Raw genomic sequence first — 57,671 nt, 5'->3', positions numbered from 1 at the left:
CTCGAGGATGTTCAGCATCTCGGCGATATGGACGCCGGAGGAGGCCGGCGGCGGCGGGCCGACGATCTCATGGCCGCGATAGGTGCCGGTGATCGCCGCGCGCTCGCGGGTCCGGTAGTCGCGCAGGTCCTGAAGGGTGAGCCAGCCGGCATCCTCGCCGCCGGTGGCGATGCGGCGGGCGAGCGCTTCGCCGAGCTCGCCGCCGTGGAGCGCTGCGGCGCCCTGCCCGGCGATGAGCCGGAGGGTGGCCGCGAAGTCGCCCTGGACCAGCCGGTCGCCGGGCCGCAGCGGCGCGCCGCCGGGCATCAGGAGCGCGGCGATCGCCGGGTCGCGGGCGAGATCGGCGGCGTTCTCGGCGATGGCGCCGGCGAGATAGTGGGTGATGGCAAAGCCGCGTTCGGCGAGGCGGATCGCCGGGGCGAGGACGTCGGCCAGCGACAGCCTGCCGAAGCGGCCTTGCGTCTCGCACCAACCGGCGAGATTGCCGGGCACCGCCACCGCCGAGGGGCCGATGGCGCTGCGCCGGTGCTTCGTCTCCATGTGGTCCGGCGGGGTGTCGGAGACCGGCTCGTAGATCTCCGGATGGGCGGCGGCCGGCGCATGGGCGAGCGCGTCGACGATCACATGCCGGCCGTCCGGCGTGCGCAGATGCATCAGGCCGCCGCCGGCGATGCCGACCATCATCGGCTCGACCACGCAGAGCGCGAACAGCCCGCCGATCGCCGCGTCGACGGCGTTGCCGCCCGCCGCCAGGATCTCGAAGCCGGCGGCCGAGCCGAGCGGATGATTGGTGACGACCATGCCGCCGGATCCCGAGGCCGGCGTCTTGGAGGGGGTGAAGAGACGGGCACTCATGGGCGCACTCATGGGCGAAGGGCCTTCTGTCGGGACGGGGATCGATCGAGGCGGACTGTCCATGTCGGGGACGGCTTCTCAGGCGGGCAACACCGCCATCAGCTGCGGGATCGGCCTCAGATGCCGCTGGAGGACGGCGAGCGCCGCCTCGGCGTCATGGGCCGACAGGGCGTCGAGGAGTTCCCGGTGTTCCTGGTTGATGAGGTCGGAATCGCCGAACTTCATCTGCAGGGACAGCATGCTGGCGCGGCCGAGGCTGGCATGGAGGCCCTCATAGGCCTTAGTGAGGACGCCGTTGCCGGCCGCCTCGACGATGCCGTGGTGGAACCGCGTGTTGATCTCGACGCTGGTCAAAAGGTCGTCGACTGAAGCCGCCTCGCGGGTCTCGCAGAGGCCGTAGAGGCAGCCGGGAACCGCCCGCCGGTCCTCGCAGATGCGCCGGATGGCATGGCTCTCGATCATCCGGCGGACTTCCAGAAGGTCCCGCAGCTCCGAGCCGAGCAGCGGCCGGACCATGGCGCCGCGGCGCGGATGCAGCTCGACGAAGCCCTCGGCGGCGAGCCGCGTCAGCGCCTCGCGCACCGGGGTGCGGGAGACGCCGGTCAGCTCGCAGGCCTGACCCTCCTCGATGAAGCCGCCGGGCGGAAAGGCGCCGCCGAGGATGCCGGCGCGGATCGCGGCATAGGCGCGCTGGCCGGCGGGCCTCGTCGCCCGCCCGCCGGTCGTCTCGTCGTCCGATGCCGCCGCCATTCCGGCCCGTCTCCCGGTTCCGTCGTCATTTCGGGCAAATGCCCATTCCTCAGTCACTTTCCCACGCTGCTCATTTTTTATGAGAAAGGGGATTGCGCAGCGTGCCCGACTGGAGTGTTATACGTCAAGTATACATGAACGAGGCCAGACGGAAATGGGCGAGACCGACGGATTGCGGGCAAGCTGGCGCGTCGGCGTCGATTCCGGCGGCACCTTCACCGACGTGTGCATGTTCGACGAAGCCTCCGGCGCCATGCGGGTCTGGAAGGTCTCCTCGACGCCGGACGATCCCTCCCGCGGCATCTTCGAAGGGATCAGCGAGGGCATGCGCGAATGCGCCTCGCCCGCCAGCGCGATCGCCTATCTCGGCCATGGCACGACGGTGGCGACCAACGCGCTGATCACCCATCGCGGCGCCAAGGTCGGGCTGATCACCACCGACGGCTTCCGCGACCTTCTGGAGATCGGCCGCCAGAAGCGGCCCGACCTCTACGACCTCTTCGCCGAGAAGCCGCCGGTCCTCGTGCCGCGCTATCTGCGCCGGGAAGTGCGCGAGCGCATCCTTCACACCGGCGCCGTCGAAACGCCGCTCGACGAGGCGGCCGTGCGCGAGGCGGCCAGGGCCTTCGCGAAGGACGGCGTCGCGGCAGTCGCCATCTCGTTCCTCTATGCCTTCGTCAATCCGGCCCACGAGAAGGCGGCGAAGGCCATCGTCGCCGAGGAGCTGCCGGACGCCTTCATCTGCGCCAGCCACGAGATCGCGCCGGAATTCCGCGAGTTCGAGCGGCTGTCGACGGCGACGGTCAACGCCTATCTCGGCCCGATCATGCAGCGCTACATCCGGCGGCTGACGACGCGGCTCGGCGAGATGGGACTTGTGGCGGCACCGCATCTCACCCAGTCGAACGGCGGCGTCGTCGGCTTCGAGGCGGCGGCCGAGACGCCGGTGCGCGCCGTCCTCTCCGGCCCCTCGACCGGCGTCGTCGCGGCCGAGGCGATCGGCGCCAGATCCGGCCATCTCGACGTCATCACCTTCGACATGGGCGGCACCTCCTCCGACGTCGCGCTGATGACCGGCGGCAAGATCACCCAGACCAACGAGAGCGTCGTCCACGGCTATCCGATCAAGGCGCCGATGCTCGACATCCACACGGTGGGCGCCGGCGGCGGCTCGATCGCGGCGATCGACAGCGGCGGGCTCCTGAAGGTCGGCCCCCAGAGCGCCGGCGCCGATCCGGGCCCCGTCTGCTACGGCAAGGGCGCCAGCGAGCCGACGGTGACCGACGCCAACATCGTCCTGCAGGTGCTCAACCCCACCCATCTCCTCGACGGCCGCATGGCGGTGCGCCGCGACCTGGCGCTGGAAGCCATCGCCAGGCTCGCCGCACGGCTCGGCATGGAGCCGATGGAGACCGCCCAGGGGATCATCTCGGTCGTCACCGCCAACATGGCGCGGGCGATCCGGGTGATCTCGGTGCAGAAGGGCTACGATCCGCGCGACTACGCGCTGATGGCCTTCGGCGGCGCCGGCCCGCTGCATGCGGTGCGGCTTGCCGCCGAACTCGACATCGCCCGGGTCATCGTGCCGCGCAATCCCGGCATCCTCTGCGCCATGGGGCTGCTCCTCACCGACCTGCGCGCCGATTTCTCCGCCACCCGGCTGATCCCGCTCGAGGCCGAAAACATCGCCGCCATCGGCGCGGCGGTGCGTGCGGTGGGGGCCGAGGCCGGCCGCTGGTTCGAGACCGAGAGGATCGCGCCGGAGGCGCGGCGCGCGACGCAGAGCGTCGACCTTCGCTACGAGGGCCAGAATTACGAGCTGACGGTTCCCGTCCCCGCCGGCGAGATCACCGAAGCCAGCATCGAGAAGCTGCGGGAGGATTTCACCGCCGCCCATATCCGCATGTACGGCTTTGCCGCCGAGGGGGAGCGCATCCTCTGCGTGACCTTCCGGGCCGAGGCGCTGGGGCTCGTGAAGAAGGCCGAGCTGCCGATGCTGCCGCTCGGGCCGCAAGACGCGTCGCCCGCCGTCACCGGCCGGCGCGAGATCTGGTTTCCCGAGACGGGGGGCTTTGCGAACAGCGCCATCTACGCCCGCGCGGCGCTGCGCCCCGGCATGGCGTTTTGCGGCCCCGCGATCGTCGAGCAGATGGACACCACCACCCTCGTCCCGCCCGGCGTCACCGCCACGGTCGACGGGCTCGAAAACCTCATCCTGGAGCTGCCGCGATGAATGACGCCCCACAGGCGCCGGAACCGGCGACGCTCGATACGATCGCCCTCGACCCGATCACCGTGGAGGTCATCGGCGCCGCCCTCTCCTCCATCGTCGAGGAGACCGGCGAGGCGCTGGTGCGGGCCTCCTATTCGACCAACATCAAGGAGCGGCGGGACTGCTCGACCGCGCTGTTCGACCGGGACGGCCGGACCCTCTGCCAGGCCGAGCACATCCCGGTGCATCTCGGCAGCTTCCTCGACTTCATCCCGATGGTGCTCGCTTTGCACGACGCGGCCGAGATGCGGCCGGGGGACGTCTTCGTCGGCAACGACGCCTACAAGGGCGGCGGCACCCACCTGCCGGACATCGTCCTCGCCGAGCCGATCTTCATCGACGGCGACCTCGTCGCCTGGACGGTCAATCTCGCCCACCATTCCGACTTCGTCGACCGGGCCCATGCCCACATCTACCAGGAAGGCCTGCGCATCCCGCCGATCCGGCTCTGGCGGGCGGGCGAGTTGCAGAAGGACGTGCAGGACCTGATCCTCCTGAACTGCCAGGTGCCGCGCGAGCGACTGTCGGACCTGCGCGCCCAGATGGCCGCCAACCGGGTGGGGGTCCGGCGCTTCACCGAGCTTTGCGCCAAGCACGGCACCGGAACGGTGCTCGCCTCCGGCAAGGCGCTGCTCGACTATGCCGAGCGCAAGATGCGGGCCGGCATCGCCGCGCTGCCGGACGGGTCCTGGCGTTTCGAGGACGTCTTCGACACCCTCGACTTCGACGATCCGATCCCGCTCGCCGTGACCGTCACCATCACCGGCGACGAGATCGCGCTGGACTTCGAGGCGCCGCCGCAGGTGCGCTCGGGCATCAACATGACCCGCACGGCGCTGCTCGCCACCGCCTATTACATCGTCAAGTCCGTGGTCGATCCGACCGTCCTGCCCAATGCCGGCCTCGCCCGGCCGATCACCGTCCGGGCGCCCCAGGGCAGCCTCCTCTCCTGCTCGCACCCGGCCGCCGTCAACGGCCGCGTCCAGACCTGCCAGCGGGTCGCCGACCTGATCCTCGGGGCACTGGCGCAAGCGGCTCCAAAAAAGGTGTCGGCCTGCACCAATTCCGGCTGCTCGGTCGCGACCTTCTCGGGCACGCGGACGAGCGGGCCGGAGGCCGGCCACTACTGGGTCTATCTGGAGACCATCGGCGGCGGCGGCGGGGCGCGGCCCACGGCCGACGGCCTCGACGGCATCCACGTCCACGCCACCAACACCTCCAACCTGCCGGTGGAGGCGCTGGAGGTCGAGTATCCGCTGATACTGGAACGCTACGAGCTGGTCGACGGCTCCGGCGGCGGCGGCACCCATCGCGGCGGCATGGGCCTTCGCCGGGTCTACCGGGCGACCGAGGACTGCATGGTGCGCGTCGACATCACCCGCATCCTCTCGACCAGCTGGGGCCTTCTCGGCGGCGAGCCGGGCGCCGGCGGCAGTTTCGCCGTCTCGCCTTCCGCCGCCCCCTTCGAGCGCGGCGTCGGAACCCTTCGCGCCGGCGAGTGGCTGGAGATCGTCACCCCCGGCGGCGGCGGCTACGGCCCGCCGGCAGACCGCGCACCGTCGGCCATCGAGGCCGACGGCCGCAACGACCTGATCGCGGCGGAGTGACGACGCGGCGACATCTTCCAACCGGCCAGCCGATGCCCGGCCACGAGCATGGAGACAGCGAAATGACGATGCGCCTCAACCGCCGCAGCTTCCTCGCCACCAGCGCCGCCGCCGGTGCCCTCGCCTTCGTCGGCCCGAAGGGGTTGCGGGCCGAGACCAACGGCACGCTGCGCTTCGGGCTGTCCGCCTATCCGCCGAGCTTCGACGCCTGGGCCTCCTCGGGCTCGGCGGCCGGCACGGTCAAGCTCCTGATGCATCGCGGCCTCCTCGGCTTTGCGCCGGACGGCACGATGCGCGGCGAGCTCGCCGAGAGCTTCGCGGTCGACGACGCGGGAACCTGGACCTTCAAGCTGCGCGACGCCCGCTGGCACGACGGCTCGCCCGTCACCGCCGAGGACATCGCCTGGAACGTCGCCGAGGCGGCCAAGCCCGATTCCACCGCCTTCTTCCGCGGCGAGCTGCAGTCGATCGTCAAGGTCGAGACGCCGGACGACAAGACCGTGCTGATGACGACGGACAAGCCTTCGGCGGTGCTGCCCGGCTGGTTCGCCCATTTCAACATGCCGATGATCAAGAAGGGCGAAGCGCCGGACACGACGATGGGCGCCGGCCCCTTCAAGCTCGACAAGACCGATCGCGGCGTGTCGCTGAGCCTGTCGGCCTTCGACGGCTACTACAAGGAGGGCCTGCCGAAGCTCGCCGGGGTCGAGGTCATCGTCTATGCCGACGAGAACCTGCGGGTCGCCGCGCTCGACGCCGGCGACGTCGACCTCATCGAATACGTGCCCTGGCAGGCGATGGAGCAGATCGAGGCCAACGAGCGCCTGAAGCTCGACGCCGTCGACGGGCCGTTCATGTATCTGACCTTCAACGCCGAGCGCCCGCCCTTCGACGATCCGCGGGTGCGCCGCGCCGTCGCCCATGCGATCAAGCGCGAGGACATCGTCGCCGCCGCCTTCTACGGCCGCGGCAGCGCGCTCGAACACCTGCCGCTGGCCCAGGGCTCGGACTACTACAACGAGGATCTCGCCAACGGCTGGGCCTACGACCCGGACAAGGCGATGGCGCTGCTCGCCGAGGCGGGGCATCCGAACGGCTTCGACTGCACCATGCTGGCCACCGCCCAGTACGGCATGCACCAGAGCACCGCCGAGGTCTGCCAGGCCTATCTGTCGATGGTCGGGATCAATGCCAAGCTCGACCTGCCGGAATGGGCGACCCGCGTCCAGAAGGGCAACCAGGGCCAGTACGACCTCGCCGTGATGGGCACCACCGCCTCCAACAACGATCCGGACGGCATGACCCAGCTGATCGACGGCGCGCTGCCGGCGAGCTTCGTGCGCAGCTACGGCCTGAAGACGCCGGAGATCACCGAACTCCTCGCCAAGGGCCGCCAGACCTTCGACGCGGCCGAGCGCAAGACGATCTACCACCAGATGGAGGAGAAGGCGCTGGAGACGACGCCGATCGCAGGCCTCGCCTGGCGCTCGCAGGGTTTTGCGATGAAGGCCGGTGTTTCCGGCTTCACCAACATGCCCGGCCAGCTCTGCTTCTATTCGCCGGAGACCCTGGAAGAGACGGTCCTCGGCTGAGGCCGGCCGATGTTGCGCTACATCGCCTATCGCAGCCTGCTCGCCGTCTTCCTGGTCTGGATCGTGGTGACGCTGGTGTTCCTGCTCCTGCATCTCGTGCCGGGCGATCCGGCCGAGCTGCTGCTCAGCCAGGGCTCCACCGCCGCCGACCCGCAGGCGGTCGCGAATCTGCGCGAGCGGCTGGGTCTCGACGATCCCTTGTGGCTGCAATACGCCCACCACATCGGCGGGCTCGTCACCGGCGATCTCGGGACGTCGTTCCGCGACGGCGCCTCGGTGACGGGACAGATCGTCCAGCGCCTGCCGCGCACGCTGGAGGTGATCCTCGCCGCCGCGCTGATCGCCGTGGCGCTCGGGGTTCCTGCGGGAACGCTGGCGGCGATCCGGGCCGGCGGCTGGATCGACACGCTCATCTCCTTCCTGTCATCGCTGGCGCTCTCGACCCCGGTCTTCGTCGTCGGCTCGGTGGTGATCCTCGTCTTCGCCCAGGAGCTGCGGCTGGTTCCGGCCGGCGGCTACGTGCCATTCGCCGTCGATCCGCTCCGCCACCTCCTCTTGCTGATGCTGCCCGCCGGAACGGTGGCGCTGGCGCTTTGGGCGGTCATCGCGCGGATGACGCGGGCCTCCGTCCTCGACGTCCTCGAGCGCGACTATGTGCGCACCGCAAGGGCCAAGGGGCTCTCGCGCGCGAAAATCCTGCGGCGGCACGTGGTGCGCAACGCGATGATCCCGGTGCTGACCGTGCTCGGGCTGGAGATGGGCACCTTGATCGGCGGCACGGTGCTGGTCGAGTTCGTGTTCAACTGGCCGGGCCTCTCCGGCTATCTGGTCAGCGCCGTCGATGCCCGCGATTACCCCGAAGTCGTCGGCATCGTGATGGTGATCTCGATCCTCTTCGTCTTCCTCAACCTCGTCGTCGACATCGTCTATGCGGTGCTCGATCCGCGCATCAGCCTGACCCGGTGACGCGATGCGCAAGCTGATCCTGCCGGTCTCGATCATCGCCGTCATCCTGGCCCTGGTGCTGCTCGCGCCCATCCTGCCGCTCGCCGACGTCCGGGCCATGGACATCCCCCACCGCTTCGCCGGCCCGTCGCTGCAGCACTGGCTCGGCCAGGACGAATTCGGCCGCGACGTCCTCACGCGGCTGATCTTCGGGGCGCGGGCGTCGCTGTCGATCGCCATCGGCTCGGCGCTGGCGGCGGCACTGATCGGCGCGGCGCTCGGGCTTCTCGGCGGCTATTTTCGCGGGCTGGTCGAGCTCGTCACGGTGCGGGCCGCCGAGGTGGTGCTCTGCCTGCCGCCGCTGCTCCTGGCGCTGCTCGTCGTCACCATTCTCGGCGCCGGCTTCTGGCCGCTGATCCTGGCGCTGACCATCCTCTACACGCCGAACTACGCCCGCGTCGTCTATGCCGCGACGCTGCAGGTGCGCGGCCTCGACTTCGTCACCGCCCAGCGGGCGCTCGGCACCCATCCGATGACGATCGTGCTGCGCACGCTTTTGCCCAACGTCCTGCCGCCGCTGGTCGTGCAGATCTCGCTGGTGATCGCCTCGGCCATCGTCATCGAGAGCGGCCTCAGCTTTCTCGGCCTCGGCGTGGTGCCGCCGACGCCCTCCTGGGGGCTGATGATCCGCTCGGCGCGGGGCGCCATGGAGCAGGCGCCGATGCTGCTGGTCTGGCCGTCGCTGGCGCTCGCCGGCACGATCCTCACCTTCAACCTCCTCTGCGACCGGCTGCAGAGCGTCCTCGATCCGCGCGCCGTGCCGGCGGGCGGGGCGATCTGGCTGCGCCGGAGCAAAGCCGCCCCGCGCCCGCAGCGCCAGGCCTTTCGCCCCGCCGACCCGCAGCGGGCGGCGGCCGGCGACGCGGCCGGCGAGACGGGCAAGCCGGGCGCTGCACCGGCCGATCTCCTGTCGATCGAGGGCCTGACCATCGCCCTCGACAGGCCGGGCGGCGTCGGCTCGGGCATGGAGCTCGTGCGCGACGTCTCGCTCGCCGTGCGACCCGGCGAGACGCTGGCGCTGGTCGGCGAGAGCGGCTCGGGCAAGACTTTGACCAGCCTCGCCATCACCGGGCTGTTGCCGGACGTCCTCGCCGTCACCGCGGGAACCGCCACCTATGTCCGGCGCGACGGGACGGCGGTCGATCTCCTCGCCGAAGACGAGGACGGCCACCGGCGCCTGCGCGGCGACGAGATTTCCATGGTGTTCCAGGACGCCAGCGCCGCGCTCAACCCGGTCCACCGCATCGGCGACCAGCTCGCCGAGGTGATCCTCGCCCATCGCCCCGTGACCCGCGCGCAGGCGGCGGCAGAGGCGGTGGCGCTGCTGAAACGGGTCGGCATTCCCGACCCGGAGCGACGGGCGCGGGCCTATCCGCACGAACTCTCCGGCGGCCAGCGCCAGCGCGCGATGATCGCCATCGCCGTCGCCAACCGGCCGAAGCTGCTCCTCGCCGACGAGCCGACCACCGCCCTCGACCCGACGATCCAGGCGCAGATCCTGGCGCTGATCGCCGACCTCAAGCACGACAATCCCGAGATGGGCGTCGTCTTCGTCACCCACAATCTCGCCGTCGTCGCCGAGATCGCCGACCGCGTCGCGGTGATGTATGCGGGCGAGCTGGTCGAGGAGGGCCCGGTCGAGGCAGTGTTCGCGCGGCCCCGCCATCCATATACCGCCGCGCTGATCGGCTCGGTCCCCGAAGGCGGCGCCGCGCGCCTCGTCGCCATCCCCGGCACCGTCCCCGCCCCCGGCCACATGCCTCCCGGCTGCCGCTTCGCGCCGCGCTGCGACCATGCCGAGGCGATCTGCCGCGAGGCGCCGCCGGCGGAGTTCCGGCCGCAAGCCGATCGCCGCATCCGTTGCCTGCGCTTCGAGGAGGTCACATGACCGGCACCCCGCTCGTCGAGGCCGACCGCCTGTCGCGCAATTTCCCGATGCGCAGCGGCCTGTTCGGCAGAAGCCGGGACGTCTTTGCCGTGCGCGACGTCTCGCTCGCCGTCGCAAAGGGCGAGGCCGTCGGCGTCGTCGGCGAATCGGGCTGCGGAAAGTCCACCCTCGGGCGGATGGTGCTGGGGCTGGAGACACCCAGCGCCGGCTCGATCCGCTTCGAGGGCCGGGATCTTGCCGGCGTCTCCGGTGCCGAGCGGCGAGCGCTCGCGCGGCGCATGCAGATGGTGTTCCAGGACCCGTTCGGCTCCCTCGACCCGCGCCGCAGCGTCGGCGCCCAGATCGCCGACGGCCTGCGCGTCCATCACATCGTCCCGAAAGCCGGGATCGAGGCGGAGGTCGCCCGGCTGATCGACGTCGTCGGCCTCCAGAAGAGCGCGGCGAAGCGCCGGCCGCACGAGTTTTCCGGCGGCCAGCGCCAGCGCATCGCCGTGGCGCGGGCGCTGGCGACACGGCCGGACTTCATCGTCGCCGACGAGCCGGTCTCCGCCCTCGACGTGTCGATCCAGGCGCAGGTGGTGAACCTCCTCGCCGATCTGAGGCGCGATCTCGGCCTCGCCATGCTGTTCATCGCCCACGACCTGCATGTCGTGCGGCATCTGTCGACAAGGGCGGTGGTGATGTATCTCGGCCGGATCGTCGAGGAGGGGCCGAGCGACAAGGTGTTCGGCGCGCCGGCCCATCCCTATACGCGGGCGCTGATGGCGGCGACGCCGTCGATCTCGGCCCGCAAGGCCGATGAGGGCCACGTGCTCTCCGGCGAGATGCCGAGCCCGGCCGATCCGCCGTCGGGTTGCGCCTTCCGCACGCGGTGCCCGATCGCTTCGCCCGAATGCGCCGAGGCGGTCCCCGACCTTTCCCCCTACGAGCCCGGCTGGAACGTCCGCTGCATCAAGGCCGGGCCGGCCCATCTTTCGACGGGAGCCCATCCATGACCCGACCCATCGCGATGATCACCGGCGGCAATCGCGGCATCGGCCTTGCCATCGCCCGCGAACTCGCCGGCAGAGGCTACCGCCTGTCCCTCGGCCTGCGCGACCCGGCGAGCCTGCCGGAGGAGCTGACGGCGGGCGATCCGATCGTCACCCCCTATGACGCCGCCGATGCCGGTGCGGCGCGGCGCTTCGTCGAGGCGACGCTGGAGGCGGCCGGGCGCATCGACGTCCTCGTCAACAATGCCGGCATCTCCCGCGACCTGAAGCTGATGCCCGAGCCGCCGCAGGACGACGCCGAGATGGAAGACGCCCTCGAGGCGCTGCTCGCGATCAACGTCAAGGCGCCGTTCCGCCTCACCCGCGCGGCGCTTCCCGCGCTCTGCCGGTCCGGGCGGGGCCGCATCGTCACCCTGGCCTCGCTGTCGGGCAAGCGGGTGCTCGGCCTCGGCGCCGGCTACCAGATGACCAAGCACGCCGCCGTCGCCCTCTCCCATGCCGCCCGCCGCGCCGGCTGGGACGAGGGGGTGCGGGCCTGCGCCGTCTGCCCCGGCTTCGTCGCCACCGACATGACCAGCCACCACGACGAGCTGCCGCGCCACGAGATCACCCAGCCCGAAGACCTCGCCCGGCTGGTCGCGGAGGTGGTGGCGCTGCCCAACACCGCCAGCGTCTCCGAGCTTCACGTCAACTGGCGCTACGAGCCGGGGCTTTGAGCCCGGCGCGCGCCCATCCCAGCCGCAAGGACCAGCCATGACCGACAAGATCCGGATCGCCCACCTCACATCCCAGGAAGCCCGCGAAGAGCTGACCTCCGACGCCGTCGTCCTCCTGCCGATGGGCTCGCTGGAGGACCAGGGCATCCACGCGCCGATGGGCGACTACATGGCCGCCGAGATCATGGCCGACGAGATGGCGAAGGCAGCCCGGACCGAGGGGCTGAAGGTCTTCACGGCGCCGGTCATTCCGTTCGGCGGCAAGGATTATTTCGAATCCTCCCATGGCGGCATCTCGATCTCCCACACAACCCTCGTCGCCATTCTCGACGACATGTTCGCCTGCCTCGAGCGCCACGGCATCAAGAAGCTGATGATCGTCAACGGCCATGGCGGCAACGTGCCGGCGATCACCGAGGTGGCGCTGCGCTGGCGCCAGAAGGCCGGGCTGTTCGTCCCCTCGCTGTATCTCTGGAAGGTCTCCTACGGGCTCCTGCCGGAGATCGTCGGGAAGGAGACGGCGGCCAGAAGCTCCGGCCATGGCGGCGATCCGCTGACCTCGATCGGCCTGCACTTCTATCCCGATCTCTTGCGCCCCGACCTGATGCGGCCGGCCCCGACCGGGGCGAGCGTCAAGGGCATGGCGGTCTCCGGCTTTTCCTCGATCAGCTATGCCGGCGCCGACATCCAGGTGCCGATCGAGGCGATCGAGGCGACGACGACCGGCGCCTATGGCTGCGACCCGCAGCTTGCCAGCGCCGCGACCGGCAAGGCGCTCGCCGACAAGCTCGTCGCCATCGGCGTCGGTCTGATCCGCGACCACGTCGCCCCCGGCCTCCACGACTGACGATCCCGCCGGAGCTTGCGGCACCCATGGAAAGGACCCTGATGACCGTTGCCGTCTATCTGCCGGATCTCGAGAAGACGCGGTGGTGGTGCCGGACGCTGGCCGAGCTCTTGCCCGGCTGGAGCGTCCGGCCGCTGGTCGAGATCGAGGATCGCGAGACGGTCGCCTATGCCGTGGTCTGGCGGCCGCGCACCGGCGATCTCGCGCGGTTTTCAAACCTCAAGGCCATCGTCTCGGTCGGGGCCGGCATCGACCACGTGCTGGCCGATGCCGAGCTACCGGGCAACGTGCCGATCATCCGCACCGTCGGCGCCGACCTCACCCAGCGCATGCGCGAATACGTCGCGCTGCACGTCCTGCGCCATCACCGGGACATGCCGCGTCAGCTCCAGGCCCAGGCGGAGCGGGACTGGCACCAGATCGTCGTGCCCGTCGCGCCGAACCGCAAGGTCGGCGTCATGGGCCTCGGTAATCTCGGGGCGGATGCGGCGCGCACGCTCGCCGGCCTCGGCTTTGCCACCAGAGGCTGGTCGCGCGGCGCCAAGGCCATCGACGGGGTCGAGACGTTTGCCGGCGCGGCCGGGCTGCCGGCCTTCCTCGACGGGCTGGAGATCCTGGTGAACCTGTTGCCGCTCACCGCCGAGACCACCGGCATCCTCGACGGGGCGCTGTTCGCGCAGCTGGCGCCGGGCGCCTGCCTGATCAACTGCGCGCGGGGCGCGCATCTCGTCGACGACGACCTCCTCGCGGCGCTGGAGGCGGGCCAGATCAAGCAGGCGACCCTCGACGTCTTCCATCAGGAGCCGCTGCCGGCGGGCCATCCGTTCTGGAGCCATCCGGCGATCACCGTGACGCCGCACATCGCCTCGCAGATCGACGCGGCGACCGGCGGCCGGCTGATCGCGGCCAATCTGCAGCGCTTCGAGGCGGGCGAGCCGGTGCCGGACCTCGCGGACGCCGCGCGGGGATATTGACCGGCCGGCATGGGCGGCGATGGGCGGCAATGGCGGGCCGGGCCTGAAATCCCGACGAAAAAGCCGGGGATAGACGCGGCCTCTCGCGGTTTTGACCGCGCCGGGCATCTCCCATGGCCGCCGCCGCTGCGCTAGAAGCGGGACGATGACAGCCGCCAACATGCGACAGTTCGATCTCTTCGCCCCGGGCGCCGGCTCGGAGCCCCTCTCCGCCGTGCCCGGCGCCAAACGTGCGTCCCGCAATTCGCTCCGGCCGGTTGTCCCGCAGGAGCCCGAGGCGATGGCGCGGCAGCTGGAGGCCACTGGCGCCTACCGGGTGCTGCGGCGGCTGGAAGCGCGGCCGGTGCTTGCCGGCTGGTCGCCGGATCGTCTTGCCCCGGGTGAGAAGATCGGCGTCATCCTCGACACCGAGACGACCGGCCTCGACTGCCGCAGCGCCGAGATCATCGAGCTCGGCATGGTGATGTTCACCTATGACGACGCCGGCATCCGCGACGTGGTGAGGGTGTTCGACGCGCTGCGCGAGCCGGGCGTTCCGATCCCGCCGGAGATCACGCGGATCACCGGGATCACCGACCAGATGGTGGCGGGCAAGGCCATCGATCCCGCCGCCGTCGCCGAGTTCATCGCGCCGGCCGATCTCGTCATCGCCCACAATGCCAAGTTCGACCGGCCCTTCTGCGAGCGCTTCGCGCCGGGCTTCGACGCCAAAGCCTGGGCCTGCTCGGTGGCCGAGGTCGACTGGACCGCACTCGGCTTCGAGGGATCGAAGCTCACCTATCTCATCGGCCAGTGCGGCTGGTTCCACAACGGCCACCGGGCGGTGGACGACTGCCACGCGCTGCTCGAGGTCCTGGATTTCCGCCGCGACGCGGCGGGGCCGAGCGCTTTCTCCGCTCTCGTCGCCTCGGCCGGCCGGCGCCGCGGCCGCATCTTCGCCGTCGGCAGCCCGTTCGAGCTGAAGGATGCCCTGAAGGCGAGGGGCTATCGCTGGAACGACGGCAATGACGGCCGGCCGAAGAGCTGGTGGACCGAGATCGAGGAGGACGGCTTCGACGCCGAATGCCGGTTCCTGCGCGAGGAGATCTATCGCCGCGACGTCGAGCCGATCGTCCAGTGGCTGACCGCCGTCGAGCGCTACCGGGCCTGAGGCGGCCGGCGATCTCGGGGGCGAGCGATCCTCGGGTGTGGGCGGCAGGCCGGGCCGGCGTCTTGGCACGGCGCCGGAGGTGACGCGACGACCGGCGACGGGCCGCAATGGAAAGCGGGAGCAGGGCGCCATCCGGACAGCACCGATTTGTCCACGGGGCAAATCAATCCCTCCGCAGCCCCTTCCCCTCTGGCATAAAACTTGGTTGTATCCTGCCAGAACCATCGGGGGATCACCGCCATGTCTCGCATCATCCGCACTCTCGGCAATTGGCGGCTCGGCCGCACCCATCTCGAGAACCATGTCATCGATGAACTTCTGAGCGGCCGGCTCGACCGGCGCTCGTTCCTGAGGCATGGCAGCCGGATCGGCCTGTCGCTGGCGGTCATGGCCGCGGCGCTGAAGACCGTCGGCCTCGATCCGATCACCAGCGCGAGGGCGCAGTCCGGCAAGCCCGGCGGCACCCTGCGCATCGCCCTCATCGCCCCCTCGGGCACGATCGACCCGGTGACGGTGGCCGACCAGTACGGCCTCCTCGTCCTGCAGCAGGTCGGCGACTTCCTGGTGATGGACGGGCCGGACCTCGTGCTGCGGCCGATGCTGGCGACGGAATGGTCGCCCAACGAGGACGGCACCGTCTGGACCTTCAAGCTGCGCGACGACGTGAAATTCCACGACGGGCGGGCCATGACCGCCGACGATGTCGTCGCCTCGATCGACCGGCTGGCCGATCCGGAGAACGGCTCCAACGCCCTCTCCGCCTTCAAGGGCGTCCTGTCGAAGGGCGGCACGCGCAAGGTCGACGACCACACCGTCGCCTTCCATCTCGACGCGCCGAACGGCAATTTCCCCTATTATCTCTCCTCCGACAACTACAACGCCATCATCCTGCCGGCGGACTATTCCGGCGGCTTCGAGGCGCAGATGAACGCCACCGGGCCGTTCAAGCTCGAGCGCTACACGCCGAAGGTCGGCGCGACCTTCGTCAAGAATCCCGACTACTGGGGCGGCGCGCCGCTGCTCGACCGGGTCGAGATGAGCTTCTATGCCGACCAGCAGCCGCAGGTACTGGGGCTGCTCGGCGGCCAGGTGGACGTCGTCCAGCAGGTGACGGTGCAGGGCTCCCAGAGCCTGTTCGACAATCCGGCGGTGAAGATCCTCGAGCTGCGCTCGAATTCCCACCGCCAGATCCACATGAAGACCCAGTCCGGCCCCTTCGCCGACAAGCGGGTGCGCCAGGCCATGGCCCTCACCCTCGACCGGCCGCGGCTGATCCAGGGCCTGTTCCGCGGCATGGCCGACATCGGCAACGATTCGCCCTTCGCCCCGGTCTTCCCGTCGACCGACCCGACCGTCGAGCAGCGGGCGAAGAACATCGAGAAGGCCAAGCAGCTGATGGCGGAGGCCGGCACCTCGGGCTTCGACACCACCTTCACCACCATGTCGATCCAGGAGCTGCCGGCGCTGGCCAGCCTGATCAAGAACGCGGCGGCCGAGATCGGCATCAACGTCACGCTGAAGATCGAGGATCCCGGCGCCTATTACGGCGACGCCGTGCCGGGCAAGTCGGACTGGCTGGACTCCGAATTCGGCATGACCGACTACGGCCATCGCGGCATTCCGAACGTCTTCCTGACGGCGCCCCTGAAGAGCGACGGCACCTGGAACTCGGCGAACTTCCAGAATGCCGAGTACGACCAGCTGGTCACCGACTACGTCGCCGCCCTCGACCTCGATGCCCAGAAGGACGCCGCCGGCAAGATCCAGCGCCTGCTCCTCGACGAGACGCCGATCATCTTCCCCTACTTCTACAACTGGCTGACGGCGACGGCGCCGAACGTCGCCGGCGTCCAGCCGACGGCCATGGGCCAACTCTTCCTGCAGACCGCGACGGTCGGCTGACTTGATGCAGTCGGCGTTCGGCCGCTTCCTCGTGCGCCGGCTCGTCCTCAGCCTCCTGACGCTGTGGCTGGTCAGCGTCGTGGTGTTTCTCGGCGCGCAGGTGCTGCCCGGCGATCCCGGCCGGGCGATCCTCGGGCCGCTCGCCGACGCGCGGGCGGTGGCCTCGCTGAACGCCGAGCTCGGAGCCGACCGCCCGCCCGTGGAGGTCTATCTCTCCTGGGTGGGCAACATGCTCCAGGGCGACATGGGGCAGTCCTACGCCTATCGGGCGCCGGTGGCGCCCTTCGTCGGCGAGGCGCTGCTGCGCTCTCTGAAGCTCGTCGGCGTGATCTTCGCCATCGTCGTGCCACTGGGGATCGGCGCCGGCGTCCTCGCGGCGCTGAACGCCGGCAAGCCGGTCGACCGGTTCATCTCGGTGGCGAGCCTCTCCCTGACGGTGATCCCGGAATTCGTCTCGGCGATCGCGCTGATCCTGATCTTCGCGGTCATCCTCAGATGGCTGCCGCTGTCGGCGACCTGGCCGGAGGGGGCGGGGCCGCTCGTCCAGCTGGAACACCTGATCCTGCCGGCGCTGCCGCTGGTCATCGTCCTGTTCGGCTACATCGCCCGCATGGCGCGCGCCGGCACGATCGAGGCGCTGTCCTCGGACTATACCCGCACGGCGATCCTGAAAGGCCTGCCGTGGCGCACCGTCCTCACCCGCCACGTCCTGCGCAACGCGCTGGTGCCGACCATCACCGTCGTCGCCGCCCAGACCGGCTATGCGCTGGGCGGCCTCGTCGTGGTCGAGGCGCTGTTCCGCTACCAGGGCATCGGCAACCTCGTGCTCAGCGCCGCGAAAGCCAAGGATTTTGCCATGCTGCAGGCCGGCATTCTGACCATCGGCGCCTTCTTCATCGTCGCGACGCTGGTCGCCGACTGCATCACCGTCATGCTCAACCCGCGGCTGCGGGCGGAGCTCGGCCGATGAGCGCGGCCGCCGGAACCGCCGAGGCGAACGCCGCCCCGCCGCCGCAGAAGAAGGCCCGCTCGACGCCGGCGATCCTTTTGCGCAGCCCGGGCTTTCTCGTCGGCGCGGCGATCGTCCTGTTCTGGGCCTTCTGCGCCGCCTTCGCCCCCCACTTCGTGCCCTATGATCCGCTCGCCGACGACCTCCTCGACACGCTGGCGCCGCCGTCCGCGACGCACTGGTTCGGCACCGACCAGATCGGCCGCGACGTGTTCTCCCGCGTCCTCGTCGGGGCGCGGGACATCCTCACCATCGCGCCGCTGGCGACGCTGCTCGGCACCGTTCTCGGCACCGTGGTCGGCCTCGTCATGGGCTATTTCGGCGGCTGGGTCGACGCCATCGTCGGCCGGCTGATCGAGGTGATGCTGTCGCTACCGCTGATCATCGTCGCCCTGATGGTGCTCGTCGCCCTCGGCCCGTCGACGCCGACGGTGATCGTCGTCGTCGGGCTGGTGTTCACGCCGCTGGTCGCCCGCACGGTGCGCGCCGCGGTGCTGTCGGAGCGCCATCTCGACTACGTCCCCGCCGCCTCGCTGCGCGGCGAGGGCGCCCTGCACATCATGTTCGTGGAGATCCTGCCGAACATCTGGCCGCCGATCATCGTCGAGGCGACGGTGCGGCTCGGCTATGCGATCTTCACCATCGCCTCGCTCTCCTTCCTCGGCTTCGGCGTCCAGCCCCCCTCGCCCGACTGGGGCCTCGCCATCGCCGAGAACTACGGCGTCCTCGTCGGCGGCTTCTGGTGGACCGTCGTACCGGCGACCGTCGCGACGGCCTCGCTGGTGGTGGGCGTCAACCTCGTCGCCGAAGGACTGCAGCGGGCGCTCGCCGAATGACCGATCGCACCCCCTCCGCATCGAGCCCGGCGCTCGAACTCTCGAGGCTGAGCGTCGCCTATACGGTGCGCGGCCGCGACCTGCCGGTGCTCTCCGACGTCAGCCTGAGGATCGAGCGCGGTGAGGCCTACGGGCTCGTCGGCGAGAGCGGCTCCGGCAAGTCCACCGTGGCGCTGGCGCTGCAGCGCGTCCTGCCGCCGAACGGCCGGATCTCGGGCGGCCATGCGCGGGTCGCCGGAAAGGACGTGATGGAGCTCGGCGCCGCGGCGCTGCGGGCCATGCGGGCGAACGACGTCGCCATGGTGTTCCAGGACCCCGGCAAGGCGCTCAATCCCTCGCTCACCGTCGGCCGCCAGATGGCCGAGGTGTTCGAGATCCTCGGCGCCTCCGGAGCCGAGGCGCGGGAGCGCGGCGAGGCGATGCTCGGCCGGGTGCGGATCTCCGATCCGGCCCGGGTGATGGCGAGCTTCCCGCACCAGCTGTCGGGCGGCATGCAGCAGCGCGTCGTCATCGCCATGGCGCTGGCCAAGGACCCGGCGCTGCTGATCCTCGACGAGCCGACCACCGGCCTCGACGCGACGATCGAGGCCGAGGTGCTCGACCTCGTCGACACGCTGCGCCAGGAATTCGGCGCCGCCGTCCTGTTCATCAGCCACAATCTCGCCGCCGTCGCCTCGCTGTGCAACCGCGTCGGCGTGCTCTATGCCGGCAAGCTGGTCGAGGAGGGCCCGGCGCGGGCGCTGTTTGCCGATCCGCGCCATCCCTACACCGCCGGGCTCTTGCGCTGCCTGCCGCGGGCCGGCTTCAAGGGCGGGCCGGCGCTCGACAACATTCCGGGCTTCCCGCCGGTGCCGGGCTCGATCACCGAGGGCTGCGTCTTCGCGCCGCGCTGCGGCCTTGCCGAGGACCGCTGCCGCACCGAGGCGCCGCCGCTCTACGACGTCGGCAACGGACGCGGCAGCCGCTGCCATTTCCACGACCGGGTGGACGATCTGCCGCGCATGAGCGAGGCGCCGCCGGTCAACCTGCCGGAGCGGGGGCCGAACGTCGAACCGGTGCTCAGGCTCGAGCATCTGTCGAAGACCTACAGCCTGCCCGGCAACCGCCGCGTCCAGGCGCTGCGGGACGTCTCGCTGACCCTCGACCCCGGCGAGACGCTGGGCCTCGTCGGGGAATCCGGTTCCGGCAAGTCGACCCTCGCCAATCTCGTCCTCGGCCTTGCCGAGCACGATGCGGGCGGCGCCATCAGCCTCGACGGGACAACGCTGCCGGCCAGCGTCCACCAGCGGCCGCGCGAGGCGGTGAAGGCGATCCAGATCATCTTCCAGAATCCGGATTCGGCGCTGAACCGCGCCCATTCGGTGAAATATCTCATCGGCCGGGCCGTCGGCCGGCTGGCCGGCCTTGCCGGCAAGGCGCGCGACGAGCGGGTGGTGAAGCTCCTGGAAGCGGTGCGGCTGACGCCCCGCCAGCTGCCGGCAAAACCCCGCCAGCTCTCCGGCGGCATGAAGCAGCGCGTCGCCGTCGCCCGGGCCTTCGCCGCCGATCCCCGCGTCATCGTCTGCGACGAGCCGACCTCGGCGCTCGACGTCTCGGTGCAGTCGGCGGTGCTCAACCTGTTGACCGAGCTGCAGGGCGAGCGCCATGTCAGCTACATCCTGATCTCCCACGATCTCGGCGTCGTGCGGCACCTGTCGGACCGGATCGCGGTGATGTATCTCGGCCGGCTGATGGAGATCGGCCCGGCGCGCAGCGTGCTCGAAGGCCCGCACCATCCCTATACCGAGGCGCTGCTCTCGGCCGCCCCGACCGTCACCGGCGAACGCGGCACGCGCATCCGGCTGGAGGGCCCGATCCCGAGCCCGGTCGACCCGCCGACGGGCTGCGTCTTCAACACCCGCTGCCCGAGGAAGTTCGGGCCGATCTGCGAGACCGAGGAACCAGCCTTCACCGCCGACGGCGAGGGCCACGCCATCCGCTGCCACCTGCCGCGGGGCAAGCTCAGCCGCAGCCCGGCGCCGGAGCTCGCTGCGGCATCGCAGGGTGGTGCGGCGTGAGCGGCGAGACGTCGGGCAGGCAGAGCGGCGACGCGTCGGGCCGGCAGGGCGGAGCGTGGTTCGACCGGGTTCGCGAGATCACCCTCGAGCTGACCGCCTGGCCGAGCGTGACCGGCAGTTCCGGCGAGGCGGCCTTCGGCCCGCGCCTTCATGCCTTCCTCGGCGAACTCACCTGTTTCCGGGACCGGCCGGACCAGCTGCGGCTGCTGCCCACAGCCGGCCTTCCCGGCTGCTCCAGCGTCGCCGCGCTGGTGCGTGGACGGGGGCCGGGACTGGGGCGGCGGACGCTGGTGCTCGCCGGCCATTTCGACACGGTCGGCACCGAGAATTACGGCGCCCTCGCCCCGCTCGCCTGCAACCCCTTCGCGCTTCGGGAAACGCTGCGCGAAGAGCTGGCTCATGCCGAGACCGAGGCCGAGCGGCTCGCGGCGCGCGATCTTTCGGGCGAAGATTTCCTGCCCGGCCGCGGCATCCTCGACATGAAGAGCGGTATTGCTGCCGGCATTGCCGTCCTCGAGGCTTTTGCGCTGAGCGATGCGCCGGAGGGCAACCTCCTCCTGATCGCGACGCCGGACGAGGAGAACCGCTCGCGCGGCATGCGTTCGGTGCGGGGCGACCTGCCGGCGCTGGCGCGGGAATGGGACCTCGACATCGTCGGCGCGATCAATCTCGACGCCTCGAGCGATCTCCACGACGGCTCGGCCGGGCGCTCCGTGTTCCTCGGCTCGGTCGGCAAACTCCTGCCCTTCGCCTATGTGGTCGGCCGGCCGGCCCATGCCGGCTATCCCTTCGAGGGGTTCAGCGCCAGCCTTGCCGCAGCCGAGATCGTCCGGGAGATCGAGGCCAATGTCGACATGGCCGAGAGCATCGACGGGGAGGCCAGCGCCCCGCCGGTCTGCCTCAGCCTTGCCGCTTTTCGCGAGCGCTACGACGTCACCATGCCGGACCGGCTGTGGCTGGCCTTCAACATCCTCACCCAGCGCCGCACGCCGGCGGAGGTGTTCGCGCTGTTCCAGGCGGCCGTCGGCGCGGCGATGGAGCGGGCGGTCGAGCGCTATGCCGCCTCGGCCGCGCGGTTTCCGGGCGCTGCGCCGGCGCGCCATCCGGCGAAGATCCTGACCTTCGCGGCGCTGCGGGAGCTGGCTGCCGGCAAGGGCGACGGCGGAGCGGACGCAGCCGGCCCGGCCGCGACTGAAGCGCGTGACGACGACAACCCCTTTGCGGCGACGCCGCCGCTCGTCGACGCCTTGGCGCGGCGCGCCGGGATCGAGGGTCCGGCCGTCGTGGTGGGCTTTGCCGGGCTGCATTATCCGGCGGTGCATCTTCATCCGGACCGCGCCGCGGACCGGGCGCTGGAGGCGGCTGCGCGGCGCGCGGCAACGGAAATCGCGGCGGAGTGCGGCGAGACCATCGGCATCCGCCAGTTCTTCTCCGGCATTTCCGACATGAGCTTTCTCGGCCACCACCCGGACGGGCTGGAACTCGTCGCCGCCAACACGCCTTCGCCGGCCTTCGTCGACCGGCCGGGTGCCGAGCTTTCGACCTTTCCGGTGATCAATATCGGCCCGTGGGGGCGCGAGTTCCACCAGAAGCTCGAGCGGCTGCATGCCGGCTACGCCTTCGAGACCCTGCCGGCGCTGCTGCAGCGGACCGTGCAGCGGCTGTTCGAGACGACGGGCGAGCGCTGAAAAGGGCCTTGGGCGGAACCCGACGGCGGACCGCCGGGATCCGGCGCCTTCGTCAGCGAAGGGTCGGGTAGCCTGCCGCGACTGCCTCGCGCTCGTAGTCGAGGACGACGGCGTAGTCGGATGTTTCGACCGGTTCGATCCCGATCAGCCCCAGCGCCGCGACGGCCTCGGCGGCGTCCGGATCGGCGATCGCGCCGGCGAGCGCCCTCCGGAGCGCCGCAACCTCTTGCGTCGAAGCGCCGGCCCGGGTGACGAAGGGCAGCGCCGGGCTCGTCGCCGTCTCGCCGATCACCCGAAGGCCCGCGACGAGCGCCGGGCGATGGCGGGCGGCGAGGCCGAAGCTCACGCAGTCGATGGCGGCGACGTCCGCCTCGCCGCGCCCGACATGGTCGAGGCTGGCGAGATGGCTGCCGGTGACGACGACCTTGCCGAAGAACCGCCCGCCCTCCGCAAGGCCCGCGACGGCGTGGCGCAAAAGGTTCATGCCGGAATTGGAATCCGCTCCGTTCATCGCGACCCGGCGGCCGCGAAGGTCGGCGAGCGTCTCGAAGGGCGCGCCTTGCGCCACGACGATCAGGCTGCAGTGGCGGGCGCCGGAGCAGCCCGGCCAGGCGTAGATGGGCGCAGCAATGGGCGTGACTTGACCCGCAAGAGCCGTCATCAGCGGATAGCCGCAGGTCTGGGCGAGGAGGAGATCCGGGTCGCGCCAGACCTCCATCAGGGCACGCTGCCGCTCGAGCCGGGCCGGACCATCCTCGAGGCCGCTCGCCCGCAGGCGCCGGGCGATGGCGGCCCACAGCGCGTCGTTCGCCCCTACCAGCCACGGCATGTCGTACATTGCGAGGCTGGCGATGCGGCTCATGCGGGGCTTTTCCTTGCGCCTGGACTCAGGCCGGCGCCTCGCCGCCCCGCGTCACCTGCGGCACCCGGCCGAGCGGATGGGCCGGGCGATCGTGGGGCGCCAGGAAGAAGCGCCGGAAGACGTCCCGGTAACCGGCATAGCGCAGGCCGCCATTGGCGCCGAGCAGCGCCGCGCGGTTGTCGCGATACCACGCCGGAAGACGGTACCACGGCAGGGTCGGATGGGCATGGTGGGCGGCGTGGAGATTGTTGTTGAGGAACAGCAGCGACAGGACCGGCGAGGCCTCCACCACCGCGGTGCGCTTGGAGACCGTGCCTTCCGCCTTGTGCTCGGCGAAGGAGCGCACCAGCTGCAGCGCCGTGCCCGGATAGACGAAGATCAGAAGATAGGCGAGCGGCGAGAGGCCGCAGACGCCCCACAGCCAGGCGAAGACGGCGGCACAGCCGAGGAGATGGCGCCCCCAGATCTTCGCGACGACCCGGTCGCCGGAGCTGACGGCGCGGATTTCCGCGCCGAGGAACCGCAGGATCGACCAGGCCGGGCCGATGACCAGCCGCCCGGCGAGGCAGGTCTGCGCCTCGACGAGGCCGCGGGCGATGGGGCTGAGCTTCTCCCAGTCCGCATCGGTCCAGTAGAAGGATTCCGGGTCGTCGAGGGGATCGGTCAGCCGCTCGTCGCGGTGGTGGCTGAGATGCAGCGTTCGGTAGCGCGCGAAGGGCACCCACAGGGACAGGGGCACGAAGCCGAGCGCCCGGTTCAGCCGGCGCCAGCGGGTGGGATGGCCGTGGATGATCTCGTGCTGCAGGGAGCCGTGCCAGGCGATGGTCCAGGCCGCCGCCGGCACCAGGAGGAGCAGCGGGATCGCCGCGTGCCAGAAGGTCAGCGCGCCCCAGATCGCGTAGATCGCGATGGCGAGGCAGAGCGTCGGCCACTCGATGGCGCGGCCGCGGCGGAAGGGTTCTGCTGTGATTGCGGGCGACTGGCTCATGCGCCCATGATTCGGGCAAATCCGCCCGGGTGACAATTCTGTGCTTCACCAAGCCGTGATGAGATTTGTCGCGATGCGGGCGCAACTAATGATTTTTGTCAACAGGTGTGAATTTTATGGATTGGCTTTCGTCCCGTCAGGAAGCTGCGAACGCCGGGGTGCAGAAACGGCAGGCGCCAGCCCCGACGCGTCGTCATTCTCGGGCCCCGTTCCGACAAGATCTAAACATCTCCTTTCGGACACGAACGAGCGGCCGCCTTTTCTCCGGTTCGACGTCGCAGATCCGGTCAAAGCATGAGAGCTTCGTCATCCCGGGCTTGACCCGGGATCCATTCCTCTGCCTTGGAACCAGTTAATCGCTCTACAAGATTCAACGACTTCGGATCGGTCTGTCGTTGCGGCGTCGATGATTTGGAATGGATCCCGGGTCAAGCCCGGGATGACGAAACTTCGATCTCCGCGACCTTCAACCGGCGCCGATGCCGCCAGCACGAACTGCCGACGAAGAACCGGACAAGATGTGTGAATGCGGTAGGGCCCCGTCCCGAGAATCCAGAGATCGTAGGGCGCGATTCGCTCAGCTGCAGAAGGCGGAAGCGGGCGATGGTGTGGTGCCGCCGCCGGCGCCAACCCGGCGGCGCGGATGTGGCGAGGCGGTTCAGCCCAGCGCCTGCGCCTCGGCGTGGCTCATCCGGCCGGCCGACAGCCGCACCGTGTCCGCGTCGGACATCTCGCCGGCGATGGCGGCCGCGACGCCGTCGCCGATCAGCGGGCCGAGCTTGAAGCCGTGGCCCGAACAGGCGCTGACCACCCAGGCCTTGTCGCCCCAGGGCTTCACCTGGAACTCCTCGCTGTGGTCGCGGGTGACGGTGTAGAAGCAGATCTTCTTCTCCAGCACCTGGTAGCGGTCGAAGTCCCGGTAGGCGAGGCGGGCAGCCTTGTTCAGCCGGGCGACGTCGGCCTCGGTGGCGACGCGGTCGCCGTCGGCGTCGCCTGACCGGGTGAAGACGTGGTCGCCGACCTTCAGCCGGGTGCCCATCTTCGGCGGCAGGGTGTAGGTGCCGCTCTCGGAGCCGAGGTCGATCAGCACCGGCACCTCGTTCCACGCCTTCACCAGCTCCGGCGGGGGCGCCAGATAGATCACCGCCTGGCGCGACGGCACGACGGCATCGGCCACCACCGGCGTCAGCTTGTTCACCCAGGCGCCGGCGGCGACGACGATCCGGTCGGCGCGGTGGGTCTGGCCATTGGCGCGGAGCGTGCCGGCTTCCGGGTCGATGTCGCTGACCCGCGCGTCTGAGTGAAAGACGACGCCCTGGTTGCCGAGCCACACCGTCAGGTCGGTGAGGATGCGGATCGGGAAGAGCATGCCGCCCTCCTCGGTCTCGACCACCCGCATCAGGCCCTTCGTCTCGATCATCGGAAACAGGTCCGGCACCTCGGCGAGGGGGATGTCGCGATAGCCCTTGCCCAGCGCCGTCAGCGAACGGGAGACCGGCTCGTACCAGTCGACGGCGTCGCGCAGGAAATAGACGACGCTGCCGGGGGCGAAGTGGCGGGCGCCGATGTCGCGGAACATCGTCTCGTAGAGCGCGAAGGCGCGCGGCATCAGATAGGCGTAGCCCTCCAGCGAGCCGTAGGCGTGGCGGGTGATCCGGTGCTCGTCATAGGAGGTGGCGCGCGGATTGGGGATCGGCCCCTGCTCGAAGACCTCGACGGAAAAACCGCGGCGCGTCAGCGCCCAGGCGGTGGACAGGCCGGCAATGCCGGCGCCGACGACGATGATCTTGCCGCGGGAGTTTGACATGGGATCGGACGCTTTCTGATGGGATACGATGAGGAGGCTGGGAGCGGACTTCAGTTGGCATGCTTCGAGGAAAGAACACGAGCGGAACGAGCGCTTCCTTCGACGCTTCGTCATCCCGGGCTTGACCCGGGACCCATTCCTCCGCGCTGAAGCTGCCTCTTCGTCTCGGACGAGACAATGCGCCAGCCACCGAGCGCTCGAGCGGTGGCGGCGATTTGGAATGGATCCGGGTCAAGCCCGGGATGACGAGGCGGAAATGGTATCTCCCAATCTGCATCGAGGATGGCCACCTTCACCGTGCCGTTCGATCCGCGTCATCCGATCGGCGTCAGCCACGCCGTCAGTTCAGCGCTGCAGACACGGCAGCTTCCGCCCCCTCCGGCGGCAGCCAGTTGAGCTCCGTCCGCCAGTCGCGGGCAAGCCCCTCGAAGCGGGAGAGGCGAAGTTTTTCGAGATCGGCGAAGCTGCATCGGCCGTCGATCACCAGATCGCGGATCGCGCGGCCGGACGCCGGCGAGAGGCCGAAGCCGACGCTCGACATGGTGGCGACGGTGACGTTGTCCGGCGCCGCCAGCCGCTCGATCACCGGGCGGCCGTCCGGGGTGTTCTCGATGACGCCGGCCCAGGAGCGGATGACCCGCGCATGGGCGGCCTTGGGCAAAAGCTCGGCGACGCGCCTGGCGATGTTGCGGGTGACCGAGCCGGAGGGCTTCGGCGGCGTCTCCTCGAGCCCGACCTCGCCGAACCATTCGTGCGGGCCGCCGCCATAGGCGAGGTTGCCGCGCAGGGTCTGGCGGCCGTAGAGGCCGTTGCCGTCGACCCCGGTGATCGGCATCATCTCGAGGGGCTCGGTGACGATCATCTCGGCCCGCGCCGCCGCCATCGGCAGGTCGTGGCCGAGCATGGCGACGAGCCGGCCCGTCTGCGGCCCGGCGGCGATCACCAGCGCGTCGCAACCGATGATCCCGCTGGCGGTCTCGACGCCGGTCACCCGGCCGCCGGCGGTCTCAAAGCCGCGCACCGGCGTGTGCTGCAGGATCTTCGCGCCATGGTCCTGGGCCGCCCAGGCATAGGCCTGGGAGGTCCGCTGGGGATTGGCGTGGCCGCCGAAATGGAAGTGGACGCCGGAGACGACGTTGTCGCCGGCGAGCGGCACCAGCTCGCGCACCTGCCGCGGATCGAGCACGTCCCAGGCGTAGCCAGACGGCAGGCGCAGGCCAAGACCCTCGTGAAAACGCTCCTTGCGCGGATCGACCTGGAAGACGATGCGGCCGCGCTGGTACTCGGTCGGATAGCCGAGCAGCTCGTCCATCTGCGGCCACAGGCGCTGCTCCTCGTGGAACAGCGGGCTCTGGTAATGGGTGCAGCCGCCGCCGTTGCGGCCCGAGGCCTCGAAGCCGACGATGCCCTTCTCGACGACGGTGACGGCAACGCCGGAGCGGGCCAGCCACCAGGCGGCGGAAAGCCCCGTGACGCCGCCGCCGACGACGACGACCGACGTGCCCGTGCCAATCTCGCTCATCGCCGTCTCCTCAATAGGGCATGCCGGCGCGAAGCTGCTCGGCCTCGCGCTCCGTGCCGATGTCCTCGTAGCCGATCCACTGGGTGGCGATGCCGAACCAGACGTTCCAGCCGGCATCCATGTCGGCGCCCTCCTGCCAGTCGGCGAGGACCGAGAGGGGAAGCGGGCGGACCGGCGCCCGGTAGCCGGCGAGCGGCACCGTCTCCGGCGCGACATTCGCGCCGAGCGCCATCATCAGCGCCACCTGCTCGCGGCAGCGCCGCGCCTGGCACGGGCCCATGCAGGCTCGGGTCAGCCGCTTGATCTGGTCCTGGTTGACCGGGCCGTCCTCGGCGAGGGTGGCGAGGTCGCGCCGGGCGAGGGTGTTGGAGCGCCAGCCGAGATAGCGCGGCGGCCTGACGCCGAGGACTTCGCCGCGGGTGACGTCCTCGCAGAGGCAGGCGAGAACGTCGGGGCCGCCGGTGGCGAGCATCGCCCGCGCCCATTCGAGCTGATAGGCGAGGCCGCCGGCGGCGCCCGCAGGTTCGGCGGGATCATGGGGCGCCGGCGCCTCGCCCGGAGCTTCGACCGGAGCCTCGGAAGAGCGGCCGAGGGAGGCGAGCACAGCCGCCGCCGCCCGGCGGCCGGAGGCTTGCGCATCGCCGCCGAGACCGGCGCAGTCGCCGGCGACGAAGACTTCGGCCAGCGATGTCGCGCCGCCTTCCGCGACGACCGGGACGTGGCCGCCGCGCTCCGGCGCCATCAGGCGCTTCGCACCCAGAACGTCGAGCAGCTCGATCACCGGCACCGTGGCGAGCGCCATCACCACCGTGTCGCAGGCGATCTCGCGGCGACGATCGGCATCGTCGCGATGGGCGACGACGAGGCGCCGCACGCCCTCGGCATCGCCGTGGGCGGCAAGGGGCACGTGACCGGTGACGATCTCGACGCCGCGGGCCGCGAGGCGGGCGACGGCATCGGCCGGGCCCTGGGGCGCATCGCGCAGCTCGATCAGGGCGGCGACCTCGAGGCCGCGCTCCAGCGCCTTTTCCGCCGTGCGGGTCGCGAGCTCGCCCGAGCCGACGATCACCAGCCGGCGGCCGGCAAAGGCGTCGTAGCGGGTCAGCAGCGTGTCGAAGCCCTGGGCGCCCATGACGCCGGGCTGATCGGAGCCCTGGAAGGTGACATTCAGATCCCGCGCCCCGGCGGCGACGATCAGCCGGTCGAAGCCTGCGAACCAGCTCTTCGTCTCGTCGGCGAGACCGGCGATGCCGCCGGCGAGCGCCAGCCCCGGCGCCTTCACCCAGGCGCCCCAGACATTGGTCGACAGCCGCACGTCGACCCCGAGTTCGAAGGCCTCGGCGAGGGCCGGCGAGGTTTCCAGCACCCGCTCGACCAGCCGCTCCGGCGTCTGCACGGCGTTGGTGGCGCGGCCGCCGAAATGCAGCGGCACGTCCATGCCGACGAGGCCGGCGGAGACCGGGTTCTCGTCGACCAGCATCACCGAGACGCCGGCCTTCGCCGCCGCGATCGCCGCGGCGGTGCCGGCCGCTCCGGCGCCGACGACCAGAAGCTCGACATGCTCCGCGGCGGCGACCGGCTTGCCCCGGAGGGAGAAGCGATCTTGCGGCGGCAGGGTGAGAGGGCTCATCTAGGATCCTGCACTGGTCTGGGATTTTGCGCCCGTCCCGACGGCGGCGAGGGCCTGGGCGAGGTCGGCGATCAGATCGCCAGGATGCTCGATCCCGACGGAGATGCGCAAGGTGGAATCGTCGACGCCGACCTCCCGCCGGATCTCCGGCGGCACCAGATAGTGGGTCGTCGTGGCGGAATGGCAGATCAGGCTTTCGGTGCCGCCGAGGCTGACCGCCATGCGGAACACCTTCAGCCGGTCGAGCATGGCGAAGGCCTCGGCCTCGCCGCCGCGGATCCGGAACGAAAAGGTCGAGCCGGCGCCGGCACATTGCCGGTCGTAGACGGCTTTTGCCGGCGAGCCGTCCGCGAGGAAGCCCAGATAGGTGACGCCGGCGACCATCGGGTGGTCGCGCAGGAAGGCGGCGATCGCCGCGGCATTGGCGTTGGCCCGGCCGTTGCGCAGCGGAAATGTCTCCAGCGAGCGCAGGAGCAGCCAGGAGGTGAACGGATCCATGTGGGTGCCGAGCAGCGTGCGCAGCATCCGCACCGGGCCGACCCGTTCGAGCGAGCCGGTGAGGCAGCCGCCGAGAAGGTCGGAATGGCCGCCTGCATATTTGGTGAGGGACGTGATGCAGAGATCGGCGCCGTGCTCCAGCGGCTTCTGCAGGAGCGAGCCGAGGAAGGTGTTGTCGACCGAGACGACGGGCCGCCGGCCCTGGCGCTCCGCCAGCTCGCCGGCAAAGGCCGCGATCATCGCGATGTCGGCGATGCCGGCCGTCGGATTGGCCGGCGATTCGACGTGGATGACGCCGACGGGGCCGTGGGCCAGCGCCGTCTCGGCGGCCGCCGCGACGCTCTCGCGGCTGAGGCCGTCGGCGATCGCCACCGGCCGGATGCCGAGCCCGGCGAGCGGGCCGTGGAGGAGACCGTGGGTGCCGCCATAGAGCGGCGCCGTGTGGAGGACGCTGTCGCCGGGCTTCAGATGGGCGAACATCGTCGCCGAGATCGCCGCCATGCCGGAGGCGAAGGCGGCGGCATCCTCGGCGCCGTCGAGGACGGCGAGGCGCTTCTGCAGGAGCGACAGCCCCGGATGGTCGAGTCTGGCATAGATGTAGGGCGCGTCGCGCTCCGGCGACGGCCCGTCGAAATAGGCCCGGTGGACGTCCTTGGCAGCCTCAGCCGAGGGATAGGCGAAGGTCGAGGAGAGGACGATGGGCGGCTTCACCGCGCCATAGGCGTCCTCGGGGTCGTAGCCGAAGCCGACCGCCAGCGTGTCGGGATGCAGGCCTTCCGGTTCCATGTCCGGCCGCTTGCCGCCGCTCACGAGGCGTCCGGCCACTGTTCGGCCGCGGCAGCCGCCGCGGCCTCGCCGGCGAAGGCCAGCGCCATTCCCATGCCCGTCGGCGCTGCCGCGAACGGCGCTTCCACGGCGGCCGGCACCGGATGGACCGCCTGCGGCCGCCGGTCGATGCCAGTGCCGGTCCCAGTCCCGCTACGGGCCGCGATGAACGCCTCGGCCTGGTCACAGTACCAGTCGACGAAGCGGATGACGTAGGATTCGCTGTCCTCGCAATAGGGCCCCGGCGCATAGCCGAGCGAGTTGACGCCGCGCTGGTTCAATTCGACGAGGTCGCGGTCCTGCTGGTTGGTGATGTTCCACAGCGCCGTCAGCCGCTCGACGTCGTAGTCGACGCCCTCGACGGCGTCCTGGTGGACCAGCCACTTGCAGGTGACGACCGTTTCGCCGGTGGCGGTGGGCATGGCGCTGAAATAGACGGTGGTGTCGGAGGTCGAATGGCAGAACGAGTGCGGCTCGATGGCCCAGCGCAGCGAGCCGACATCGGCATTGTCGCCGTCGATCATCAGCTTTGTCACCGCCGGCCGGCCGTCCATGGTGAGCGACACCTGGCCCTCCTTCAGCGGAAACCGCTCGACCTGCCACCAGGGGCCGAGGAACGGCCCCTTGGCAAGGCCCGCCGCAGCGAGGCGCGCATCGAAGGCGGCGTGGCGCGGATCGCCCTCCTTGGCGAACTGACCGCCCTTCGCCTCGTTGATCGGGAAGGTCAAAGCGAGTTCGGGATGGCCGACGGCGCAGTGGTAGCACTCGCGGGCATTCTCCATGACCAGCTTCCAGTTGCCCTTCTCGACCAGCGTGTTCTGGTGGGCGAGCTTGGCCTCGTTCAGCCGGTGGGGCGCGAGCAGCGGCTCGAGTTCGGCGCGGAAGCGCTCGAAGGCCGGCGGCGTCTCGGCCAGCGAGACGAAGAGCGCGCCGGCCACCTCCTCCACATGGATCGGCCTGAGGCCATGGTCGTCGGACCGGAAGCTCGGCTGCATGCTCTGGGCGTGGACGAGCCTGCCGTCGAGGCCGTAGACCCACTGGTGATAGGGGCAGGTCAGGCGCGCCTTGCCGCCGGGCCCGTCCGGGCAGACCTGGGCGCCGCGATGGCGGCAGGAGTTGAAGAAGGCCCGGAAGGCGCCGTCGCGATCGCGGGTGATCACCACCGGCGAGCGGCCGATCGTCAAGGCGAGATAGCCGCGCGGCCGGGGGATCTCGCAGGCAAAGCCCGCCAGGATCCAGGACTGTCCGAAGATCGCCTCGAGATCGAATTCGAAGGCCTCGGGGCTGTTGTAGAGCAGCTGGGGCAGCGAATGGCCGGGCTTGCGCTCGGCGAGGGCTGCCGCAATCATGGACAAGTCGCGCATGCTGTCTCCTTTGTGAGCACCAGCTTGGCAGCGGCCGCAATTGCGGGCAAATATCGTTTTTGCATCGCCCTATCGAATTGAGGCAAACCATGCCGGTGCGTGCGTCGGAGCCGGTCGATCCTTCCCGCGACAGACAGAAGGTCCAGCCCGCCGAAGCCTCGGAGGGGGCGCGGCTCTGGCTGCCGCTGAATGCCCTGCGCGCCTTCGAGGCGGTGGCCGAGCGGCTGAGCTTCACCGGGGCGGCGGCGGCGCTGCACATCTCCCAGAGCGCGCTCAGCCGGCATGTCGGCCGGCTGGAGGACCTGCTCGGCTGCAAGCTCCTGGAGCGGCGGCCCCAGGGGCTGGCGCTGACGGCGGCGGGGGCGGCGCTGCTGCCGGTGGTGACGAAGTCCTTCGACGGGCTGGAGACGACCATGCAGGCCCTGCGCCGCAAGGCCGGCACGACCCAGCGCATGCTGCGCGTCCACATGCCGCCGACCTTCCTGCAGGTGGTCGGCATGGCGGTGCTGCGGGATTTCCGGCTGGCCTATCCGGACGTCTCGATCGATCTCTTCAGCTCCAACGGCGTCGGCCTGCCACGGGCGCCCTCCGACATCGCCGTCGTCTTCGACCGGCCGCGGCTCGACGACGCGGTGCGCGACCCGCTCTGGTCGATCCGCCAGACCCCGGCCTGCGCCCCGGACATCGCCGAGCGCTGCCGGGGCATGGACCTTGCGACCTTCCTGCGCTCCAACGAGCTCCTGCATACGCGCCTCGAAGGCGAGCCCTTCGGCGTGTTGTGGTCGGCCTTCGCCCGGCATTTCGACCTCGACATCCCCGCCGAGCGCGGCATGGCGCTGGATTCCGAGGCGCTGACGGTGGACTGGGCGATGGCCGGCAACGGAGTGATCCTCGTCGATCCGGACATGTTCGCCCGGCAGATCGCCGACGGCCGGCTGTCGACGCCCTTCGAGGCGACCTGCGACAGCGGCTTCGGCTACTATCTCACGGTCCATCCGGACGACATGGCCGACCCCGCCATCGCGCTGTTCCGCTCCTTCGTGATCCAGCGCTTCGCCCGCGTCCACGAGGGAACGCCGGCCTGACGAGCGGGGCGGCGCCGCGCCGGCGGTGCGGCATGGCTTGAAGGACCCGCCTGCCCTCGCCGGGCACCACCGGCTCCCTGTTCCGGCGCCCGCACACGCTCTTGCGGCGATGCGCCTGGCCCGATGCGAGTTGACCTGGATCAAGGCGACGGGTCGCGGAATGGGCGACAAGGACGGTGAGGAAGCATCGCCATCGGAGCCCTGCCATGACGTTCCAGCCCGGGTCCCCGTCGCCAGCCGAAGCAGCGCCGCAACCTGAAACGGAGGCGGAGGCGGGCGCGGCGGTCATCGTCCTGCGCCCTGAAACTTCGCCGCCGGTGCCGCCCCGAACGACGAGCGAGACGACCCGCGAGCCCCGGCAGAGCGGCGTCGCCGGCGAGCTCCTGCGCCAGCTGGAGGTCCAGCGCCGGCTCTGCACCGCGCTGGAGGCCATCGCCGACGCGCTGCCGGACAATCTCGACACCCAGCACACGCTGCACGTGGCGCGGCTCATCGGGCCGACCATCCGGCGCGCCCACGCCTTCGAGGAACAGACGGTCTTCCCGCTGCTCAAGGCGCATTTCGCGGCCCGGCCGGAGCTGACGACGACACTGGAACGGCTGCATTTCGAGCATTGGGAGGACGAGAGCTTCGCCGAGGAGCTGGCCGAGAAGCTCGTCGACGCGGTCATGCGGGTCGCCACGCGGCGGCGGGACGCGAGGCCGAAGGCGAGGCCAGCCGCGCGGTTTGCCGCCATCGGGCCGGCTCATGCGCCCAGCGCCGACGGCTCGCGGGCCCAGTCGGATCCGCTGGCCGAGGCGCTCGGCTACATGCTGCGCGGCTTCTTCGAGGGACTGCGCCGGCACATCGCCTTCGAGGAGGAGCATCTGGTTCCGCTGCTGGCCACGGCTGGCCAAGGCCGGGTGACGCCGTGAGCGCGCCGGTCGCCGCGATCGATCACCGCGCCGTCCTCGCCCGGCATGGCACCGAGGTTCCCCGCTACACCAGCTATCCGACGGCACCGCATTTTGCCGCGGGCGCCGGTCCGGCGCTGTGGGCCGAACTCTGCGCCGGCCTCGATCCGCAGACGCCGGTCTCGGTCTATCTGCACATTCCCTTCTGCGACCGGCTGTGCTGGTTCTGCGGCTGCCACACCAAGCAGACGCGCCGCTACGACCCCGTCGAAGCCTATGTCGGATCCCTCGTCCAGGAGATCGCGGCCTTCCGCGCGCGCCTCGGCTTCTCGCCGAGGCTCGGCGCCCTGCATCTCGGCGGCGGCTCGCCGAGCTTCCTAGCCGCCGGCGACATGGCCCGGCTGTCGGAGGCGCTGCACGGGGCGTTCCGGTTCACGCCCGATGCCGAGATCAGCGTCGAGATCGATCCGTCCGACGTCACGCCGCAGGCGCTCGCCGGCCTGCGGGCCCTCGAACTGACGCGGGCCTCGATCGGCGTCCAGGACTTCAGCCCCGAGGTCCAGGCGGCGATCAACCGGCCCCAGAGCTTCGAAGAGACGCGCGACGTGATCGACGAATTGCGGGCGTCCGGCTGTGTCACCATCAATGTCGACGTCCTCTACGGCCTGCCGCTGCAGACGCCGGAGCGGCTCGACGCGACGGTGGAGAAGGTGGTCGACCTTCAGCCCGAGCGGATCGCGCTGTTCGGCTATGCCCATGTCCCGCACGTGAAGAAGCACCAGACGATGATCCGCGACGAGGATCTGCCGGGCCCCGCGGCGCGGCTCTCCGATGCGGCACGGGCCGCGCGGAGCCTGACTGGGGCCGGGTTCGAGCCGGTGGGCATCGACCATTTCGCAAGGCACGGAGACCGCCTCGCCAGGGCGGCGCGGGCGGGCACGCTGCGGCGCAACTTCCAGGGCTATACGGCCGACCCGCATGGGACGCTGATCGGCTTCGGCGCCTCGGCGATCAGCCGGTTTCCCGGCGGCCACGTCCAGAACATCGTGCCGACCGGCCTCTACCGCGAGGCGGTCGCCTCCGGCCGGCCCGCCGCCCTCCGCGGCTACCGGCTGACCCCGGACGACGCGATCCGCGGCCACATGATCGAGCGGCTGATGTGCGACTTCGCCATCGACCTCGATGCCCTCGCCAGCCGGTTCGGAAAGGCCGCAGAGCCGCATGTGCGGCAGGCGCTGCGTCTGGCGGCGAGCGACGCGGACGGGCTGGCGCGGGTTTCCGGCCGCCGCTTCTTCGTCCCGCCGGAAGCCCGGCCGCTCACCCGCATCGTCGCCTCCTGGTTCGACGCCCATCTGGAGGCCGGCACGGCGCGCTATTCGAACGCGGTCTGACGGAACCGGCCACGCAGCGGCGGCGAGGGGGCGAAGCGGCAAGGGGGGAGACGCAGGCGCGACCCGCCGGCTGCGCTCCCGCAGCAGCGCCCATTTGCCGCACTGACGCGTATTCGCTGCCGCAACACAGCGGCACCACCGTTTAGACATTGCCTGCAAAGCATTCGATATCATAGACATGACCCTGGTGGCGCGTTGCCGTCTGGGGGCGAGTTCTTGTCGACAGGACGTGGTTTCTTAGCGGCAGAGCGGCCCGTGGTGCAGTTTTCCACCGAGACGATGCGGCCGGCCGACCGGTTCGAGGCCTATCGCAGCCTCTATGCCGGCGGCACCGACGCCATCCGCCTCGGCTCGCAGTTTTCCGCCCGGCTGGAGGCGCGGCCGCTGGGCGAGATCGTCGCCTTCGAGCGCTGGCTCGACCATGTCGGCCACGACCGGACGATGCGGCGGATCCGCCAGGACGGCTTCGAGCATTTCGTCATGCAGCTCAACCTGTCCGGACGGCTCGTCGCCCATACGGGCGACGGCGCGGCCGAGGTGCGGCCGGGCGAGATCATCCTCCTCGACACCCGCCGCCCCTACCGCACGGAATGCGACCGGTCGCACATCCTGACCTTCTCGATCGCCAGATACGTCGTCGAACGTGCCTTCTTCGGCCCGGAGGAACTGCACGGCCGCATCCTGTCGCCGCCCGGCTCGGCGCTGCTCGCCGACTTCATGATCTCCCTCAACCGGCATGCCCGGACCCTCTCCGACGACGCGCTGACCAGCATGATGACCGTCTTCACCGAACTCCTCGCCATCGCCCTGCGGCCGGGCGAGGCGGGCGGGAGTTCCACGGCGGCGGCGGGCGCCAAGCTGGAGGCCGCCCGGCGGGTGATCGAGGCGGAACTGCCGCGGCGCGATCTCGGGCCGGACCTGATCGCCATGCGCATCGGCGTGTCGCGCTCGCGGCTCTACGAGCTGTTCAAGCCCCTCGGCGGCGTCGCCAGCTACGTGCAGCTGCGGCGCGCCCACCGGTTCCGGGCGCTGCTCAGCCAGCCGCGCGATCTCAGGAGCATCGCCGAACTCGCCTTCGCCTGCGGCTTTGCCAGCGAGAGCCACGCCAGCCGCAGCTTCCGCGCCACCTTCGCCGTGCCGCCGGGGCAGTTCCGGCGGCGGCAGCTGGAGGTTCCGCACGAGGCCGGCCGGATCGCGGCGAACGGTCCCGGCGGATTCGACCGCTGGGTCTCGTCCCTGACGATGCTGCAGCCCGCCCCCTGCCCGTGATCGCGGCCCGCAAGGCGCAAGTTGAAAACACGGCGGTTGTCCCGGGCGCCTGGAGTCTCGCCCTGGCGCTCGCCCTCGTCCATCTCGTCGCTGCGATCGACCGCCATCTGCTCGCTCTGGTGCTGGTGCCGATCCAGGCCGAACTCGGCCTCGGCGACACGCAGCTCGGCTTTCTCCACGGCACCGCCTATGTCCTCCTCTATGCCGGGGCGGTGATTCCGGCGGGAGCGCTCGCCGACCGCTTCGACCGCCGCAGGATCGTGATGGTGGCGCTGGCCGTCTGGTCGCTCGGCACCCTCGCCTGCGCCCTCGCGACGTCCTTCCCGGCGCTGGTCGGCGGGCGGATGATCGTCGGCCTCGGCCAGGCGGCGCTGGTTCCGGCCGCCGCCAGCCTGATCGCCGACGGCTTCGGGCCGGGCGGGATGGGCCGGCCGATCGCCGTCTTCACCTCCGCCGCGACGCTCGGCCGGGGGATGGCGCTTCTCGCCGGCGGGCTTCTCCTCGGCCTCATCGGCGACGGCCTCTTCTCCGCCGTCCCGCTTCAGCCCTGGCGCATCGTGTTCCTCATGTCCCTCGGCCTCAACGTCGCGGCCTTCGCGTGGTTCTGCACCGTCGTCGAGCCGGCGCGAACGCTGCGAAGGGCCGGCCCGCCGCCTCTCCGGACCACGCTGGCGGACCGCTGGCGGCTGTATCTCGCCTATTTCGGCTGCGCCGCCGCGACGATCCTTCTGGTCCAGGTGGTCGCCGCCTGGGCGCCGACGCTGCTGGTGCGCGGCTTCGACCTGACGCCGGCGGGCAGCGGGCTGATCTTCGGGCCGATCGTCATCGTCTTCGGCCCGGCCGGCAACGTCGCGGGCGGCTGGCTGATCGACCGGCTGGCACGGCGCGGCGACGCCGGCGCGCCGGCGCTGGTCGTGGCGCTCGCCCTCGTCGCGGCGATGATCGCCGGGGCGACCGCGTGCCTTGCCGAAGATCTCGGCGTGGCGATCGCGGCGCTCGCGGCGACCACCTTCGCGCTGGGTGGGGCGACGCCCGTCGGCCTCGTCGCCGTCCAGCGGCTGACGCCCGCGTCCCTGCGCGGGCGCATGACCGGCGGCTTCATTCTCGGCGTGACGCTGATCTCGCTGGGGATCGGCCCGGTGATGGTCGGCTGGCTCAGCGAGACGATCTTCACCGGCAGGACCGGCCTTGCCCATGCCCTTCTCGCCACCCTCTGCGTCGTCTCGGCCCTCGGCGCGGCGGCGGCCGTCGTCGCCCGGAGCCTCGAGACCGGCGACGCGGCGGCGGCGGCCGCGCCGGGTGTCCCGCGGCCCGGCTGAGGGCGCCCGGAATGACGGCTGAGGGTGCCTCGCAAGAAAATTTGTTTCTTCTCAGTTGATCGACTGCCGGGCCTCTGCCATAGTTCGGCGATGTCAACCGGCGGGAGATCTTGCATGTGCGGAATCGTCGGCCTGTTCCTGAAGGATCCCGCGCTGGAGGACCGGCTCGGCGACCTCCTCTCCGACATGCTCGTCACCATGACCGACCGCGGGCCGGACTCGGCCGGCATCGCCCTCTATGGCGACGCCGTCGCCGGCCGCTCCAAGGTGACGGTCCAGGCCGCGGATCCCGCCGGTGCCTTCGCCTCTCTGGAAACCCTCGCCCGAGAGGTCGGCGGCGAGAGCGCCACTCTTACGATCAAGGACACCCACGCCGTCGTCGGCCTTCCCGGCGACCGGGTGGACGCCCTTCGGCAGGCATTGGCCGATGCGCCCGAGGGCTTCCGCGTCATGAGCGCCGGCGAGACGATCGAGATCTACAAGGAGACCGGCCTGCCGCGGGACGTGGTGGCGCGCTTCGGCATTCGCGACATGCGCGGCACCCACGGCATCGGCCACACCCGGATGGCGACGGAATCGGCGGTGACGACGCTCGGCGCCCATCCGTTCTCCACCGGCGACGACCAGTGCCTCGTCCACAACGGCTCGCTCTCCAACCACAACAACCTGCGCCGCGCGCTCGCCCGGCGGGGCATCGGCTTTGCGACCGAGAACGACACGGAAGTCGCCGCCGCCTATCTGACCGCCCGGATGGCCAAGGGCCGCGATCTCGGCGGCGCGCTGACCGACGCCCTGGGCGACCTCGACGGCTTCTTCACCTTCGTCGTCGGCACCAGGACCGGCTTCGGCGTCCTGCGCGATCCGATCGCCTGCAAGCCCGCCATCATGGCCGAGACCAACCGCTACGTCGCCTTCGGCTCGGAATACCGCGCCCTCGTCGGGCTGCCGGGGATCGAGGCGGCCCGGATCTGGGAGCCCGAGCCGGCCGCCGTCTATTTCTGGGACCGCGACGGGCCGCCCGGCGACGCGATGCTCGCCGCCTGACCCGCCCGACCGAGGATCCTTGCAGCCCATGCCCGCCTTCGACCTCGCCACCACGCCGATCCGCGAGCTGAACCAGGCGCTTCACGCCCTTTTGCCCGGCACCAACGACCGCGCCTTCGAGGTGCGCAATCCGCGCGGCAGCCATGCGGTCGCGGTCGGCTGCGCGGCGCCGGTCGCCATCGCCGTCCATGGCCCGGTCGGCTACTACTGCGGCGGCATGAACGCCGAGGCGGCGATCACCATCCACGGCTCGGCCGGCCCGGGCGTCGCCGAGAACATGATGTCGGGCACGGTGATCGTCGAAGGCGACGCCTCGCAATATGCCGGCGCCACCGGCCGCGGCGGCCTGCTGGTCATCCGGGGCAACGCCGCCTCGCGCTGCGGCATCTCGATGAAGGGCATCGACATCGTCGTCGGCGGCCATGTCGGGCACATGTCGGCCTTCATGGGCCAGTCCGGCCATCTCGTCGTCTGCGGGGATGCCGGCGAGGCGCTGGGCGACAGCCTCTACGAGGCGAAGCTCTTCGTGCGCGGCAGGGTGAAGAGTCTGGGCGCCGACTGCATCGAGAAGGAGATGCGGGGCGAGCATCTCGAGACGCTGGAGCGCCTGCTCGCAGCGGCCGGCATGGGCGGCGTGAAGCCCTCGGAGTTCCGCCGCTACGGTTCGGCCCGCAAGCTCTACAACTTCGACATCGACAATGCCTACTGAGGCCGGGCCCATGCCTACCGAGGCGAGGCCGGCGCCCTGTGCGGCGGGAGTGCGAGCACCATGACCTATCACAACCCGCCGACCCCGCCGCGCCGCTCCGCGACCTTCGACGACGCCGCGATGGCCGAGATCCGCCGCGCCGCCGCCACCGGCATCTACGACATCCGCGGCGGCGGCACCAAGCGGCCGCTGCCGCATTTCGACGACCTCCTGTTCCTCGGCGCCTCGATGTCGCGCTATCCGCTGGAGGGCTACCGGGAGCGCTGCGACACCTCGGTCACCCTCGGCACGCGCTTTGCGAAGACGCCGATCGAACTGAAGATCCCGGTCACCATCGCCGGAATGAGCTTCGGCGCCCTCTCCGGCCAGGCCAAGGAGGCGCTGGGACGCGGCGCGACACTTGCCGGCACCTCGACGACCACCGGCGACGGCGGCATGACGAACGAGGAGCGCAGCCACTCCGAACGCCTCGTCTACCAGTACCTGCCGTCCCGCTACGGCATGAACCCGGTCGACCTGCGCCGCGCCGACGCCATCGAGATCGTCGTCGGCCAGGGCGCCAAGCCCGGCGGCGGCGGCATGCTGCTCGGCCAGAAGATCTCCGACCGGGTCGCCGGGATGCGCGACCTCCCGAAGGGCATCGACCAGCGATCGGCCTGCCGCCACCCGGACTGGACCGGCCCGGACGACCTGGAAATCAAGATCCTGGAGCTCAGGGAGATCACCGACTGGGAGAAGCCGATCTTCATCAAGGTCGGCGGCTCCCGGCCCTATTACGACACGGCGCTGGCGGTGAAGGCCGGCGCCGACGTCGTCGTCCTCGACGGCATGCAGGGCGGCACGGCGGCGACCCAGGACGTCTTCATCGAGCATGTCGGCCAGCCGATCCTCGCCTGCATCCGCCCCGCCGTCCAGGCGCTGCAGGATCTGGGGCTGCATCGCCAGGTGCAGCTCGTCGTCTCGGGCGGCATCCGCAGCGGCGCCGACGTCGCCAAGGCGCTGGCGCTCGGGGCGGACGCGGTGTCGATCGGCACCGCGGCGCTGATCGCGCTCGGCGACAACGACCCGAAATGGGAGGCCGACTACAACGCGCTGGGCACCACGGCCGGCGCCTATGACGACTGGCACGAGGGCCGCGACCCGGCCGGCATCACGACGCAGGATCCGGCGCTCGCCGCGCGGCTCGATCCGGTCGCGGCGGGCCGGCGCCTCGCCAACTACCTGAAGGTGATCACCCTCGAGGCGCAGACCATCGCCCGGGCCTGCGGCCACAACCACCTGCACAATCTCGAACCGGAAGACCTGGTGGCGCTGACCATCGAGGCGGCGGCGATGGCGCGGGTGCCGCTCGCCGGCACCAGCTGGATACCCGGCCAGACGGGGCTCTGAGACCCCGCGACCGGCATGACCGCCGAGGGAGGCGACGTCCGTTCACTTCGAGCCCAGCACCGTGAGGGGACCCCGTGACGTGACCTGCGACCTGTCCGAATTCGCCGAAAAGACCGGCGTGAAGTATTTCATGATCTCCTTCACCGACCTCTTCGGGGCGCAGCGGGCGAAGCTCGTGCCCGCAGCGGCGATCGGCGAGATGCAGGCGGACGGCGCCGGATTTGCCGGCTTTGCCACCTGGCTCGACCTGACGCCGGCCGACCCGGACCTCTTCGCCATGCCCGACGCGGGCGCTGTCGTGCAGCTTCCCTGGAAGCCGGAGGTCGCCTGGGTTCCCGCCGACCTGACGATGGCCGGCGCGCCGGTCGCCCAGGCGCCGCGGGTGGTGCTGAAGTCCCTCGTTGCGGCCGCCGCCGAGAAGGGGCTGCGGGTGAAGACCGGCGTCGAGGCGGAGTTCTTCCTGCTCGAGGCGGGCGGCAAGGCGATCTCGGACGGTTTCGACACGGCGGAAAAGCCCTGCTACGATCAGCAGGCGCTGATGCGGCGCTACGACGTCGTCGCCGAGATCTGCGACCACATGCTGGCGCTCGGCTGGGCGCCCTACCAGAACGACCACGAGGACGCCAACGGCCAGTTCGAGATGAACTGGGCCTTCGACGACGCTCTGACCACCGCCGACCGGCACTCCTTCTTCAAGTTCATGGTCAAGTCCGTCGCCGAGACGCACGGGCTGCGCGCCACCTTCATGCCGAAGCCGTTTTCCGGCCTCACCGGCAATGGCTGCCACTGCCACGTCTCGGTCTGGGACACGGCCGGCACCACCAACGCCTTTGCCGACGAGACGCAGCCCTTCGGCCTGTCGGCCCGGGGCCGGGCGTTTCTCGGCGGCATCATGCGCCACGGCGAGGGGCTCGCCGCGATCACCAATCCGACGGTCAACTCCTACAAGCGCATCAACGCGCCACGCACCGTCTCCGGCGCCACCTGGGCGCCGAACACGATCACCTGGACCGGCAACAACCGCACCCACATGGTGCGCGTGCCGGGCCCGGGGCGCTTCGAATTGCGGCTGCCCGACGGCGCGGTGAACCCCTATCTCCTGCAGGCTGCGATCATCGCGGCGGGGCTCGACGGTCTTGCCACCGAGGCCGATCCCGGGCCGCACAGCGACCTCGACATGTACAAGGACGGCCACAAGCTGGCCGGCGCGCCGAAGCTGCCGCTGAACCTTCTCGACGCGCTGCGGGCCTTCGAGGCCGACGAGGCGCTGACCGCCGCCCTCGGCCCGGCCTTCTCCCAGGCCTATGCCCGGCTGAAGCGGGAGGAATGGAACAGCTACTGCCGCCACTTCACGGCATGGGAGCGCGAGACGACCCTCGACGTCTGAGCGCCGAGGATCGGGATCGGGATCCCCTTCGGCGCGAGGCGGGAGGCGCGAGCGACCGGGGCGGCGGCCCCGGCGGCACGGGGCTGGCTCCCGCCGAAGCCGGTCTGTTCGTCCATCCCGCCGGCGGATCTTCCCCGACGGCCGAAGCCGCGGGCCCGTCAGGCTCGCGGCTTTTGGCTCCTGGCTCTTGCCTCGAGGCTTCTGGTTCGGGGCCTCGGGGCAGGCCTCAGCCGCCGCGCATGTCGCGGCGAAGCGTGGCAAGGCCGATGCCGGCGGCATCGAAGCCGCCGTCGACCCCGAGGATCTGGCCGGTGACGTAGCTCGCCCGCTCCGACGAGAGATAGAAGATCGCGTCGGCGAGCTCCTCCTCGAGACCGTAGCGCTCGAGCGGAATCGTGTCGCGATAGTCGGCGCGGATCGCATCGCTGTGGACGGCCTTGGCCATCGCCGTGTCGACCGGCCCTGGCGCGACGGCATTGGCGCGGATACCGAGATGGGCGAGTTCCACCGCCTGCTGCTTGGTCAGGTGCTTCAGCGCCGCCTTGGAGGTGCCGTAGGCGACGCGCAGGGTGGAGGCCCGGAAGCCGGAAATCGAGGTGATGTTGACGATCGCCCCGCCGCCGGTCTTCGCCATGACGGGCGCGCAGGCGTTGGTCATCAGGAACGGGCCGGTAAGATTGACGGCGAGCACCCGCTGCCACTCCTCGTGGGTGGTCTCGAGCAGCGGCTTGAAGACGGCGGTGCCGGCATTGTTGACGAGGGCGTCGATCCGGCCGAAGCATGCCTCGGTGGCGGCGACGGCGCGCGCCACGGCATTGGGGTCGGAAACGTCGGCGACGATCGCCATGGTGTCGTCGGGTCGCTCGAGCGCCTCGACCGCCGCCTCCTGCGCCGCGCCGTCGATGTCGAGCAGCGCGACCTGCCAGCCCTCTTCCAGAAAGCGCCTGGCCGCCGCCAGGCCGATGCCCCGCGCCGCGCCGGTGATCAGCGCGACCTTGGTGGATTGTGTCATGTGATGCTGTCTCCCTGTAATTCGGCGCACACCGGAGACGTTGCGCATCCGGTTACCCCCCTCTGCCTGCCGGCATCTCCCCCACAAGGGGGGAGATCGATCTCGTTCGAAGCCTCATGCCATTTTCGGCCACGGCATTTCCGCGCGAACAATCCACTCGCCGATGCCCAGCAGCACCCGACTGCCAGGCGCCGCGGCCGAAGCTGCCGATCTCCCCCCTTGTGGGGGAGATGGCTGGCAAGCCAGAGGGGGGTGCCTCGGCACATCCACCACCCCGCCATGCCGCAACGACGCCCTCATCCCTCCGGCACCACCACCAGCTCGAAGGTCACGCAGACCGGATTGTCGCCGCGCGCCAGAACGCCCTCGAAGATCGCCCCGTCCATGGCGACGACCACGATGTCCAGCCGGACGCGGCCGTTCTCCAGCCGGCCGTCGCGGATCAGAAGTTCGGAGGCGTAGGAGGGCATCGGCGGGCCGTTCTCGAAGCGCGCCTCGTTGAGGCTGCCGATGCCGTGGATGCGGGCGCGGGTGATGCCCTCGTTTCGGCAGACGACCTCGATCGCCTGGCAGACGTCCTGGTTCGGCCTGAGCGTCAGGGCGAGGGCGCGAGGCGTGCCCGATTCTTGGCGAGCCGCGTCGTTCAGATCGCGATCGGCTGGCTCGGCGGCGAACAGGCGGAAATTCGTCTCGTCGTCCTGCCGGGACTCGAACGCCGCGCCGCGAAGGCCGATGCCCGTCACCCGCACCGGCTCGGCGGCGAGGCTGTCGGGGGGCAGCATGTGGCCCATGGCGAGCGGGCCGCCTGCCGCCTGCCAGAGCCCATGACAATGGACGAAGGGCGCGCCGTCGCGGCGGCCGACGATGGCGCCGGCCTCGGTCACGGTGACGACGCCCTCCGGCGCAAAGGTCTGCGAGTACCAGGCCGCATGGCTGGGGCCCGGCGAGCCGGCCGGCATGACATAGCGGAACGGGGCCAGCCGCGCGCCGGCGAGGCTGACATAGCCGGCGTCGCAGCCGGCCGCCGCGATGCCCCGGCCGAGCCCGGCCTCCATGGTCTCGCCGGGCGCAACGGTGAAATCGAGCGCCACCGCCTCGCCCCAGGCCTTCGCATGGCGGATCGGCGCGGCGGGACCGGGATGGCGGATCGTCCGCATCACTGCGGCCATCTCAGGCGGCCGCCCCGGCGGTCAGCACGCCGCGCTCTTCCAGCGCCTGGCGCACCAGCTTCTTGGTGATCTTGCCATAGGCCGACTTCGGCATTTCCTCGAAGAAGACGAAACGCTTCGGCATCTTGTAGCGGGCGATCCTGGCGGCGAGGAACGCGCCGATCTCCGCCTCGGACACCGCCTCGCCGGGAACCGCGACGAGAACGGCGATGCCGACCTCGCCCCAGTCGGGATCCGGCACGCCGACGATGGCGGCTTCGGAGATCTTCGGATGGGCGAGGATCTTCTCCTCGATCTCGCGCGGATAGACGTTGGAGCCGCCGGAAATGTACATGTCCGACGCCCGGCCGGTGATGTAGAGATAGCCCGCCGCGTCCCGGTGGCCGAGATCGCCGGTGCGGAACCAGCCATTGCGGAAGGCCTTCCGGTTGGCTTCCGGGTTGTCGTAATAGCCGGCGAAGACCGCCGGCCCAGTGACGCAGATCTCGCCGGTCTGGCCGAGCGGCAGTTCGGCGCCGGCCTCGTCCTGGATCGACAGCTCCATGCCGGTGCGCTCGAAGCCGCAGGTGCCGAGGCGGGCGGCTTCGTCGTCGAGGCTGTGCTCGCCACCGGGCAACACGGTGATGTTGCCGGTCACCTCGCCGAGGCCGAAATACTGGACGATGACGGGACCGAGCTTTTCCAGCGCCCGCTTCTGGTCCGCCCGGTACATCGGCGCGCCGGCATAGATCATGTAGCGCAGCGAGGAATGGTCGAAATCGTCCACCGACGGATGCTCGACCAGCCGTTTGACGATGGTCGGCACGGTGAACGTGTTGGTGACCTTCAGGCGCTCGACGAGCCCCCAGGTCTCGGCGACGTCGAAGCGTTCCGACGGCAGGAGCACCGTCGTCGCGCCGGCCGCGACCTGGGTCAGCTGGTGGACGCCCGCCCCATGGGAGAGCGGCGCGACGACCAGCGAGACGTCGTCCGGCCCGGTGCCGGGCATCAGGTCGTTGAGATGGTTGACGGCGACGAAGGCCATCTGGCCGTGGGTGAGCACCGCCGCCTTGGGCCGACCCGTGGTGCCGGAGGTGAAGAAGAACCAGCACGGGTCGTCGCGGTCGACGGCGGCGTTCGGGACGTCTTGCCCGAGATGGGCCTCGACCAGCGCGTCGTAATCCTCGCCGAAGGCCGCCTCGCCGATGGAAAGAGTGAAGCCCGGCGCGCGCTCCGATCGCCGGCAGGCCTCGGCATGGGCCGGGAAGCCGGCGTTGCAGATCAGGCCGCTCGCCCCGCTCGCCTCCAGGAGAAAGGCGACCTCCTCCGGCGTCTGGCGGAAATTGGTCGGCACATAGACCGCCCCCAGCCGGAAGCAGGCGAACATCGCCTCGAACATCTGGTTGCAGTTCTGCGACTGGACCAGAATCCGATCACCCTTCGTCACGCCGTAGCGATCCTTCAGGGCCGCCGCCATGGCGCTGACGCGGGCGTCGAAGTCGCACCAGCTCCAGGCCCTGTCGCCCCAGACGAGGGCCGGCCGGTCGCCGAGGCGGCGCGCCGCCCTTGTGACGAGATGGGCGAGGTTGGAAACCCTTGTCGATTGCGGCGCGACGCCTCCCTTCGGCGCGCCGTCCATCACTTCACCCGCTCCAGGATCGAGACGTAGTTGGCGACCGCGGCGCCGCCCATGTTGAAGACGCCGGCGGTCTTGGCGTCCCGGATCTGCATGTCGCCGGCCTCGCCCATCAGCTGCATCGCGGCCATCACATGCATGGAAACGCCGGTGGCGCCGATCGGATGGCCCTTCGACTTGAGGCCGCCGGACGGATTGACGGGAAGCCGGCCGTCCTTGCGGGTGATGCCCTCGCGCACGACCTTGTAGCCCTCGCCGCGCTTCGCCAGCCCCATCGCCTCGTATTCGATCATCTCGGCGATGGTGAAGCAGTCGTGGGTCTCGACCAGGTCGAGATCGTCGAGGGTCAGCCCCGCCTCCTCCAGCGCCTTGGCCCAGGCCGTGCGGGCGCCGGCGAATTCGGTCGGGTCGCGCCGCGAGATGGCGAGGACATCGTTGGCGTGGCGGCGCGCCCTGAAGGCGATCGCCCGCTCGAGGGTCTCGGCGGTCTCCTCGTCGGCGAGCACGATTGCCGCCGCCCCGTCGGACACCAGCGAGCAGTCGGTGCGCCGCAAGGGCCCCGCGACATAGGGGTTCTTGTCGGAAACGGTGTTGCAGAAGTCGAAGCCGAAATCCTTGCGCATGTGGGCGTAAGGATTGGCCATGCCGTTGGAATGGTTCTTCGCGGCGATCATCGCGAGTTCTTCCGAGCGGTCGCCGTATTTCTGGAAATAGGTCTGGGCGATGCGGCCGAAGATGCCGGCAAAGCCGCCTTCCACCTCGGCCTCCTCCTCGCGGTAGCTCGCCCCGAGCAGGATGTCGCCGACCTCGACGGTCGGGATCGCGGTCATCTTCTCGGCGCCGACGACGACGGCGATGCGGCCCCGGCCGGCCTCGATGAAGTCCATCGCCGTATAGAGGGCGGCCGAGCCGGTGGCGCAGGCGTTTTCCATGCGGACCGCCGGCACCTGGCCGAGCCCGTCATGGGCCATGCCGACGAGGGCGCCCTGGAAGTCCTGCTTGGAAAAGCCGTTGTTCATGACGCCGACGAAGATGCCGTCGACATCCGCCGTCTCGATGCCGGCATGGGCGATGGCGGGGCCGACGACTTCCGCCATCAAAGCTTGGGTCGAGGGCGCCTCGACCTTGCCGAAATGGCTGTGCGACCAGCCGACGATGCGTGCCTTGCTCATGATCCGATACCTCCCAGAAAAACCGTTTGGCGGGGCGCCTCGGCCCCTGCCGTCTCGACCGCCCCTGCCCTCTCGATCGCCCCTGACCTCTCGATCGCCCGGGCCGTTTCGCCCGCCCGAGCCGTTTCGCTCGCATGGCGGCCCGAAGCGGTCACCGGCCGGAAGCGGCGTTCGAGCCGCGCCTCGACCTTGGCGACTTCGAGCGCCAGCTCGTGGGCGAGCTCCCCCTGGCGCGCCTCGCCCATCCGGCTGTCGATCGCCGCGATGGAGAGCGCCCCGGCGATCCGGCCGTCCGGGTAGCGGGCGGCCATGCCGATCGCCCAGGAATTCTGCAGCACCCGCCCCGGATTGAGCGCGAAGCCGCGGCGGCGGGCGAAGGCGACGTCGGCCTCGATCGCCTCGGGCGTATAGGCAAGATAGCGTTCGGCCAGCACAGCGCCATTGGCGGCGAGAACCCGCCCGATCTCGCCATCGTCGAGGGCCGCCAGCATCGCCATGGCGCCGGCACCGACCCCGAGCGGATGCCGGTGGCCGGGCAACAGCGCATGGGTGCGGATCGGGAAGGCGCCTTCCTCCCGGTGGAGGCAGACCGAATGGTCGCCGCGCCGGACGCAGGCGAAGCTGGTGTCGCCGCTCTTCCTCGACAGGACGGCGAGGCTTTCCAGCGCACAGTCGAGAAAGCCGAAGCGGTGGGAGGCGAGGACGCCGAGGACGTAGGCTTCCTCGCCGAGGAAATAGCGGCGGGTGACGGGATCCTGCTCGACGAGGCGCGAGCGCATCAAGGCGAGCACCAGCCGGCGCGCCGTCGGGCGGTTGAGGCCGCTCCCCTCGACGATCGAAGCGAGGCTGGCGCCGCTGTCGCAATGGCGGCCGATCAGCGAGAGCAGCATCAGCGCCCGGTCGACGCTCTGCGCTCCGCCGCTCTCCGCCGTGGCCTTTTCCAGCGTGTCCAACCCCGCACCCCGTCCAGATTGTGGACATGAATTTCTCAGCGCCATTGTCAGGCAAGCGATAAGAACTTGCAAGCGGCAGCGTTGGATGGCAACCTCCGCCTCACTGGCCATGATCGACGTCCATCATGTGGACCCCTTGGAGGAGGGCGGCGCGGCCGGCAGATTTCGTCCCGGGAGGAAGCACCATGACACTGAAGCATCTCGCCGCCGCTGCGGCCCTTGCCGCCGCCTTCGCGGCCACCGCGCTGACGCCGGCACTCGCCGAGACGTTCCGCCTGTCGCACAACACCAACGACACCACCACCTGGCAGAAGGGCGCCGAGAAGTTCAACGAGTTGCTCGAGAAGGGCTCGAACGGCGAGATGGACGTGCGGATCTTCCCGAACGCCCAGCTGACCGGCGGCGACCAGATGAAGCAGGCCGAGATGGTCGGCCGCGGCGCCCTCGACTTCGTCGTCACCTCGGCGATCAACGTGACCCCGCTGGTGCCCGAGATGGCGGTGTTCTCGCTGCCCTATCTCTATTCCGACTATGACGACGTCGATGCCACCACCGCCGGCAAGCCCGGCGAGCGGATGACCGAGATCATGGCCGAGAAGGGCATCGTCGTCCTCGCCTGGGGCGAGAACGGCTTCCGCGAGGTGACCAACAACGCCCGTCCGATCAAGTCGCCCGCCGACATGAAGGGCCTGAAGATGCGCGTCGCCGGGCCGATGTATATCGACGTGATGAACGCGCTCGGCGCAAATCCCCAGCAGATGCAGTGGACCGAGACCTTCTCGGCGCTGCAGCAGGGCGTCGTCGACGGCCAGGAGAACCCGATCGGCGCGGTGATCATTCCGCAGCGGGTCTACGAGGTCCAGAAATACATCACGCCCTGGCACTATTCCTACGACCCGATCTTCATCGGCGTTTCCCAGAAGCTGTGGGATTCGTGGGACGCCGAAAAGCAGGCGATCGTCCGCGACGCGGCCGAGCAGGCGATGACCTACCAGAAGCAGGTCACCCGCGAGGATACCGCCAAGGGGCTGGCCTTCCTGAAGGAACAGGGCATGGAGATCTACGAGCCGAGCGCCGAGGAGATCGACGCCTTCCGCCAGGCGACCAAGCCCGCCTTCGACACCTGGGCCACAAAGGTCGGCCCGGATCTCGTCGCGCTCTTCCAGGAGACGATCACGGCCGGCGCCAAGCCCGCCAACTGAGGCGCAACGCGGCGGCGCCCGGTCGGTCGCCGCCGCCCCTCAGTCATCAAGGCTCGGCGGCTTCGCCGCCATGGTCTGCCGACCGCCGGCGAGGCCCGACGTTTCACCCATCCGAGAAGCCCCCATGCGTCACCTCCTCGACGAGGCGGAAAAGATCATCTGCGCCGCCATCTTCCTGGCGATGACCGGCCTCGGCTTCGTCAACGTCGTGGTGCGCTACCTGACGAGCTATTCCTTCGCGGCGACGCAGGAGCTGCTGCTCGACGGCTTCCTGCTGATCACCGTCTTCGGCGCGGCGATCGCGGCGCGGCGCGGCGAGCATCTGGCCGTGACGCTGGTGACCGACCTGCTGCCGGCGGCCGGCCGGCGCGTCGCCGTGGCGATCTCGGCGGCGCTGTCGGTGCTGCTTTTGGCGCTGTCGGCCTGGTACACGCTGGGGCTCGTGCAGAACCAGTATGAGAGCGGCGTCACCTCGTCGGGCATGCAGATCCCCGAATGGTACGTCTCGGTCGGGCTGCCGGTCGGCTTCACGCTGATCGCCATCCGCCTCGTCCAGGCGGGCTTTGCCGAATGGCGCCAGCCGGGCGGCGTGCCCGACGACGGCAAGGGGATCTGACGGTGCTCGATCTCGATCCCGGCACGGCGATGGTCGTCCTGTTCTTCGTGCTGCTGGCCCTGCGCGTGCCGGTCGCCTTCGCCCTCGGCCTCTCCTCGCTCTTTGCCATGTGGCAGCTCGGCTTCGGCCTCGATCTCGTCGGTGATCTGCTGTCCAGCGGCATCGCGAAATTCTCGCTGCTGGCGATCCCGTTCTTCATCCTCGCCGGCGCGCTGATGGGCACGGTCGGCATCGCCGAGCGGATGATCCGCTTCTTCCGGGTGCTGGTCGGCGACCTGCCCGGCGGCATGGGCGTCGTCGGCACGGTGGTCTGCCTGTTCTGGGGCGCCGTCTCCGGCTCCGGCCCCGCCTCGGTGGCGGCGATCGGGCCCTTGATCATCCGCGGCATGGAGGAGGACGGCTATCCGCGGCCCTTCGCCGCCGCCCTCGTCTGCACCGGCGCGGCGCTGTCGATCGTCATCCCGCCGTCGATCGGCCTCGTCATCTACGGCGTCATCGCCGAGACCTCGATCGCCAAATTGTTCATCGCCGCGATCATCCCCGGCCTCGTCATGGGCCTTTTGATGATCGCGACGCTGCCCTTCGCCGGCAAGGCGCGGCATGCGGCGCTGGCGACGACAGCCGGCTCCGGCGGCACGGGCGGCCTCGCCACCCTGTCGCCGAGCCCCTATGCGGGGATGAGCTATGCCGGCCGCCTCGGCCGCTCCTTCGTCGACGCCTTCTGGGGACTGCTCACCCCGGTGGTCATCCTCGGCGGCATCTATGGCGGGGTGTTCACACCCACCGAGGCGGCGATCGTCGCCACCGTCTATGCGCTCTCCGTCGGCCTGTTCATCTACCGGACCTTGAGCTTTGCGACGCTCTACAGGGCGCTGGTCGAGGCCAGCGCCTCCTCCGCCGTCGTCATGCTGGTGGTCACCTTCGCCAGCCTGTTCGGCTGGGTGGTGACGGTGGACGACCTCGTCGGCAAGTATTCCGGCGCGCTGCTCGGCATCAGCGACAACGAGTGGATCATCCTCGCCGTGATCATGCTGGTGGTGCTGATCGCCGGCATGTTCATGGATGCGGTGACGATCATGTTCATCGCCCTGCCGATCTTCCTGCCGGTGGTCCACAAGCTCGGCTGGGATCCGGTCTGGTTCGGCGTCGCGCTGATGGTCAACCTGGCGATCGGCCTGTTCACCCCGCCGGTGGGGATCAACCTCTTCGTGGCGGCGAACATCACCAAGATGTCGCTGGAGAAGATCGCGCTCGGCGCCGTGCCGTTCCTGATCACCAGCCTGATCGGGCTGGCGATCATCGCCGCCTTCCCGGAGCTCTCGCACATCCTGTTGCAGTTCATGGAGTGAGGCGGGCGGGCCTGTCGCGGAGCCCTCGCGGGCGGGCCTCGGTCCCGGTGACGCGGCGGGCGCAGGCGCGTCCGCCGGCTGGGTCCGTCAGCTGACGATGCGGATGCGCTTCACCCGCTCGGCGATCGACTGGAAGACTGCGGTGAGCTGGCTGGCGCTGCTGACGGAATAATAGTGGTCGTCGTCGCTGGCGCAGCTCTTCAACAGGCTCTCGTTCCCGTCGATCACCCGGATCGTGTACATCTCCAGATCGCTGCCGTCGGGATTCTTCATCGCCTTGGCGTTCGTGCAGGCGAGCTCCGTCCGCTCGTCGATCTTATTGCTGTCGGACGAGCCGTACCAGCGGTCCTCGGTGTTGTCGCCGTCGGTGAGGACGATCATGATCTGCTTGGTCTTCTCGTCGGTGTTCTTGCCCTGCAGCGGATAGGCGGCGGTCAACGCCTCCATGCCCCACTGGACGCCGACGGCGATGTTGGTGTTGCCGGAGGGGGTGAGCGCGCCGACGGCGGTCCGAAGCGCCGCGAAATCCTCGGTCAGGCCGACGACGGGCTGGAGCGAGCCGCTCTCGCTGCAGTTCGCGGCCCGCATGTAGAGCGAGTTCGACGTCGAGGCGACGGCCGCGTCGGAGGTCGTGTCGTAGGGCTGCTGGCGGTCGTTGATGCAGCCGGAGAAGTTTCCGCTGACCTGGGAGAGCATGTAGCTGCGGTCGTAGACCGCGGTCGTCGAGGTCGTGCAGCCGGAATAGTCGCGGTTCCTGCAGCTGTAGGTCGTCCGGTCGACGCGCAGCGAACCGGCGAGGGTATCGAAGGTGCTGTAGATGTAGGCGAGGTAGCGCGATCCGCTCCGGCCGGCATAGTAGGTGCCGCTCGTGCCGAGCATGAAGCCGGGAGCCGAAGTGCTGCAATAGTCACGGTCCGGAGACGACATCTGGTTGCACTGAACGGTCGGTGCCGCCCACATCGACATGGTCAGGTCCTTCACCTTCACGTCGGTGTCGAAGGGGATCATCGCGACCTGCACCTTGCCGGTGGTCGAGGCTCCGTCGAAATTGTCGAGGAACAGGTTCACCGCCGCCTTGAGCTGATCCATCTTGCCGGACCACTGCATCGAGCCGGTCGAATCGAGGACGAGAACGATGTCGAGCGGCACGTCGGCCTGGCGGACGGTCGAGGCGACCTCCATGTCGAGCTTGTCAATGTGCATCAGCCCGAGAAAGGCGGTCGGCGTCGAGAATTCGGCGTCGTAGACCCAGGCCTTGTCGACCTTGGACAGGGACGTCGCCTTGACGGTGATGTCGGCGTCGAGATTGGCCTTGAAGAAGCGGTCGGCCCGCGCGGTCCGCTCGGCCTCGTCGTTGCCGGAATATTTGGCGGCGGCGAGAGCCGCGGCGTCGGCGGCGGCCTGCACGCTCTCGCGCTCGCGCAAGGCGTTGGAGTAGTCGACGGCACCGCCCATGGCGACGATCAGCGGCACCGCCGCGATGCCCACCATCATGCCGAAATTGCCGCCGGAAGACCGCGCAAACCGTCTGAGCGCCGTCGTGAACCGACGCGGCGGAACTTCACCGATGGTCTTGCCCAAGGTCGTCTCTTTCGTCCCGGTTGAACGGATCAAGCGCGGTGACGATTGCAGAAATTCCCTAACGTTCGATGTGCCGAATCACTCAAATTCGATCGAGGCACCAGGGCGGGCGGCTTGGCGGTGCCCGCACAGCCGGCGAAGGCCCGATCGCGGCGCCGGGGGCTGCGGCGCGTCAGGCGGCCGCCAGCCTCCGCGCATGGCCGGCGGCCGGCCGTCACCGCGTCCAGTAGGCCGAGATGTAGACCTCGTCCTGGGTGATCCCGAGGGTGTCGCGGAAATGCAGGCGGGCCTTGCGCGCCAGTTCGCGCTCGGCGGCGATCCAGACGAAGCGGCTTTCGCCCTCGCCCGGGAACGGCACGGCGGCGATCCGCGTCCAGAGATCCGGCCCCTCGCCGCGGATCAGCCACTCGGCCGTCATGCCTTCGGGCACGGCGAGCTCGCAGCGGTCGGCGATGTCGCCGAGTTCGACGAAGACATGGCCGCGCCGGCCCGGCGGGGATAGTTCGAGGATCCGCCGGATCGCCGGCAGGGCCGTCTCGTCGCCCGCCATCAGCAGGAAGTCGCCGGGCGGCAGCGTGCCGCCGCCGGGGCCGAGCAGGCCGACCTCCTCGCCGGCCTCGGCCTCGAGCGCCCATTGCGTCGCCTTGCCGCCGTCATGGACGTAGAGGTCGAAGTCGAACTCGCCCTTTTCGACGTCCACGGCGACGAAGGTGTAGGCGGGATTGTGCAGCGCGTCCTCGCCCTTCGGCCAGCGGGTGCGGCCGCCGCCGTCGAGATGCGGCCAGACCGGCGCGCGGTCCTTCGGCGGAATGGCGAGACGGAAATGCATGCCGCCCGCGACGAAATCGCCGACAGTCTCGGCTGCCATCGTCATCCGCAAAAAGTTCGGCGAGACCGGCCGGGTGCCGACCACCCGCACCTTGCGGAAATTCGGCGGATAGGCCCCCGTCGGCAGGTCCCCCCGCCAGGTCATCCGCTCCGACAGGCCGGGCGCCGCATGATCGAGGAAATGCAGGAAGGCCTCGCGCATCTCGTGGATCTGCTTCGGGCCGCTCGAGGCGATCCGCACCGAGAAGCCGGCCGCCTCCGGCTCGGCCTCGAGGCGCCCGACGGGCAGCGCGACGCAGAGGCCGTCGCCCTGCCGTTCGACGGCATAGCCGTGCTCGGCGATCTCGGCGGCGATATCGTCGATCAGCGTCGCGGGAAACGGTCCGGCCACGGTACCGACCGCTCGGGCGGGAAACGTCATGTCCGATGTCCTTGCTTCAGTTGACATATCGCCGGAAGTCGGCGGGATCGGCAAGATCAGGCGCCGGCCCCGGCGGCCTTCCGGCGGCTGGTGAGAAGGATGAAGCCGAGGCTGCCGACGAGGCCCGCGACGAGGCCTCCCGGCACCTGCCACGGCGCCATGGCGACCCGGCCGACGAAATCCGACAGCGTCATCACGATGGCGCCGAGGAGCAGCGTCGCGGCGACCTGGACGGCCAGGCGGCGGGCGCGGAGCGCCCGCGCCAGATGCGGCGCGAGAAGGCCGACGAAGCTCAACGGCCCGATCACCATCGTCGCGGCGCTGGCGAGCAGCGCCGCGAGCGCCAGCATGCCCGTCTGGACCGCCCGCACCTTCAGGCCGAGCGCCAGCGGCACCTCGGCGCCGAGATCGAGCAGGGCCACGGGCCTGCGGAAGGCGAGGACGACCGCCACGGTGGCGGCGAGGACGAGGCCGAGCCCCAGCACCTCGGGCAGGGAGACGAGAACGCTCGAGCCGGACAGCCAGGTGAGCAGCGCCGCCGCCTGCATGGAGGCGGTGGCAAGCGCGATGCGGATGATGGAATCGAGGAAGACGCCGAGCGCGATGCCGGCGAGCAGCACCGCGGCGATCTGGTCGCGGTGGCGCCGGGCGAACCAGAGCACCAGCAGGGTCGCGCCGATCGCCCCGACGATGCCGGAGAGAAGCAGCGCGGTGCGCGACAGGACGCCGAGGAACAGCGCCGCGAACACGATCCCCGCCGCCGCCCCGTTGCTGATGCCGAGGAGTTCGGGGCTGGCGAGGTCGTTGCCGACGATCTTCTGGACGAGGAGCCCGGACAGAGCGATCGCCGCCCCGGCCAGCAGCGCGCCGACGACCCGCGGCAGCCGGGCGAGGAAGAGCGCGCCGTCGCCGGAGGGGGCGAGCAGCTCCCAGCCGGCGCCGGTGCGCCCGATCATCAGCGCGGCGGCCGCAACGACGAGGAGGCCTGCGGCCAGCCCGACGAGGAGGCCGGGCCCGGCGTCGTGGAAGCGCCCGTCGGCATGGCCCGCCGGCTGGTGCGGCCGCGCGGCGAGGCGCGTGCGCGACAACAGCACGAACAGCACCGGCGCCCCGAACAGCGCCGTCACCGCGCCGGCCGGGACCAGCCGGCCGGTGAGCTCCGAAGAGAGCTGCGCCAGGGCGTCGGCGGCAAACAGCGCCAGCCCGCCGAGGACGGCGGAGGCGAGAAGCGACCTTGCGACCGAGCGCGGGCGGCAGAGCCGCACGATCGCCGGGATCGCCAGGCCGACGAAGCCGACGACGCCGATGCGGGTGACGACGCAGGCGGTGAGCGCCACGGCGAGGAGGAGGACGGCGAGCCGCGCCGTCTCGGTCTTGAGGCCGACGCTGGCGGCGAGCTGGTCGCCGACGGCAAGGAGACCGATCGCCCGCGAGGCTGCGATGAGCGCCGCGAGGGCGACGGCGAAGGCGGCGAGGAGGATCGTCGCGCTGGTCCAGTCCGACTGGGCGAGATGGCCCGAGCCCCAGAGGAAGAGGAAGGCGAGCTGCTGCTCGTTGAACAGGATGAGCGCGGCGGAGGCCGCCGACAGGAAGAGGGTGATCGCCATGCCGGCCAGCGCCAGCCGGGCGGGCTCGAAGCCGGTGCGCCGGCCGATCAGATAGACGAGGCCGGTGGCGGCGAGCGCCCCGGCAAGACTCCAGGCCTCGCGCGGCAGGACGGTCGCGGCCGGGCCGGCGAGCGCCGAAAGCGCCAGCGCGAACTGCGCCCCCGCCGAGACGCCGAGGGTGGTCGGCGAGGCGAGCGGATTGCGCAGTACCGCCTGCATCGCCGCGCCGGCAAGGCCGAGCGAGGCGCCGGCGACCAGCGACACGACGATGCGCGGCAGGGTCGCGTAATGGAACATCACCGCCGCGAAGACGTCCTCCGGCGGATCGAACAGACCCAGCCGCACGACGTCGAAGGTGACGCGCGGATCCCAGCCGGCAGCCGACGCGGCGACGCCGGTCGCGGCCAAAAGCAGCGCGACGAGGGCGATCCGCGTCGCCGGAGCCGGATCCTGCGAGGCGATCAGTTGCCCGTCTCCGCCAAGGTCTGCGTCAGGGCCGCGGCGATCGCATCGGCCATGTGGATCGCCGAGGGAATGCCGCCGAAGGTCCAGGTGACGGAGAGGTCGTGGACCGCCTTCGCCCGCACCGCCGGCAGCGCCCGGCCGAGCGGCGTGTCGAAGACGGCGGCCATCTGGTCGTCGCGCACCGGCCCGGCGACGAGGATCGCGGCGTCCGGATCCTCGGCGAGCGCGCTCGGCTCGACCGTCGCAAAGCCCCACTCGTTGACCGTGCCCTGATAGGCATTGGTCAGGCCGAGCCGGGACAGCACCGTGTCGGCGATCGATCCCTTGCCGTGGACGCGCAGGGCGTTGCCGTCGATGATGCGGACGAAATAGATGGGACGCCCCGCAAGGCCGGCGGCGGCGAGCCTCGCCGCATCGGCCTCGAACGCCGTGTCGGCGCTGCCGATCAGCGCCTCGGCGGCTTGCGACTTGCCGGTCAGCGCGCCGATCCTGCGGGTGCCTTCGAGAACCGCTTCATAGGCATCGGTGCCGGTGCCGTTGAGGGTCACGTCCTCGACCGGCGCGATCGCCTCGAGCTTGCCCTTCAGGGGCCGGAGATGGGCGTGGGAGAGGATCAGGTCCGGCTTCAGCCGGGCGAGTTCCTCCAGATTGGGCTCCTGGCGCGAGCCGACCTCGGCGACGGCCTCGGGCAGCGCGGGCGTCGCCACCCATTCGCGGTAGCCGCCGGCATCGGCCGCGCCGACCGGCGTGATGCCGAGGGCAAGCAGCGTCTCGAGCCCGGCCCACTCCATGACGGCGATCCGCTCCTTGCCGGAAACGGGCCGGGAGGCGGGCCCAGCGTCGGGCCCCGCGGCCTCGGCGCCGGCGGGCGCGGCGAGAAGCGCCAGGCCGGCGAGCGCTGCGAGGACGAAACGGCAGATGGCGTGGCAGGCGAAGCGACGCGTCATGGTCCCCTCCATGGTTGGATTACAGCGGATAGACGATGGTCGGCCCGGCCTCGGCCGGTCGCACGGTGCCGATCGGCAGGTCGTAGATCGCCGACAGGACGTCGGGTTTGGCCAGCGCCTCCGGCGGCCCGGCAAAGACCGTCCGCCCGGCCTTCAGCGCGATGAGATGATCGGCGAAGCGCACCGCCATGCCGACGTCGTGGATGGCCATGACGATGGTGAGGTCGTGGGTGTCCTTCAGCGACCTCAGGAGCCGCAGCACTTCCAGCTGGTGCTTGAGGTCGAGGGCGGCGGTCGGCTCGTCGAGGAGCAGGCAGGCCGGCTCCTGGGCGAGCAGCATGGCGAGCCAGGCGCGCTGGCGCTCGCCGCCGGAGAGGCTGGTCATCGCCCGCTCGCCCATCGTCGCCAGCCCCACCCGGTGCAGCGCGTCGGCGACGGCCCGCTCGTCCTCTGCCCCGTGACGCCCGAAGGCGCCGCGCCAGGGATAGCGGCCGAGCCGGGCCACCTCCGCGACTGTCATGCTGGCGGCGAGCGGCGGCTGCTGCGGCAGCCAGCCGACGCGGCGGGCGAAGTCGCGGCTGCCATAGCGGCCGATCGGATCGCCGGCGAAGA

General features: G+C 70.4%; 46 protein-coding genes (1 of these 46 running past the window's edge). 27 read left to right on the top strand and 19 right to left on the bottom strand.

Annotated elements, in window-relative coordinates:
* Together ggt and ATO4_RS21490 are read right to left on the bottom strand one after the other, a co-directional pair.
* Window positions 1–855, bottom strand: the 5' portion of a protein-coding gene (gene ggt, locus ATO4_RS21495; RefSeq protein ID WP_139802608.1) for a gamma-glutamyltransferase. 828 nt of this gene lie to the left of the window's left edge; only the first 855 of its 1,683 coding nucleotides appear in the window; it begins with the start codon at window positions 853–855; its stop codon lies beyond the left edge, outside the window.
* Between the two features lie 78 nt (window positions 856–933).
* Window positions 934–1,605, bottom strand: coding sequence for a GntR family transcriptional regulator (locus ATO4_RS21490; protein ID WP_083593823.1), 672 nt, complete (start codon window positions 1,603–1,605; stop codon window positions 934–936).
* Window positions 1,606–1,759: 154 nt separating this feature from the next.
* Here ATO4_RS21490 and ATO4_RS21485 point away from each other — a divergent pair, with 154 nt between their 5' ends.
* The 15 genes from ATO4_RS21485 to ATO4_RS21415 all read left to right on the top strand — a co-directional run bounded on the left by ATO4_RS21485 (window position 1,760) and on the right by ATO4_RS21415 (window position 22,140).
* Window positions 1,760–3,838, top strand: a complete 2,079-nt coding sequence (locus tag ATO4_RS21485; protein WP_083593822.1) for a hydantoinase/oxoprolinase family protein — start codon at window positions 1,760–1,762, stop codon at window positions 3,836–3,838.
* Entirely contained in the window at window positions 3,835–5,484 is a 1,650-nt protein-coding gene (locus ATO4_RS21480) for a hydantoinase B/oxoprolinase family protein (protein WP_083593821.1), read from the top strand. Before ATO4_RS21485 ends, ATO4_RS21480 begins: the two co-directional genes overlap by 4 nt.
* A gap of 62 nt (window positions 5,485–5,546) precedes the next feature.
* A complete protein-coding gene (locus ATO4_RS21475; protein WP_083593820.1) occupies window positions 5,547–7,076 on the top strand; it encodes an ABC transporter substrate-binding protein in 1,530 nt (509 codons plus the stop codon).
* 9 nt (window positions 7,077–7,085) lie between these two features.
* Entirely contained in the window at window positions 7,086–8,042 is a 957-nt protein-coding gene (locus ATO4_RS21470; RefSeq protein ID WP_083593819.1) for an ABC transporter permease, read from the top strand.
* 4 nt (window positions 8,043–8,046) lie between these two features.
* The gene (locus tag ATO4_RS21465; RefSeq protein WP_083593818.1) at window positions 8,047–9,969 is read left to right on the top strand and encodes a dipeptide/oligopeptide/nickel ABC transporter permease/ATP-binding protein; all 1,923 of its coding nucleotides are present in this window, start codon (window positions 8,047–8,049) and stop codon (window positions 9,967–9,969) included.
* A complete protein-coding gene (locus ATO4_RS21460) occupies window positions 9,966–10,964 on the top strand; it encodes an oligopeptide/dipeptide ABC transporter ATP-binding protein (protein ID WP_083593817.1) in 999 nt (332 codons plus the stop codon). The genes ATO4_RS21465 and ATO4_RS21460 overlap by 4 nt, the downstream gene beginning before the upstream one ends.
* Window positions 10,961–11,677: an SDR family NAD(P)-dependent oxidoreductase gene (locus ATO4_RS21455; protein ID WP_083593816.1), complete on the top strand. Its 717-nt coding sequence runs from the start codon at window positions 10,961–10,963 to the stop codon at window positions 11,675–11,677. The genes ATO4_RS21460 and ATO4_RS21455 overlap by 4 nt, the downstream gene beginning before the upstream one ends.
* A 37-nt stretch (window positions 11,678–11,714) precedes the next feature.
* Entirely contained in the window at window positions 11,715–12,524 is an 810-nt protein-coding gene (locus ATO4_RS21450; RefSeq protein WP_083593815.1) for a creatininase family protein, read from the top strand.
* Between the two features lie 41 nt (window positions 12,525–12,565).
* On the top strand, window positions 12,566–13,498 hold the full coding sequence (locus ATO4_RS21445) for a glyoxylate/hydroxypyruvate reductase A (RefSeq protein WP_083593833.1): 933 nt from the start codon (window positions 12,566–12,568) through the stop codon (window positions 13,496–13,498).
* Between the two features lie 145 nt (window positions 13,499–13,643).
* Window positions 13,644–14,648 carry a 3'-5' exonuclease gene (locus ATO4_RS21440; RefSeq protein ID WP_083593814.1) on the top strand — a complete coding sequence of 335 codons (1,005 nt, stop codon included), beginning with the start codon at window positions 13,644–13,646 and terminating at the stop codon, window positions 14,646–14,648.
* 240 nt (window positions 14,649–14,888) lie between these two features.
* The gene (locus ATO4_RS21435; RefSeq protein ID WP_083593813.1) at window positions 14,889–16,550 is read left to right on the top strand and encodes an ABC transporter substrate-binding protein; all 1,662 of its coding nucleotides are present in this window, start codon (window positions 14,889–14,891) and stop codon (window positions 16,548–16,550) included.
* A 4-nt stretch (window positions 16,551–16,554) separates the two neighbouring features.
* On the top strand, window positions 16,555–17,520 hold the full coding sequence (locus ATO4_RS21430; protein WP_083593832.1) for an ABC transporter permease: 966 nt from the start codon (window positions 16,555–16,557) through the stop codon (window positions 17,518–17,520).
* Window positions 17,517–18,395 (top strand): ABC transporter permease, encoded by an 879-nt coding sequence (locus ATO4_RS21425; RefSeq protein ID WP_083593812.1) that lies wholly within the window; start codon window positions 17,517–17,519, stop codon window positions 18,393–18,395. The genes ATO4_RS21430 and ATO4_RS21425 overlap by 4 nt, the downstream gene beginning before the upstream one ends.
* Window positions 18,392–20,452, top strand: coding sequence for an ABC transporter ATP-binding protein (locus tag ATO4_RS21420; RefSeq protein WP_083593811.1), 2,061 nt, complete (start codon window positions 18,392–18,394; stop codon window positions 20,450–20,452). The genes ATO4_RS21425 and ATO4_RS21420 overlap by 4 nt, the downstream gene beginning before the upstream one ends.
* Window positions 20,449–22,140, top strand: coding sequence for a M20/M25/M40 family metallo-hydrolase (locus ATO4_RS21415; protein ID WP_083593810.1), 1,692 nt, complete (start codon window positions 20,449–20,451; stop codon window positions 22,138–22,140). Before ATO4_RS21420 ends, ATO4_RS21415 begins: the two co-directional genes overlap by 4 nt.
* 52 nt (window positions 22,141–22,192) lie before the next feature.
* Here the strand turns inward: ATO4_RS21415 and ATO4_RS21410 are convergent, their stop codons facing one another.
* The 7 genes from ATO4_RS21410 to ATO4_RS21380 form a co-directional block, all read right to left on the bottom strand.
* The gene (locus tag ATO4_RS21410) at window positions 22,193–23,002 is read right to left on the bottom strand and encodes a PhnD/SsuA/transferrin family substrate-binding protein (RefSeq protein ID WP_083593809.1); all 810 of its coding nucleotides are present in this window, start codon (window positions 23,000–23,002) and stop codon (window positions 22,193–22,195) included.
* Window positions 23,003–23,027: 25 nt separating this feature from the next.
* The gene (locus tag ATO4_RS21405) at window positions 23,028–23,990 is read right to left on the bottom strand and encodes a fatty acid desaturase (RefSeq protein ID WP_083593808.1); all 963 of its coding nucleotides are present in this window, start codon (window positions 23,988–23,990) and stop codon (window positions 23,028–23,030) included.
* Window positions 23,991–24,648: 658 nt separating this feature from the next.
* The gene (locus tag ATO4_RS21400; RefSeq protein WP_083593807.1) at window positions 24,649–25,797 is read right to left on the bottom strand and encodes an FAD-binding oxidoreductase; all 1,149 of its coding nucleotides are present in this window, start codon (window positions 25,795–25,797) and stop codon (window positions 24,649–24,651) included.
* Between the two features lie 340 nt (window positions 25,798–26,137).
* On the bottom strand, window positions 26,138–27,319 hold the full coding sequence (locus ATO4_RS21395; RefSeq protein WP_083593806.1) for an FAD-binding oxidoreductase: 1,182 nt from the start codon (window positions 27,317–27,319) through the stop codon (window positions 26,138–26,140).
* A gap of 10 nt (window positions 27,320–27,329) precedes the next feature.
* Window positions 27,330–28,949 (bottom strand): FAD-dependent oxidoreductase, encoded by a 1,620-nt coding sequence (locus ATO4_RS21390; protein WP_083593805.1) that lies wholly within the window; start codon window positions 28,947–28,949, stop codon window positions 27,330–27,332.
* A complete protein-coding gene (locus ATO4_RS21385) occupies window positions 28,950–30,233 on the bottom strand; it encodes a cystathionine gamma-synthase family protein (protein ID WP_083593831.1) in 1,284 nt (427 codons plus the stop codon). It lies immediately after the preceding gene.
* Between the two features lie 20 nt (window positions 30,234–30,253).
* The gene (locus ATO4_RS21380) at window positions 30,254–31,636 is read right to left on the bottom strand and encodes an aromatic ring-hydroxylating dioxygenase subunit alpha (RefSeq protein ID WP_083593804.1); all 1,383 of its coding nucleotides are present in this window, start codon (window positions 31,634–31,636) and stop codon (window positions 30,254–30,256) included.
* 89 nt (window positions 31,637–31,725) lie between these two features.
* On the opposite strand from ATO4_RS21380, the gene ATO4_RS21375 reads away from it, so the two are divergent.
* The 9 genes from ATO4_RS21375 (at window position 31,726) to glnT (ending at window position 42,122) form a co-directional block, all read left to right on the top strand.
* Window positions 31,726–32,721 carry a LysR family transcriptional regulator gene (locus tag ATO4_RS21375; RefSeq protein WP_083593803.1) on the top strand — a complete coding sequence of 332 codons (996 nt, stop codon included), beginning with the start codon at window positions 31,726–31,728 and terminating at the stop codon, window positions 32,719–32,721.
* A 206-nt stretch (window positions 32,722–32,927) separates the two neighbouring features.
* On the top strand, window positions 32,928–33,635 hold the full coding sequence (locus ATO4_RS21370; protein ID WP_083593802.1) for a hemerythrin domain-containing protein: 708 nt from the start codon (window positions 32,928–32,930) through the stop codon (window positions 33,633–33,635).
* A complete protein-coding gene (hemN, locus tag ATO4_RS21365; protein WP_245308875.1) occupies window positions 33,632–35,005 on the top strand; it encodes an oxygen-independent coproporphyrinogen III oxidase in 1,374 nt (457 codons plus the stop codon). Before ATO4_RS21370 ends, hemN begins: the two co-directional genes overlap by 4 nt.
* A gap of 255 nt (window positions 35,006–35,260) precedes the next feature.
* The gene (locus ATO4_RS21360) at window positions 35,261–36,274 is read left to right on the top strand and encodes a helix-turn-helix domain-containing protein (RefSeq protein ID WP_083593801.1); all 1,014 of its coding nucleotides are present in this window, start codon (window positions 35,261–35,263) and stop codon (window positions 36,272–36,274) included.
* Window positions 36,271–37,593 carry an MFS transporter gene (locus ATO4_RS21355; protein ID WP_176223107.1) on the top strand — a complete coding sequence of 441 codons (1,323 nt, stop codon included), beginning with the start codon at window positions 36,271–36,273 and terminating at the stop codon, window positions 37,591–37,593. Before ATO4_RS21360 ends, ATO4_RS21355 begins: the two co-directional genes overlap by 4 nt.
* Window positions 37,594–37,707: 114 nt before the next feature.
* Window positions 37,708–38,637, top strand: a complete 930-nt coding sequence (locus ATO4_RS21350; protein ID WP_083593800.1) for a glutamine amidotransferase family protein — start codon at window positions 37,708–37,710, stop codon at window positions 38,635–38,637.
* A 28-nt stretch (window positions 38,638–38,665) separates the two neighbouring features.
* Window positions 38,666–39,346 (top strand): GXGXG domain-containing protein, encoded by a 681-nt coding sequence (locus tag ATO4_RS21345; RefSeq protein ID WP_083593799.1) that lies wholly within the window; start codon window positions 38,666–38,668, stop codon window positions 39,344–39,346.
* Between the two features lie 60 nt (window positions 39,347–39,406).
* Entirely contained in the window at window positions 39,407–40,735 is a 1,329-nt protein-coding gene (locus ATO4_RS21340; protein ID WP_083593798.1) for an FMN-binding glutamate synthase family protein, read from the top strand.
* A 79-nt stretch (window positions 40,736–40,814) separates the two neighbouring features.
* Complete coding sequence (glnT, locus tag ATO4_RS21335) at window positions 40,815–42,122, top strand: type III glutamate--ammonia ligase (RefSeq protein ID WP_083593797.1); 1,308 nt, start codon at window positions 40,815–40,817, stop codon at window positions 42,120–42,122.
* A gap of 226 nt (window positions 42,123–42,348) precedes the next feature.
* Here glnT and ATO4_RS21330 read toward each other — a convergent pair whose 3' ends face one another.
* The 5 genes from ATO4_RS21330 to ATO4_RS21310 all read right to left on the bottom strand — a co-directional run bounded on the left by ATO4_RS21330 (window position 42,349) and on the right by ATO4_RS21310 (window position 48,043).
* Entirely contained in the window at window positions 42,349–43,134 is a 786-nt protein-coding gene (locus tag ATO4_RS21330) for an SDR family oxidoreductase (protein ID WP_083593796.1), read from the bottom strand.
* A 296-nt stretch (window positions 43,135–43,430) separates the two neighbouring features.
* On the bottom strand, window positions 43,431–44,303 hold the full coding sequence (locus ATO4_RS21325; protein ID WP_083593795.1) for a DUF296 domain-containing protein: 873 nt from the start codon (window positions 44,301–44,303) through the stop codon (window positions 43,431–43,433).
* Window position 44,304: 1 nt separating this feature from the next.
* The gene (locus tag ATO4_RS21320) at window positions 44,305–45,924 is read right to left on the bottom strand and encodes an acyl-CoA synthetase (protein WP_176223106.1); all 1,620 of its coding nucleotides are present in this window, start codon (window positions 45,922–45,924) and stop codon (window positions 44,305–44,307) included.
* Window positions 45,921–47,090, bottom strand: coding sequence for an acetyl-CoA acetyltransferase (locus ATO4_RS21315; RefSeq protein WP_083593793.1), 1,170 nt, complete (start codon window positions 47,088–47,090; stop codon window positions 45,921–45,923). The genes ATO4_RS21320 and ATO4_RS21315 overlap by 4 nt, the downstream gene beginning before the upstream one ends.
* Window positions 47,087–48,043, bottom strand: coding sequence for an IclR family transcriptional regulator (locus ATO4_RS21310; RefSeq protein ID WP_245308874.1), 957 nt, complete (start codon window positions 48,041–48,043; stop codon window positions 47,087–47,089). Before ATO4_RS21310 ends, ATO4_RS21315 begins: the two co-directional genes overlap by 4 nt.
* A 185-nt stretch (window positions 48,044–48,228) precedes the next feature.
* Between ATO4_RS21310 and ATO4_RS21305 the strand changes: the two genes are divergently transcribed.
* The 3 genes from ATO4_RS21305 (at window position 48,229) to ATO4_RS21295 (ending at window position 51,210) form a co-directional block, all read left to right on the top strand.
* Window positions 48,229–49,245: a DctP family TRAP transporter solute-binding subunit gene (locus ATO4_RS21305; RefSeq protein WP_139802607.1), complete on the top strand. Its 1,017-nt coding sequence runs from the start codon at window positions 48,229–48,231 to the stop codon at window positions 49,243–49,245.
* Window positions 49,246–49,369: 124 nt separating this feature from the next.
* Window positions 49,370–49,861, top strand: a complete 492-nt coding sequence (locus ATO4_RS21300) for a TRAP transporter small permease (protein ID WP_083593790.1) — start codon at window positions 49,370–49,372, stop codon at window positions 49,859–49,861.
* A gap of 2 nt (window positions 49,862–49,863) precedes the next feature.
* Window positions 49,864–51,210 (top strand): TRAP transporter large permease, encoded by a 1,347-nt coding sequence (locus ATO4_RS21295; protein ID WP_083593789.1) that lies wholly within the window; start codon window positions 49,864–49,866, stop codon window positions 51,208–51,210.
* A gap of 87 nt (window positions 51,211–51,297) precedes the next feature.
* Here ATO4_RS21295 and ATO4_RS21290 read toward each other — a convergent pair whose 3' ends face one another.
* From ATO4_RS21290 to ATO4_RS21270, 5 genes are all read right to left on the bottom strand, one after another.
* A complete protein-coding gene (locus ATO4_RS21290; RefSeq protein ID WP_083593788.1) occupies window positions 51,298–52,791 on the bottom strand; it encodes a pilus assembly protein TadG-related protein in 1,494 nt (497 codons plus the stop codon).
* Window positions 52,792–53,005: 214 nt separating this feature from the next.
* Window positions 53,006–54,040 carry a siderophore-interacting protein gene (locus ATO4_RS21285; RefSeq protein ID WP_176223105.1) on the bottom strand — a complete coding sequence of 345 codons (1,035 nt, stop codon included), beginning with the start codon at window positions 54,038–54,040 and terminating at the stop codon, window positions 53,006–53,008.
* Window positions 54,041–54,096: 56 nt separating this feature from the next.
* Window positions 54,097–56,076, bottom strand: a complete 1,980-nt coding sequence (gene fhuB / locus ATO4_RS21280) for a Fe(3+)-hydroxamate ABC transporter permease FhuB (RefSeq protein ID WP_280940517.1) — start codon at window positions 56,074–56,076, stop codon at window positions 54,097–54,099.
* Between the two features lie 32 nt (window positions 56,077–56,108).
* Window positions 56,109–57,059: an iron-siderophore ABC transporter substrate-binding protein gene (locus tag ATO4_RS21275; RefSeq protein ID WP_176223103.1), complete on the bottom strand. Its 951-nt coding sequence runs from the start codon at window positions 57,057–57,059 to the stop codon at window positions 56,109–56,111.
* Window positions 57,060–57,078: 19 nt separating this feature from the next.
* A partial coding sequence (locus tag ATO4_RS21270) for an ABC transporter ATP-binding protein (RefSeq protein ID WP_083593784.1) occupies window positions 57,079–57,671 on the bottom strand: 593 nt, incomplete at its 5' end.

Source organism: Aurantimonas sp. 22II-16-19i, assembly GCF_002088275.1.
Classification (GTDB): domain Bacteria; phylum Pseudomonadota; class Alphaproteobacteria; order Rhizobiales; family Rhizobiaceae; genus Jiella.
This window is presented reverse-complemented; position numbering and strand designations above follow the sequence as displayed.

Coding starts and splice junctions, on each gene's coding strand:
- ATO4_RS21435 (WP_083593813.1), top strand. CDS start 14,889: ATGTCTCGCATCATCCGCACTCTCGGCAATTGGCGGCTCGGCCGCACC.
- ATO4_RS21410 (WP_083593809.1), bottom strand. CDS start 23,002: ATGAGCCGCATCGCCAGCCTCGCAATGTACGACATGCCGTGGCTGGTA.
- ATO4_RS21325 (WP_083593795.1), bottom strand. CDS start 44,303: ATGGCCGCAGTGATGCGGACGATCCGCCATCCCGGTCCCGCCGCGCCG.
- ATO4_RS21445 (WP_083593833.1), top strand. CDS start 12,566: ATGACCGTTGCCGTCTATCTGCCGGATCTCGAGAAGACGCGGTGGTGG.
- ATO4_RS21395 (WP_083593806.1), bottom strand. CDS start 27,319: ATGAGCGAGATTGGCACGGGCACGTCGGTCGTCGTCGTCGGCGGCGGC.
- ATO4_RS21475 (WP_083593820.1), top strand. CDS start 5,547: ATGACGATGCGCCTCAACCGCCGCAGCTTCCTCGCCACCAGCGCCGCC.
- ATO4_RS21405 (WP_083593808.1), bottom strand. CDS start 23,990: ATGAGCCAGTCGCCCGCAATCACAGCAGAACCCTTCCGCCGCGGCCGC.
- ATO4_RS21385 (WP_083593831.1), bottom strand. CDS start 30,233: ATGGAACCGGAAGGCCTGCATCCCGACACGCTGGCGGTCGGCTTCGGC.
- ATO4_RS21375 (WP_083593803.1), top strand. CDS start 31,726: ATGCCGGTGCGTGCGTCGGAGCCGGTCGATCCTTCCCGCGACAGACAG.
- ATO4_RS21460 (WP_083593817.1), top strand. CDS start 9,966: ATGACCGGCACCCCGCTCGTCGAGGCCGACCGCCTGTCGCGCAATTTC.
- ATO4_RS21490 (WP_083593823.1), bottom strand. CDS start 1,605: ATGGCGGCGGCATCGGACGACGAGACGACCGGCGGGCGGGCGACGAGG.
- ATO4_RS21440 (WP_083593814.1), top strand. CDS start 13,644: ATGACAGCCGCCAACATGCGACAGTTCGATCTCTTCGCCCCGGGCGCC.
- ATO4_RS21400 (WP_083593807.1), bottom strand. CDS start 25,797: ATGTCAAACTCCCGCGGCAAGATCATCGTCGTCGGCGCCGGCATTGCC.
- ATO4_RS21315 (WP_083593793.1), bottom strand. CDS start 47,090: ATGAGCAAGGCACGCATCGTCGGCTGGTCGCACAGCCATTTCGGCAAG.
- ATO4_RS21485 (WP_083593822.1), top strand. CDS start 1,760: ATGGGCGAGACCGACGGATTGCGGGCAAGCTGGCGCGTCGGCGTCGAT.
- ATO4_RS21285 (WP_176223105.1), bottom strand. CDS start 54,040: ATGACGTTTCCCGCCCGAGCGGTCGGTACCGTGGCCGGACCGTTTCCC.
- ATO4_RS21425 (WP_083593812.1), top strand. CDS start 17,517: ATGAGCGCGGCCGCCGGAACCGCCGAGGCGAACGCCGCCCCGCCGCCG.
- ATO4_RS21480 (WP_083593821.1), top strand. CDS start 3,835: ATGAATGACGCCCCACAGGCGCCGGAACCGGCGACGCTCGATACGATC.
- ATO4_RS21350 (WP_083593800.1), top strand. CDS start 37,708: ATGTGCGGAATCGTCGGCCTGTTCCTGAAGGATCCCGCGCTGGAGGAC.
- ATO4_RS21340 (WP_083593798.1), top strand. CDS start 39,407: ATGACCTATCACAACCCGCCGACCCCGCCGCGCCGCTCCGCGACCTTC.
- ATO4_RS21380 (WP_083593804.1), bottom strand. CDS start 31,636: ATGCGCGACTTGTCCATGATTGCGGCAGCCCTCGCCGAGCGCAAGCCC.
- ATO4_RS21455 (WP_083593816.1), top strand. CDS start 10,961: ATGACCCGACCCATCGCGATGATCACCGGCGGCAATCGCGGCATCGGC.
- ATO4_RS21370 (WP_083593802.1), top strand. CDS start 32,928: ATGACGTTCCAGCCCGGGTCCCCGTCGCCAGCCGAAGCAGCGCCGCAA.
- ATO4_RS21450 (WP_083593815.1), top strand. CDS start 11,715: ATGACCGACAAGATCCGGATCGCCCACCTCACATCCCAGGAAGCCCGC.
- ATO4_RS21465 (WP_083593818.1), top strand. CDS start 8,047: ATGCGCAAGCTGATCCTGCCGGTCTCGATCATCGCCGTCATCCTGGCC.
- ATO4_RS21330 (WP_083593796.1), bottom strand. CDS start 43,134: ATGACACAATCCACCAAGGTCGCGCTGATCACCGGCGCGGCGCGGGGC.
- ATO4_RS21300 (WP_083593790.1), top strand. CDS start 49,370: ATGCGTCACCTCCTCGACGAGGCGGAAAAGATCATCTGCGCCGCCATC.
- ATO4_RS21430 (WP_083593832.1), top strand. CDS start 16,555: ATGCAGTCGGCGTTCGGCCGCTTCCTCGTGCGCCGGCTCGTCCTCAGC.
- ATO4_RS21470 (WP_083593819.1), top strand. CDS start 7,086: ATGTTGCGCTACATCGCCTATCGCAGCCTGCTCGCCGTCTTCCTGGTC.
- ATO4_RS21345 (WP_083593799.1), top strand. CDS start 38,666: ATGCCCGCCTTCGACCTCGCCACCACGCCGATCCGCGAGCTGAACCAG.
- ATO4_RS21305 (WP_139802607.1), top strand. CDS start 48,229: ATGACACTGAAGCATCTCGCCGCCGCTGCGGCCCTTGCCGCCGCCTTC.
- ATO4_RS21275 (WP_176223103.1), bottom strand. CDS start 57,059: ATGACGCGTCGCTTCGCCTGCCACGCCATCTGCCGTTTCGTCCTCGCA.
- ATO4_RS21420 (WP_083593811.1), top strand. CDS start 18,392: ATGACCGATCGCACCCCCTCCGCATCGAGCCCGGCGCTCGAACTCTCG.
- ATO4_RS21390 (WP_083593805.1), bottom strand. CDS start 28,949: ATGAGCCCTCTCACCCTGCCGCCGCAAGATCGCTTCTCCCTCCGGGGC.